Here is a 56817-nt window from a genome sequence, read left to right as displayed (position 1 = left end):
ATGTGCAACCGCGCCATGGCGGCCATCTACGAGATGCCCGCCGACGTCGACTTCGGCCAGCAGCCGGTGCGCCTGTACTGGCCGCGCAGCCCGGCCAACGAGGAGTTCGTGCGGCGGCTGATCGAGGCCGACTTCCACGTCGACGGCGCGCTCTCGGTGGACCGCCGCCACGACGGCTCGCCGGCCTACGTGGAGAACGACGTGCGCGCCAGCATCCACAACGGCCGCCTGCTGCGCATGTGGGGCAGCCTGCGCGACGTCAGCCAGGAGCTGCGCATGCAGCACGACGCCGAGCAGCGCATCGAGGCCCTGCGCCGGGTGTTCGACGCGGTGCCCGACGCGGTGCTGGTGATCGACGAGGCGGCCCAGCCGCAGTGGCGCAACGCCGCCTTCGAGCAGGTGTTCGGCATCACCCGCGCCGCCGGCGTGGCCGCCACCCTCGACCGCCTGCCGCTGCCCGAGCGCACCTGGCAACGCCTGGAGCTGCCCGACCAGTACGGCAGCTTCCGCGCCTTCGACAGCCACTGCTCGCGCATCCTGATCCGCGAGAACCAGGCCTGGCGCGTGGTCGTGCTGCGCCCGGACGGCATCGAGCGGCGCGCGGCGGAGCTGCACCCGTGAGCGGCGAGGGCTTCTTCGCGCCGATGCGCATGGGCATGCGCTCGGCGGTCAACGTCAGCGCCGAGATGCTCGCCGCGCTGCTGGAGACCCCGGCGCTGCACGCCCTGCTCGACGGCTTCGGCGAGGCGCTGATCGTCTGCGACGGCGACTCCCGGGTGCGCTTCCTCAACCTGGCCGCCGAGCGCATCAACCGCGTGGCGCGCCAGGACGTGCTGGGCCTGACCGACAGCGACTTCTACCAGCGCTCGGCGCTGCAGTTCGACGACTTCCTGCAGAGCGTGCGGCGCGGCGGCAAGAGCGCGCTGACGCGCTCGCGCGACGGCCGGCTGTTCCTCACCCGCCTGCAGAGCGTGCCCGCCGGCGCCTACGAGAAGCCCTACACGCTGCTGATCCAGCGCGAATACGAACCCCGCGAAAGCGCCGGCCGCAGCGCCCCGGCACCGTCGCTGGCGGACAGCCCGGCGAGCCTGGGCGACCCGCAGGACAACGCGCTGCACATGTCGCCGCTGCTCTCGGACATCGCCGACATGGGCGTGCGCGCCTTCCGCCGCCGCGCCCGCCTGCTGCTGCTCGGCGAGCCCGGCGTGGGCAAGACCGCCATCGCCCGGCACATCCACCGCGCCGCCGGCTGGGGCGACCGGCCCTTCGTCGACGTGAACTGCGCGAGCATCCCCGAGACGCTGTTCGAGTCGGAGATGTTCGGCTACGAGCGCGGCGCCTTCACCGGCGCGCTGCAGCAGGGCAAGCGCGGCTACATCGAGAGCGCCGCCGGCGGCACGCTGTTCCTCGACGAGATCGGCGAGATCCCCCTGCAGGTGCAGGCCAAGCTGCTCAAGTTCCTCGACGACGGCACCATCCAGCCGGTGGGCTCGCCGCTGTCGAAGAAGGTCCAGGTGCAGGTCATCGCCGCCACCAACAAGGACCTAAAGGCGCTGGTCGCGGCCGGGCTGTTCCGCGCCGACCTCTACTACCGCCTGGCCGTGCTGCCGGTGGACATCCCGCCGCTGCGCGCCCACCGCGACGACCTGCCGGTGCTGATGGACATCCTCCTGGCGCGCATCAACCGCGACCGCCAGCCGCCGCTGCGCCTGGCCACCGCCTGCCGCCAGCGCCTGCTGGGCTACGACTTCCCGGGTAACATCCGCGAGCTGGTGAACATCTTCGAGCGCCTGGCGGTGCTGGCCGACGACGTGGCCGAGGAACAGCACCTGCCGCCGGAACTGCTGGACACGGCCGCCCTCGCCGGGGAAGCCGAGCCGCTGCCCTTCGCCAGCGCCGACGAGCCGCTCAAGGCGCAGGTGCAGCGCTTCGAGCGCCAGGTGATCCTCCAGGCGGTGCGCCTGTGCGGCAGCAAGCGCAAGGCGGCGCAGCATCTGGGGATCGATGTGGGGACGCTGATCCGCAAGCAGCAGCGGGATTGAGCGCCAGGCTGTTCTTGTAGGAGCGGGCCCTGCCCGCGAATGGCGTTTCCCGGATGCATTGGCATTGCGCCGACCTTCGTCCCCTCTCCCCAGCCCTCGGCTGCGCGCCCCGCCCTGAAGGGAGAGGGGGCTTGTCCGTGCCGAGAGAAGGAATGGTTTCAGTCAGAAACCGCCGGAGCTGCCGGCTGACTCTGAAATATCCGAGCACGCCGAACGGTCCCCTCTCCCTTCAGGGAGAGGGTTAGGGAGAGGGGCGGCGCCAAACCACCACACCACCGCCACAGTCGCGGTGATGGGTATCACTTCGCTCCCCCCATCCTACGGGGGTTGTGTTTACCGGGTGCATTGGTTTCCGCCGGAAACCTCTGCGCTAGCCGGCTAACGCCATAACATCAAACCCTGCCCAACGGTCCCCTCTCCCTTCAGGGAGAGGGTTAGGGAGAGGGGCGGCGCCCAACCAACACACCGCTGCCCCAGGATAACCACCCCCACCAACGCTGCATTTCTGCCTATCCCCCCTTGTCATTTCTGCTTACATTCCCTCCCCCACAAAACAACAATCTCTTTATTTTCAACAACTTAATTTATTGGCACACCCTGTGCTCCACCTCCTGCGACCCGTGACCGTGCACGGGTCCTCGAATCGCGCCAGGCATCCCCGACCGAGGTTGCCGGCAGTTCTGGAGGCACAACAACAATGCTCATCACAGGTATCAAGAGCAGGCCGGTCTACGACGACCTGCGCCCGCTCGCCGGCAGCAACCACATCATCGCCGGCCAGGGCAGCGGCGGCAGCGCCATGCTCCGGCTGCTCGGCGAGATGCCCCGCACCGCGCCCATCCGCGTGCTCTATTCCACCGAATCCTTCTCCGGGCAGGACCACCTGGCCGCGCTGCGCGACATCGCAGGCGTCGAGCTGACCCTCTACCCGAGCAACCGCGCGCTGGTCGACGACCTGCACGCCCTGCTCGGCCAGTCGCGCATGGGCACCCGCCTGTACCTGGCCGGTTCGGAAAGCTTCATCGGCACCGCCATGCAGGCCGCCGATGCGATCAACCTGAACCGCGACGAGGTGCTGCGCGAGCACTGCGGCTCCTTCGTGCGCCGCGTCTGGTGCGTGCACTGCGACGGTTACACCGAGAACGTCACCCAGCGCGTGTTCGAGTGCCCGCACTGCGCCCGCACCCTGGTGGTCCGCGACCACTACTCCCGCCGCCTCGCCGCCTTCCAGGCGGTCAAGGCCGACGCCGAAGTCCCCGGCGAGCTGCCGGCAGCCGAGGAGCTCGACACATGAGCCAGTCCACCGGAACCCTCAACGTTCGCGTCGCCCGCATCGAGCAGGTCACCCCGGAAATCAAGCGCTTCACCCTGGTCCCGCGGGACGGCGGCCAACTGACACCGTTCTCCGGCGGCAGCAACGTGGTGGTGCTGATCCCCCACGAGGGCGGCACCTACCGCAACGCCTACTCGCTGATGAGCTCGCCCTACGACGCCAGCGCCTACCAGATCGCCGTGCGCCGCGTGGCAGACGGCCGCGGCGGCTCCAGGCGCATGCACGACGCGGTGAAGGAAGGCGACGAGCTGGAAATCCTCCGCCCGGTGAACCTGTTCCCGCTGAGCAAGCACGCGCGCCTGCACCTGTTCATCGCCGGCGGCGTGGGCATCACCCCGGTGTGCTCGCAACTGGCCGAACTGCGCCTGCGCGGCACGCCCTTCGAAGTGCACCTGGCGGTGCGCGGCGCGGAACACGCGCGCCTGGGCGAGGAACTGCTGCGCGAATACGGCGATGCCGTGCGCCTGTACCGCGACGACCGCGGCGAGCGCCTGGACATTTCCGCCGTGCTGGCCGACCGCCCGCTGGGCAGCGACGTCTACGTCTGCGGCCCCGAGGGCATGATCCAGGCCACCATAGACGCGGCCCGCGCCCACGGCTGGACCGACAGCCACATCCACTACGAGCGCTTCCTCGAACAGGGCAGCAGCGGCGAGCCGTTCAAGGTCACCCTGGCGCGCAGCGGCGCGACCATCGAGGTCTCGCCCGACCAGAGCCTGCTGGAAGCCGCCGAGGCCGCCGGCCACGAGATTCCCTACCTGTGCCGCGGCGGCGCCTGCGGCATGTGCGAGACCAACGTCCTGGAGCTGGACGGCGAGATCCTCCACACCGACGACTGGCTGTCCGACGAGGACAAGGCCGCCAACAAGAAAATCATGCCCTGCGTGTCGCGCGCCAAGTGCTCGCGGCTGGTCATCGACTGCTGAGCCGGAGAACGACCATGACCATCCAATTCCGCCCCGACGAAACCTACCGCGACGACTACACCTACGCCAACAGCCCCGAGTGCATCGCCCGCGCGCCCTTCCCCTTCCCGGACGACGAGTACATGTACTCGATGAACCTGGAGCCCCACGTCAGCGTGGGCGACGGCGCCTTGCGCGCGGTGTTCGACATCGACGAGCACTACATCAGCGAATGCCGCGACCGCGCCATCACCCTGGAGAAGGACCCGGGCATGCACTACGTCTCGGCGCCTCACATGATGGAGGCGCAGTGGGACCTGCTCGAACTCATCATGGAGTCCTACGCCAGGGACTACCCCGAGTACTTCGCCCTGGAGCGCGACGGCACCCGCTGGCACTGGACCAACAGGCTGCTGGGCATCGACGACACCTTCACCTTCGGCGACCCGGCCACCCTGCCCTACGAGCCGATGGAGTACATCACCCGCCAGGCCCAGGGCGACTGGGTGCTGCAGGAAGAGCGCGACGGCACCCTGTACTGGGGCGCCGGCATCGCCACCCAGCGCGCCGACTACTCGCTGCGCTTCAACCTGGGCATGGCCTGGCACGAGTACCACGGCCCGGTGCCGCTGGTGAAGGAAACCGGCATGCTCGACCGCGCGCTGAAGTTCCTCCTGCGCCTGCGCAACGGCCACCCGGTGCGCCGCCTGAACTGGTCGCTGACGGTCAACCCGCGCCTGGACGTGTCCGCCGAGAGCCTGCCGGACTGGGCCCCGGACCGCACCACGGTGACCGCCGAGAACGCCGGCGAGAAGGTCTACCTGCGCATCGAGCTGCAGCCGCTGCATCGCCTGCCGCGCAGCAACGCCATCGTTTTCCCGATCCGCACCTACCTGCTGAGCCTGCAGGACATCGCCAGCAACCCGGCCTGGGCCAGGCGCATGCACCGCGTGCTCAAGTCCCTCAACCAGGAACTGGTGGACTACAAGGGCTTCACCCGCTACCGCGACGCGGCGGTGGAGTGGCTCTCGAAGTACGACGACGGCAAATAAGCACCGCGCTTTCCATAACGACAATGAGCCCGTAGAGGGCGGCGGCGGACACCCGAGGTCCGCCGCAGACAATGTGCCACTGCCCATTACCCCCTGAGAGGAAACAACGATGAGTGGGTCCCCTGCCACGCGTGCCGCTGGCGTAACCGATCACGATGCCGAGCAGCTGCGCGCCCTCGGCTACAGCTCGAACTTCGAGCGCAGCATGAGCCTGTGGGAGAACTTCTCCCTGGGCTTCACCTACCTGTCGCCGGTCGTCGGCGTCTACACCCTGTTCGGCCTGTGCCTGGCCGCCGGCGGCCCGCCGATGTTCTGGTCGTACCTGCTGATCGGCCTCGGCCAGTTGCTGGTGTGCCTGGTGTTCGGCGAGGTGGTCTCGCAGTTCCCGATCTCCGGCGGCGTCTACCCCTGGGCGCGGCGCCTGGTCGGCAAGCGCTGGGCGTGGATGGTCGGCTGGGTCTACGCCTGGGCGCTGTGCGCCACCATCGCCGGCGTCTCCGTCGGCGCCGGCCCCTACCTGGCGGCGCTGCTGGGCTTCGCGCCGGACGCGAACGTCAGCATCTACATCGCCCTGGCGCTGATCCTGGTTTCCACCGGCCTCAACCTGGTGGGCACCAAGCTGCTGGCGCGGGTGGCCATGTTCGGCTTCCTCTGCGAGCTGATCGGCGCCATCCTGGTGGGCGGCTACCTGCTGGTCTTCGAGCGCCACCAGCCGTTCAGCGTGCTGTTCGACACCTTCGGCCTGGGCGCCGCGGACGGCTCCTACCTGCCGGCCTTCCTCGCCGCCTCCCTGGCCGGGCTGTTCCAGTACTACGGCTTCGAGGCCTGCGGCGACGTCGCCGAGGAAACCCCCAACCCCGGCAAGCGCATCCCCAAGGCCATGCGCATGACCATCTACATCGGCGGCGCCGCCGCGATGTTCGCCTGCCTGGCGCTGATCCTCTCGGTGCCGGACATGCACAAGGTGCTCGCCGGCGAAGACACCGACCCGGTCGCCACCATCCTCGCCAACGCCTTCGGCCCGGTGGGCTCGCGCCTGGTGATGGCGGTGGTGCTGGTGTCCTTCGTGTCCTGCGTGCTCAGCCTGCAGGCCGCCGCCAGCCGCCTGCTGTTCGCCTATGCCCGTGACGAGATGATCGTCGGCAGCCGCGTGCTGCAGCGCCTGTCGGCCAACCACGTGCCGTCCGCCGCGCTGGTCGTCAGCGGCGTGGTGCCGGCCGCCATCGTCTGCCTGGGCCTGTTCATGGCCGAAGCCACCGCCACCATCGTCGGCTTCGCCGCCATCGGCATCTACATCGCCTTCCAGCTGATCGTGGTCGCCGCGCTCACCGCCCGCACCAAGGGCTGGGTGCCCGGCGGCCAGTTCAGCCTGGGCCCCTGGGGCACCCTGGTGAACGTCGCCGCGCTGCTCTACGGCCTGGGCGCCATCGCCAACATGGTCTGGCCGCGCAGCCCCGACGCGCCCTGGTACATCAACTACTCGATGATCCTCACCACCGCCGTGGTGCTGGGCGTCGGCCTGCTCTACATGCTGCTGGCCAGGCCCTACGACAAGGGCACCGCGCCGGCCGGCGACGCCCACAGGATCTCCGGCCGCCAACGATCCGTGCGCGCGACTGGCGCGCTTACCGAACCGGCTTGATCGCAACCCTGACGCAATTCGGGCCATACGCCTGAGGGGCGCGTCCGGCGCCGCGCGGGGTCCCCTCCCCGCGCCGGCGCCAAGCGGTTTGCGACCGGGCCTGCCAGCCCCGCTTGGCAGGCCCGGTTTTTTTTCCCGCACTACGCCGGGCCTGACCACGACGTAGGGCGCATAACCGTTCGCGGTTATCCGCCGTTTCACCTTTCTCATCGCCAACGCCGTGGCTGAGCCTGGCGCGCCCTACAAGGATGCCCAGGCTCGACCCGAGCGGGGTTCGGCCAAGGCCAAACGGCGGATAACGCGGAACGTTATTCGCCCTACGCCAGACCTGACCACGACGTAGGGCGGATAACCGTTCGCGGTTATCCGCCGTTTCACCTTTTTCATCGCCAACGCCGTGGCTGAGCCTGGCGCGCCCTACAAGGATGCCCAGGCTCGCCCCCGAGCGGGGTTCGGCCAAGGCCAAACGGCGGATAACGCGGAGCGTTATTCGCCCTACGCCAGACCTGACCACGACGTAGGGCGCATAACCGTTCGCGGTTATCCGCCGTTTCACCTTTCTCATCGCCAACGCCGTGGCTGAGCCTAGCGCGCCCTACAAGGATGCCCAGGCTCGGCCCCGAGCGGGGTTCGGCCAAGGCCAAACGGCGGATAACGCGGAGCGTTATTCGCCCTACGCCAGACCTGACCACGACGTAGGGCGCATAACGCCTATGGCGTTATCCGCCGCAACCCTCGCTCAGCGGGCAATCCACAACAGGCACGCCGACAAGGTCACCAACGACCCCAGCGTCGACAGCAGAATGCTCCGCGACACCACCGGCGCCTCGCGCTTGTAGTACTCGGCGAGCATGTACGGCCCGGTGCCGGTGGGCAGCGCGCTGAGCAGCAGCGCCGAATCCGCCCACAACGGCGGCAGGGCGAACACCTTGTAGGCGAGGAAGCCGGTCAGCAGCGGCTGGCCCACCAGCTTCACCAGCACCAGCGGCCAGGCGCCCACCTGCGGGCCCTCCTGCTTCTGCGCCAGGAACAGGCCGAGGGAGATCAGCGCGCAGGGCGTGGTGGCCGCCGCCAGCAGGTCGAGGAAATGCACCACCGGCTCGGCCAGGCCCAGGCCGCCGGCGGCCCACAGGCCACCGACGATGGGCGAGACCACCAGCGGGTTCTTCAGCAGCGCGCGGCTCACCACCAGCACCGCGCGGCCGACGTGCTTCTCGCTCTGCAGGCCGACCTCGATGCACACCACCGCCACCGCGAAGAGCACGCAGACCACCAGCAGCGAGGCGATCAGCGCCGGCTCCAGGCCGTCCTGGCCGAACACCAGCAGGCACAGCGGGATGCCCATGTAGCCGGTGTTGGCGTAGGAGGCGCTGAGCCCGTCGATGCTCGCCGCCGGCAGTCCGCGGCCCTGCCACAGGCGCCAGGCCAGGGTGGCGCCGAACACCAGCAGGCAGCCGGCGGTGAAGGCGGCGAGGAAGCCCGGCTGCCAGATTTCCGCCCAGGTGGCCGTGGCGGTGACCTTGAACAGCAGCGCCGGCAGGCACAGCCAGACCACCAGCCGGTTGATCTCCGAGGCCGCGCCCTCGCCCAGGCGGTTGCTCCGGCGCGCCAGCCAGCCGGCCAGGATCAGCGCGAAGATGGGCAGGACGACGACGATCACGGTGTGCATGGGCGGCTCGGCAAGGCATTGTCATGGGCAGGCTGGCGAGCATAGGATCGCGCCATCGATACCGTCCAATGCTTGTTGAAGGCCAAATTGATACCGGAAATGCATCGATGATCGAACTGCGCCAGCTGCGCTATTTCCTCGCCCTCGCCGAGCACCTGCACTTCGGCCGCGCCGCCGAGGCCCTGCACCTGACCCAGCCGCCGCTGAGCCGGCAGATAGCCGCGCTGGAGGCCGAACTGGGCACCCCGCTGTTCGCCCGCCACTCGCGCGCGGTGGAGCTGACCGCCGCCGGCCGCGAGTTCCAGCAGCACTGCAAGAGCCTGCTGGCCGGCCTCGACCTGGCGGTGCGCTCGGCCCGGGCCAGCGCCCGCGGCGAACGCGGCGAGCTGCGCCTGAGCTTCACCATGGTCGCCGCCTGGACGCTGCTGCCGACCCTGCTCAAGCGCTACAGCGACGCTTATCCACAGGTGAAGGTGGTGCTCAACGAAGTGTTGCCGCGCGACCTCGGCCCGGCGCTGGAAGCCGGCGAGGCCGACGTCGCCCTGACCTTCCCGGCCCGCGAACCCGGCCAACTGCGCTACCGCACCCTGCTGCGCGAGCCGCTGTGCACGGTGCTGCCGGCAAGGCACCCCCTCGCGACGCGAGGGCGCCTGGCACCCGCCGAACTGGCGGCGGAAGCGTTCATCAGCTTCCCCCACAGCACCGCGCCGGCCCTGCACGAGGCGGTGATGCAGTGCTGCCGGGACAGCGGCTTCGAACCGCGCATCCAGCTGGAGCCGCACCTGCAGCAGACCATCGTCAACCTGGTGGCCGAGGGCCTGGGCGTGGCCCTGGTGCCGGACTCGATGCGCAAGATGCAGCTGCCCGGCGCGGCGTTCGTGGCGTTGGAGGCGTCGCCGTTGGTAGACTACGGCGTGGCCTGGAGCCCGCATAACGACAATCCTTGCCTGGGGGCTTTCCTGCGCTGCGCGGGGTTGGATACGGGCTCTTCGTAGGAGCGAGGGGGACGCCTAGTTCTTGCTCGCGAATGGTGCCCGCTCGGGACTGTGGGTGTTGGGGGGGTAGAGCGCCCTCTCCCTAACCCTCTCCCTGAAGGGAGAGGGGACCGTTGGGCAGGGTTTGATGTTATGGCGTTAGCCGGCTAGCACAGAGGTTTTCCGGCGGAAACCATCACCTTTCTCGGCACGGACTAGCCCCCTTTCCCTTCAGGGCGGGGCGCGCAGCCGAGGGCTGGGGAGAGGGGACGGAGGTGACCTCATGCACAGCGTGGCCGGGAGGCACCGTTCGCGAGCAAGAACTAGGCGCCCCCGCTCCTACACCAACCGTGCATCCAGACTATTCTGCGCCAACCGCTGCGCCTGCTCCTTCGTCATCCCCAGGTGCTCGTACAGCGCCTGGAAGTTCTCAGTCACATACCCCCCGAAGTACGCCGGATCATCCGAGTTCACCGTCACCTTCACCCCGCGTTCCAGCATCTGCAGGATGTTGTGCTCGCGCATGTGGTCGAACACGCACAGCTTGGTGTTGGACAGCGGGCAGACGGTCAGCGGGATCTGCTCGTCGATGATGCGCTGCATCAGCCGCTCGTCCTCGATGGCGCGCACGCCGTGGTCGATGCGCTCGACCTTGAGCAGGTCCAGGGCTTCCCAGATGTATTCCGGCGGGCCTTCCTCGCCGGCGTGGGCGACGGTCAGCAGGCCCTCGGCGCGGGCGCGGTCGAACACGCGCTGGAACTTGCTCGGTGGGTGGCCGACCTCGGAGCTGTCCAGGCCGACGGCGACGAAGGCGTCGCGGAACGGCATGGCCTGGTCCAGGGTCCTGAACGCCTCCTCCTCGGACAGGTGGCGGAGGAAGCTGAGGATCAGGCCGTGGCGGATGCCCAGCTGCTTCTCGCCGTCCTTCAGCGCGCCCTGGATGCCGCGCAGCACGACCTCGAAGGGAATGCCGCGGTCGGTGTGGGTCTGCGGGTCGAAGAAGGGTTCGACGTGGATGACGTTCTGCGCCTTGCATTTTTGCAGGTAGGCCCAGGTCAGGTCGTAGAAGTCCTGCTCGGTGCGCAGCACGTCGGCGCCGGCGTAGTAGAGGTCGAGGAATTCCTGCAGGTTGTTGAAGGCGTAGGCCTTGCGCAGGGTCTCGACGTCGGCCCAGGGCAGCTTCACCTGGTTGCGTTCGGCCAGGGCGAACAGCAGTTCGGGCTCCAGGGTCCCTTCCAGGTGCAGGTGCAGTTCGGCCTTGGGCAGGGCGTTGAGCCATTCGTACATGGGAGGTTTCTCGTCATCGGGCTGGATCGATGCAAGTTTAACCCGGCCCGGCGCAGGGGCCACCCCGGGCGAGCCGGGGCGGCCCCTTCGCATCAGAACGCGAAGTGCGCCTCGTCCAGCGCCATCAGGCAGCCGGCGCCGCCCAGCAGGGCCTCGCGGTGCATGCTGGCACGCGGCAGGATGCGCCGCAGGTAGAAGTCGGCGCTGGCCAGCTTGGCGCGGTAGAAGTCGCCCTCGCCAGTGCCGGCGTCCAGCGCCGCCTGGGCGGCCCCGGCGGCGCGCAGCCACAACCCGGCGAGCAGCGCATAGGCGCTGTATTGCAGGTAGTCCACCGACATGGCGCCGATTTCCTGCACGTCGCGGCGGGTGGCGGCCAGCACGTCGGCGGTCAGCCCGCGCCATTCCTGGATGCGCTCGCGCACCACGGCGGCCATGGGCGCCAGCTCGGGGTGGGCGGCCAGGGCGGCACAGGTTTCCGCCAGGTCCGCCTGCAGCGCGGCCATCTCGGCGCCGCCGTCGCCCAGCAGCTTGCGGCGGATCAGGTCGAGCGCCTGGATGCCGTTGGTACCCTCGTAGATCTGGGTGATGCGGCTGTCGCGCATCAACTGCTCCATGCCCCACTCGCGGATGTAGCCGTGGCCGCCGTAGACCTGCACACCGAGGCTGGCGACTTCCTGGCCCATGTCGGTGAGGAAGGATTTGACGATGGGGATCAGCAGCGCCGCGCGCTTGCCCGCCGCCTTGCGGCCATCGGCCTCGGGGTGGCCGTGCTCCAGGTCCAGCTCGCGGGCGCAGAGCGCGGCGAGCATGCGGCTGCCTTCGGTGAGGGTCTTCTGCGTCAGCAGCATGCGCCGCACGTCGGGGTGAACGATGATCGGGTCGGCGGCCTGCTGCGGCTGCGCGGGGCCGGTCAGGGCGCGCGACTGCAGACGCTCGCGGGCGTAGGCCAGGGCGCCCTGGAAGCTGCGCTCGGCGATGCCCAGGCCCTGCAGGCCGACCTGGAAGCGCGCGTCGTTCATCATGGTGAACATGCAGGCCAGGCCCTGGTTGGCCTCGCCGATCAGCCAGCCGGTGGCGCCGTCGAAGTTCATCACGCAGGTGGAAGCGCCCTTGATGCCCATCTTGTGCTCGATGGCGCCGCAGCCCAAGGCATTGCGCACACCCGGCGTACCGTCGGGGTTGGCGATGAACTTGGGCACCAGGAACAGGCTGATGCCCTTCACTCCGCCCGGGGCGTCCGGCAGGCGCGCCAGCACCAGGTGGACGATGTTCTCGGACAGGTCCTGCTCGCCGCCGCTGATGAAGATCTTGCTGCCGCTGACCCGGTAGCTGCCGTCGGCCCGGGGCTCGGCGCGGGTGCGCAGCAGCGCCAGGTCGGTGCCGGCCTGGGGCTCGGTGAGGCACATGGTGCCGGTCCACACGCCGCTGACCATCTTCGCCAGGTAGGCCTGCTGCAGCTCGGCACTGCCATGCTTGTACAGCGCCAGCACGGCGCCCTCGGTGAGCCCGGAATAGACGCGGAAGGACAGCGAGGCAGCCATCAGCATCTCGTGGAAGTTCGCCGCCACCAGCTGCGGGAAGCCCTGGCCGCCGAACCCGACCGGGCCGGTCATGCTCGCCCAGCCGTTGTCGCAGTACTGCCGGTAGGCCTCGCGGAAGCCGTCCGGGGTGGTCACCGCGCCGTCATGGAGGGTTGCGCCCTGCTCGTCGCTGTTGCGGTTCAGCGGAGCGACCACTTCGCCGGTGTAGCGCGCGCCCTCTTCCAGCACGCCATCGATCAGCTCGCGGTCCAGGCCGTTGACCAGCAGCGCGCAGTGGCCGGCGGCGTCGAAGAGTTCGTGGAGGACGAAGCGCATGTCGCGCAGGGGGGCCTGGTAGCTCATGCGCCCTGCTCCCCGTGGACGTCGGCGAAGCGACCACCACTGGCGGCCAGGCGCTCGATCAGCGCGGCCGGCTGCCAGTGCGCGCCGTGCTGCCCGGCGAGGTCGCGCAGGCGCGCGAGGATGCCGGCCAGGCCCTGGGCGTCGGCCCAGGCCATGGGCCCGCCCTGGGCCGCGGGGAAGCCGTAGCCGTTGAGGTAGACGGTGTCGATGTCGGCGCTGCGGCTGGCGATGCCCTCGTCGAGGATCTTCGCGCCTTCGTTGACCAGCGCCAGCAGGCAGCGCTCGAGGATTTCCTCCGGGCCGACGTCGCGGCGCACGTAGCCCAGGCGCTCGGACTCGCGCAGCACCAGGGCGTCGACCTCGGGGTCGTGCTCGGCCTGGCGGCTGCCCGGCGCGTAGTGGTAGAAGCCGTTGCCGCTCTTCTGGCCGAAGCGGCCCATCTCGCACAGGCGGTTGTCCACCTGCACGGTGGGCGCGTCCTGGCCCTTGCCGGCCAGCTCGCGGGCGCGCCATTCGAGGTCGATGCCGACCACGTCGAACATGCGGAACGGGCCCATGGCGAAGCCGAAGCCCTGCAGCGCGGCGTCCACCTGGAACGGCAGCGAGCCTTCGAGGATCAGCCGCCGCGACTCCTGCACGTACTTCTCCAGCATGCGGTTGCCGATGAAACCGTGGCAGTTGCCGGCCACCACGCTGACCTTGCCCATGCGCTGGCCCAGCTCCAGGGCGGCGTCGAGCACGGCGGGTGCGGTCCTGGCGCCACGCACGACCTCCAGCAGCTTCATGATGTGCGCCGGGCTGAAGAAGTGCAGGCCCAGCACCTGGGACGGCCGGCCAGTCACCGCGGCGATGGCGTCGACGTCCAGGTAGGAGGTGTTGCTGGCGAGGATGGCCGAGGGCTTCAGCGCCGCGTCCAGCTCGCGGAAGATCGACTGCTTGAGTTCCAGGTTCTCGTACACCGCCTCGATCACCAGGTCCGCCTCGCGGATCGCCGCGTAGTTGTCCGCCGGGGAAATCCGCGCGCGGCGGGCCGCCGCCTCCACCTCGTCGATCCGCCCCTGGCGCACGTTGTGGGCATAGGTGTCGGCCACCGCGCCCTGGGCCTGCAGCAGCATCTGCGGGTTGTTGTCCAGCCACTGCACCTGCACGCCGGCATTGGCCAGGCACATGACGATGCCGCGGCCCATGGTGCCGGCGCCTATCACCGCGGCGCTGCGAATCGGGGGAATCGGGCTCATGGTCTTCCTCTTGTTATCGAAACGGGCGTTCGAGCAAAAAAGCGACAGTCACCATAGGCAAGTTCGGATTATTTTTGAAATTTAGTCTTGTGATGCGCAGTATTTATCCGATGAATATAAATACCTTCGACCTCAACCTGCTGCGTGTCTTCGACGCCCTCCTGCGCGAGCGCAGCGTTTCCCGCGCCGCCGAGCGCCTGGCCCTGAGCCAGCCGGCGGTGAGCAACGCCCTGGGCCGCCTGCGCGAGCTGCTCGACGACCCGCTGCTGGTGCGTATCGGCCGCAGCATGCAGCCCACGCCACGGGCGCTGGAGCTGGAGGCGCCGATCCGCGAATCGCTGCAGCGCATCCTGCAGAGCCTAAGCGGCGCCGAGCGCTTCGAGCCGGGGCGCAGCCGCCAGCGCTTCATCCTGGCGCTGACCGACTACGCCGAGCTGCTGTGCATGCCGGCGCTGCTGCGGCAACTGGGCACGGAAGCGCCGGGCGTGGCCCTGGACGTGCGCCACCTGGCCCCGAGCCTACCGGTGGAGGCGCTGGACAAGGGCAACCTGGACCTGGTGCTGGGCCGCTTCGAGGAAGTCCCGGCGCGCTTCGAGCGCCGCCCCTGGGCCAGCGAGACCCTGCGCCTGCTGGCCCGCCGCGGCCACCCGCGGGTGGACGGCCCGCTGGACCTCGGCGGCTTCCTGCGCGAACGCCACCTGTGGGTATCCGGCGGGCAGACCCGCGGCATGGTCGACCAGTGGCTGGCCAGCCAGGGCCTGAAGCGGCAGGTTGCCTACGTCACGCCCAACTACCTGCAGGCCGCGCAGCTGGTGGCCGAGACCGAGCTGCTGACGGTGCTGCCGACGCGCCTGGCCGAACACTTCGCCAAGCGGCTGCCGTTGCAGGTGTTGGAGTTGCCCTTCGACGTCGGCCAGTTCCACCTGGAGCTGGTGTACCTGGCCCAGCGCGAGCGCGACGTGGCGTTGCAGTGGCTGGTGCAGCGCATGCTGGAGGCCGCGCCGCGACCGTAGGGTGGAACGCCGACGGCGAATGACCGTTCGCGGTTACCCGCCGCCGGGGCGTCCGGCGTGGCCGGTGAATCCGATCGCGGACGGAGTCCGCTCCTACGCAGCCCCCACCGCGCCATCACCCTGTAGGAGCGCCCTGCGCGCGAATCGCGGGCAGGGCCCGCTCCTACATGGGGCGCCTAGTGGCGCGAGATCCTACGTTACAGGCGAGCACGGCTTTTGTAGGAGCGAGCTTGCTCGCGAACAGGCTCCGCTGCGGGGCTTATTCGCGAGCAAGCTCGCTCCTACGAAGAGCACATCGGCGCAGTCGGCAAGACAGTTGCTCCTACATCACCGGCTGGCAACGCTTTTCGTAGGACGCGATCATCCGCGTCAACGCGGCTCAGAACCGATCGCGGATCACCACCTCGTCCAGCGCCAGCTTGCCCACCCGCGGCTTGGGCGCCAGGGTCTGCTTGCCGACGGCGACCATCAGGCCGATCACGTGGTTCTCCGGCAGGTTGATCAGCTTGCCCACGGCGTCGAAGTCGAAGCCGTCCATGGGGCAGGAATCCAGGCCCTTGCCGCGGGCGGCGAGCATCAGCGTCTGGGCCATCAGGCCGCAGCTGCGCATGGTCTCGTCGCGCTGCACCTGGGGCTTGCCGCGGTAGTAGGCGTCGATGGCGCCGGCCATGTAGTCCTGCACTTCCTGGGGCGCGCCCTCCCACACGCGGCGGGCGTTCTGCTCCCAGCTGTCGAGCTGGGCGCAGACCACCACCAGCAGGGACGCGTCGGTCACCTGCGCCTGGCCCCAGGCCACTTCGCGGATGTGCGCGCGCAGCTGCGGGTCGCTGACCTCGACCAGGCGCACGTGCTGCAGGTTGAAGGCCGAGGGGGCGAGCATGGCCAGCTGCAGCAGCTCGTCCTTCTCCTCGCGGCTCAGGCTGAAGGCCGGGTCGTAGCCCTTGACCGCGCGGCGGCTGCGGATGGCTTCGTCGATATGCATGGGGGGACTCCTTTCGTTGACGGCGAAAAATGCCCGCCATGGTAAACCGCCCGGGCGTGCGCTTCAGGCGGTTTTCCCGATAGGAATCATCGAATCGCTACACCGCCTGCAACGACGCCTCGTCGTCCTGCTGGGCGCGCGGCGAGGTGAAGGTCAGGTAGCCGTCCTCCACCTTGCCGTGGCGCAGCAGCGCCAGGTCCAGGGCGTAGTTCTGGTAGAGCTTCCAGGGCGTGCGGTCGCCCTGCTTGGGCATCTTGTCGGCGGCGCGCTGGATGTAGCCGGAGTTGAGGTTGAGGAAGGGCTCCTCCTTCACCTGGCCGGCCCCGGCGCGCGGGGTGCACTGGCGCATGCCGATGGCGTCCATGTGGTTGATCAGGCGGCAGAAGTACTCGCTGGAGAGGTCCGCCTTGAGCGTCCAGCTGGCGTTGGTGTAGCCGACCACCGCGGCCAGGTTGGGCAGATCGCGCAGCATGATGCCGCGGTAGCCCATGCTCTGGTTGACCTGGAACGGCTTGCCGTCCACCGCCAGCTCGGCGCCGCCGAACATCACCAGGTCCAGCCCGGTGGCGGTGACGATGACGTCGGCCTCCAGCACCTGCCCGGATTTCAGGCGGATGCCCTTCTCGCAGAAGCTGTCGATGTGCTCGGTGACCACCGAGGCCTTGCCCTTGCGCAGCGCCTTGAACAGGTCGCCGTCCGGCACGCAGCACACGCGCTCGTCCCAGGGCTTGTAGCGCGGGCTGAAGTGGCGCATGTCGAAGTCCTTGCCCAGCTGGTGCCTGGCCAGCCCCAGCAGGGCCTTGCGCACCACGCCGGGGAAGGCCTTGGAGAGCATGAAGAAGATCATCTGCATGGTCACGTTGCGCGCCCGCGCCTGGCGGTACACCCAGGTCTCGGGGAGGAAGCGGCGCAGGAAGTTCGAGATGGGGTCCTTCTGCGGCAGGCTGATCACATAGGACGGCGAGCGCTGCAGCATGGTGACGTGGCGCGCCTTGTCGGTCAGCGAGGGCACCAGGGTCACCGCGGTGGCGCCGCTGCCGATGACCACGATGCGCTTGTCGGCGTAGTCGAAGCCTTCCGGCCACAGCTGCGGGTGGATGACCTGCCCGCCGAACTGCTCGCGGCCCTTGAATTCCGGGGTGTAGCCGGCCTCGTAGCGGTAGTAGCCGGTGCACATCAGCAGGAACTGCGCGCTCATGCGCACAGGTTCCGGCTCGTCGCCGCGCTGCACGGTCAGCAGCCAGCGCGCGCTATCGCTGTTCCAGTCGGCCTTGAGCACGCGGTGGCGGTAGCGGATCTTGCCGTCGATGCCATTCTCGTGCGCGGTCTCCTCGATGTAGTGGCGGATCGAGGGGCCGTCGGCGATGGCCTTGGGGTCGGTCCAGGGCTTGAAGTTGTAGCCCAGGGTGTACATGTCCGAGTCGGAACGGATGCCCGGGTAGCGGAACAGGTCCCAGGTGCCGCCCATGGCCTCGCGGCCCTCCAGCAGGGCGAAGGTCTTGCCCGGGCAGTGCTTCATCAGGTGGTAGGCGGCGCCGATACCGGACAGGCCGGCGCCGACGATCAGGACATCCAGGTGCTCGACAGACATGGTGGCTCCTCGGCCGGTGGCGGACAACGCCTTGCTGAGTCTAGGAGGGAATTCCTCCCCGTACCCTACAAGGGGCGCCGCCGGCCGGCGCCCCACCCTAGGATGGGTGGAGCCACCGCGGCGTTACCCCTGGGCGAGCTGCGCCGCCACCCAGGCGCGCACCTGGGCGTAGGGGTAGTCCTCCAGCGCCGCGTAGCCGGGCAGCGTGCGAGCCCGCAGGCGGGTGAAGGCCGGCACGCCGATGCCACAGAGGAAGCGCGTCACGCAGTCGGCGCTGGGCGGCAGGCCGCGGGCGCCGCGGTATTTCTCCAGGAAGGCGGCGCAGCGGCTCTGCAGCGTCTGCCCGTCCAGCGGCGCCAGGGCCGGCGGCTCCGGCAGACGCGCGACGCGGCCGGCGCAGACCGAGCAGTGCCCGCAATGCTCCGGCGCCCGCTGGTCGCCGAAGTAGCGCGCCAGGCGCCGGCTCAGGCACTGGTCGCTGGCGAAGAGTTCGAGCATGGCGCCGATGCGCGCGATCTCGCTGGCCTCGTGGCGCTTGAAGTAGGCGTACAGCTCGTCGCTGAGCGCCTCGGGGTCGAACCCCACCTCGCGCACCGCATAGACCTCGGTCATCTGCTTGCTTTCCAGCTCGATCCAGCCGCGTTCCTGGAAGTAGTCCAGGGCCTTCACCACCCGCGCGCGCTCGGCGCCGTGGCGCTGGTAGAGGGTGTCGAAGTCGAGGGTCGACCAGGTGCGCGCCCGCGCCGAGGTGCTGAGGATGGCCTCGACGAACTGCCGCCGCTCGCCTTCGAAGTGGCCCAGCAGGGCCGCGGGCTCGATGAGGTTCTTGAAGCGGTATTCGGCGAAATAGGCGAAACGCGGGGCAATGATGCCGCGTAGCTCCAGCTGCACCAGCAGCGTCTTGAGCGGCAACTGGCGGATGTTCGACTGGTCCGACAGCGCGGTCAGCATCAGCTCCCACTGGCCGTTGGGCGCGGCGGCGATTTCCTCCAGCACGCTGCGGATGCCCTCGCGCTCGGGCGTGTCGCCGTAGACGAAGTTCTCCAGCACGCTGAGGCTGTCGCGGTTGGCCAGCACCAGACAGTCCGAGTTCTGGCCGTCGCGGCCGGCGCGGCCGATCTCCTGGCTGTAGTTCTCCACCGACTTGGGCAGGTCGAAGTGCACCACGTTGCGGATGTCGCTCTTGTCGATGCCCATGCCGAAGGCGATGGTCGCGACTATGCAGTTCAGCCCGCCGGCCATGAAGCGCTGCTGGATGACCTCGCGCTCGGCGTGGTCCATGCCGGCGTGGTAGGCGCGGGCCGGGATGCCGCGCTCGCACAGGTGCGCGGCGATGTCCTCGGCGGTCTTCTGCTGGGTCACGTAGACGATGCCCGGCTGGCCTTCGCGCGCGCCCAGCCATTCCACCAGGCGGGCGCGCTTGGCGGCGCTGGCCACCGGCTCCACCTGCAGGTGGAGGTTGGCGCGGTAGAAGCCGGTGGTGACCACGTCCGCCTCGGCGATGGCGAACTTGGCGCGCATGTCGTCGATCACCGCCGGCGTCGCGGTGGCGGTCAGCAGCAGCACCTGGGGGATGCGGAACTGCTTCTGGTAGGCCGGCAGCTTCAGGTAGTCGGGGCGGAAGTTGTGGCCCCATTCGGAGATGCAGTGCGCCTCGTCGACCACCAGCAGCGAGATCGGCACCTCGCCGATGAAGTTGCGGAAACGCTCGTTCTTCAGGCGCTCCACGGAAATCATCAGCACCTTCAGCTCGCCGCTGCGGGCGCGGGCCATGGTCTGCGCTACCTGCTCGCGGCTCTGCGCCGAGTCGATGCTGGCGGCGGCGATGCCATGGCGGGCGAGGAAGGCCAGTTGGTCCTGCATCAGCGCCAGCAGCGGCGACACCACCAGGGTCAGGTGCGGCAGCATGATGGCCGGCAACTGGTAGCACAGCGACTTGCCCGAGCCGGTGGGGAAGATCGCCGCCGCCGAGCGCCCGCCCAGCACGGCGCTGACCGCCGCCTCCTGGCCGGGGCGGAACTGGCGGAAGCCGAAGACGCGTTCGAGGGTGTCGTGCATGCGGGTCTCTCCATTACCTGTCATGGGCGGAAGCTCCATGCTAGGGACCGCCGTTGTAGGAGCGAGCCTGCTCGCGAACGGCCCGATTCCGGTTCATCGGAAAGCGCGCTCCTAGGGTAGCCCCGTAGGAGCGGACCTTGTCCGCGATCGCGGATGAAATCCGCTCCTACGCCGGGCCCACCTCCGCTTTCCACCTGTAGGAGCGCGCCCTGCGCGCGATTCGCGGGCAGGACCCGCTACAGGGAACGGCCAATGAAAAAGCCGCCCGGAGGCGGCTCTTTCGGCGAACGGGCGCGCTTACAGCTGCGGGCCGGCGTTCTTGATGGCTTCGCTCACGTCGAACTTCTTGAAGTTCTCGATGAACTTGCCGGCCAGGCCCTTGGCGGCTTCGTCGTAGGCGGCCTTGTCAGCCCAGGTGTTGCGCGGGTTGAGCAGGTTGGTCTCGACGCCCGGAACGGCCTTGGGCACGTCCAGGTTGATGATGTCCAGGTGCTCGGTCTCGGCGCCGACCAGGGCACCGCTCTGGATGGCGGCGATCACGCCACGGGTGGTCGGGATGTTGAAGCGCTTGCCGACGCCGTAGCCACCGCCGGTCCAGCCGGTGTTGACCAGGTACACCTTGGAGCCGAAGGCCTTGATGCGCTTGATCAGCAGCTCGGCGTAGACGCCGGCCGGGCGCGGGAAGAAGGGCGCGCCGAAGCAGGTGGAGAAGGTCGACTTGATGCCGCCGCCCGAACCCATCTCGGTGGAGCCAACCAGCGCGGTGTAGCCGGACAGGAAGTGGTAGGCGGCCTGCTCGTTGTTCAGGATCGACACCGGCGGCAGTACGCCGGTCAGGTCGCAGGTCAGGAAGATGACCGCGTTGGGCTCGCCGCCCAGGTTGGCTTCCGAACGCTTCTCGACGTGCTCCAGCGGGTAGGCCGCGCGGGAGTTCTGGGTCAGGCGGTCGTCGGCGTAGTCCGGGGTGCGCTCGGCGTCGAGGACCACGTTCTCCAGCACGGCGCCGAACTTGATGGCCTTCCAGATGACCGGCTCGTTCTTCTCGGACAGGTCGATGCACTTGGCGTAGCAGCCGCCTTCGATGTTGAAGACCACGCCTTCGCCCCAGCCGTGCTCGTCGTCACCGATCAGGTAACGGCTCTCGTCGGCCGACAGGGTGGTCTTGCCGGTGCCGGACAGGCCGAAGAACAGGGTCACGTCGCCCGCTTCGCCGATGTTGGCGGCGCAGTGCATCGGCAGCACGTCCTTCTCCGGCAGCAGGTAGTTCTGCACCGAGAACATGGCCTTCTTCATTTCACCGGCGTAGCGCATGCCGGCGATCAGCACTTTCTTCTGGGCGAAGTTGAGGATGACGCAGCCGTCGGAGTTGGTGCCGTCACGCTCGGGCACGCACTCGAAGTTGGCGACGTTCAGCACCTGCCACTCGTCGCGGCCGGCCGGGTTGTAGGTTTCCGGGTTGATGAACAGCTGGCGGCCGAACAGGTTCTGCCAGGCGGTGGCGGTGGTCATCCTGACCGGCAGGTAGTGATCGGCGGCCGAACCTACATGCACGTGGGAAACGAAGTGGTCCTGGGCGTCGTTGAAGGCCTGGACGCGTTCCCAGAGGGCGTCGAACTTGTCGGCCGGGAACGGGCGGTTGATCGCGCCCCAGGCGATGGAGTCCTTGCTGCCGGGCTCTTCGACGATGAAGCGGTCGGCAGGCGAGCGGCCGGTGCGGTGGCCGGTTTCCACCACCAGCGAGCCGTTGTCGGCCAGGCGACCTTCGCCGCGGCGAATGGCTTCCTCGACCAGTTGGGCAACGCTGATATCGGTGTACACGGCTTTGTTGGCTTGCGTCATGTGGGTCCCCATCGGCCGGAGCCGAGTCCTCCAAACATTGCGTAGTGACTTCTAATTTCCACTACAGCGGAAAAAAGTCGCGGGATTATGCCAGAAAAGAACGGTTCTCGTGCAGCCTCTGATCCGGCGAGGGCGTCAATGGTTCGGCTATCGCCCCGATAGCGCCGATCAATGGCGGGTCTGTGACGGCGCCGCGCTGCCGCCGCCGGCGAACAGCTGGGCGATGTCGCTGCCGTCGAAGGCGTAGCGCTGGTTGCAGAACTGGCAGTCGACGGTGATCTCGCCGCCCAGCTCGCCCAGCAGGCGCTCGGCGTCTTCCTTGCCGAGGCTGACCAGGGCGTTGGCCGAGCGCTCCCGCGAGCAGCTGCAGCGGAACACCAGCGGCTGCGGCTCGAACAGGCGCACCGCTTCCTCGTGGTACAGGCGGTGCAGCAGCGTCTCGTTGTCCAGGCCCAGCAGCTCCTCGGCGTTGAGGGTGTCGGCCAGGGTGGTCAGGTGCTGCCAACTGGCCTCGCGATCCTCGGCGTCCTTCAGGCGGTCGGCGGGCAGCTGCTGCAGCAGCAGGCCGCGGGCGTGGCGGCCGTCGGCGCCCAGCCAGAAGCGCGTGGGCAGTTGCTCGGAGGTGGCGAAGTAGGACGACAGGCAGTCCGCCAGGCAGGCGCCCTCCAGCGGCACTATGCCCTGGTAGCGCTGGCCGTTCTTCGGGTCCACGGTCATGGTCAGCACGCCATCGGGCATCAGGTCGAGCAGGCCGGCGCTGTCGCGGATGGCCTCGGCGTCGTAGCGGGCCAGGCCACGCACCTCGCGCTCGCTGGAGCACTCCACCATGAGCAGCGGCACGGCGCCGCTGGAGCGCGCCTGCAGCACCAGCAGGCCGTCGAACTTCAGGGTGCCGCACAGCAGCGCCGCGGCGGCGAGCATCTCGCCCAGCAGCTGGGCCACCGGCTGCGGGTAGGGGTGCTTGGCCAGCACTTCGGCGAAACTGCGTTCGAGCGCCACCATTTCACCGCGAACGTCGGTGTTGTCGAAGAGGAAACGCTGACTTTGGTCGATCTGGGACATGCTGGGCACAACGCTGGCTGAGGCACAAATACATGACAAGCTGATGGCAAAGGCCTATAAAGCGCGCTTCGCGACAGCCGCCCGGTTCAGTAAGGGGGAATCGATTCTATGGAGAAAGCTTCGCCGTTCCAAGCCACCTGGTCGTGGCGCCCGTTCATCGCCTGCCACCTGCTGGCCCTGGCCCTGCTGCTGCTCTGGCTATGGACGCCGACCCGCGCCGCCATCGACTTCTTCGACTTCAGCCTGTTCCACGCCCTCAACGCGCCCCTGGCGACCAACGAGACCTGGCGCAATACCTGGGCGGTGGCCAGCACGCGACCGTTCGACGCACTGGTGGCGCTCATCCTGCTCCTGCTGCTGATCCGCGGCGACTGGATCTTCAAGGCCACCCAGGTGCGCGCCGCGACCTTCGGCCTGGTGGTGACCCTGGTGGTGCTGATGATCGTCCGCACCCTCTATGCCAAGATCGCCCACCACCTGGGCTGGCAGCACGCCAGCATTTCCGCCATCGCCCCCGACGCCGTGCGCCTGGAAGACTTCTTCCGCAGCTGGCAGGACACCCTCTTCGAGGTGAAGGACGAGTCGGCGCGCAGCTTCCCCGGCGACCACGCCTCGGTGCTGCTGGTGTGGGCGCTGTTCCTCAGCCTGTTCGCCCGCAACGCCGTGCAGTGGCTGGTGGTCTGGGCCCTGGCCCTGCTGTTCATGCTGCCGCGCCTGGTGGCCGGCGCCCACTGGGGCCAGGACGACTATATAGGCGGCGTGCAGATGGCCCTGCTGGCCCTGGCCTGGAGCTGCTTCACCCCCTTCGCCGCCTGGGCCAGCGCCGCCCTGGTGCGCCTGACCGAGCCGCTGTTCGCGCAACTGGCGAAGGTGCCGCTGCTCAACCGCCTGAGCGTGATCGCCGCCTGAGGCGCCCCTGCCCCCCGCACCGCGGGGGATGCGGCTATTCCTGGTCGTCGAGGAAGTGCAGCAACTGGCGGCGCTGCTTCTTGCTCGGCCGGCCGTCGGTCTGCACGCCCAGAGCGCCGGCCTTGCGCAGGGCCGCGGCGTCCTCGCGGCGCTTCAGGCTCTCGGCGGTTTCCTCGTAGAGCAGCTGGGCGTCCGGCGCGCCACGGCGCACGCCCGACAGCGCCTTGACCACCACCGTGCGCTCGTCGAACCCCGTGCGCAGCACGTACTCCTCGCCGACCTTCGGCTCCTTGCTCGGCTTGCAGCGCTCGCCCCGGCAATGCACCTTGCCGCCCTCGATGGCCGCCTTGGCCAGGCCGCGGGTCTTGTAGAAGCGCGCCGCCCACAGCCACTTGTCCAGTCGTACCCTGTCGTCGTCTTTCTCGCTCACGGCCTCATCCACACGTCTGCAACCTGGCCAGTCTACCCTCGGCCCGGCGTTCCCGGCAGGCCCCTGGCGGGCGCCGATGGCCCTGCTAGAATGCCGCAAAACCCTGGGACGGCTCCTTTTGAAGACCTTCGACCACCTGTCAGTGATCGGCCTGCGCGAATGGATCGGCCTTCCCGACCTGGGCATCGTCGGCCTGCGCGCGAAGATCGACACCGGCGCCAGCACCTCCAGCCTGCACGCCAGCGACATCGTCACCTTCCACCGTGACGGCCGCGACTGGGTGCGCTTCACCGCCCACCTGGGCACCCAGGTGCAGCGCCGCCACCGTTGCGAAGCGCCGCTGGTGACGATGAAGACCATCCGCAGCTCCAACGGCCAGGCCCAGACCCGCTACGTGATCCGCACCACCCTGGCCCTGGGCGACCGCGCCTGGCCGGTGGAATTCACCCTGGCCTGCCGCAAGACCATGCGCTACCGCGTGCTGCTGGGCTCCAAGGCGCTGGTCCAGGGCCAGCTGGTGGTCAACCCGGCGCTGACCTACGTCCAGGACAAACCCCTCATCATGGTTACCCCCGCCCTTTCAGGTGCCCAATGAAAATCGCCGTGCTGTCGCGCAATCCGCGCCTGTATTCCACCCGTCGGCTGGTGGAGGCCGGGCAACAACGCGGGCATGAGATGGTGGTGATAGACACCCTGCGTGCCTACATGAACATCGCCAGCCACAAGCCGCAGATCCACTACCGCGGCCAGCCGCTGGAAGGCTTCGACGCGGTGATCCCGCGCATCGGCGCCTCGGTCACCTTCTACGGCTGCGCGGTGCTGCGCCAGTTCGAGATGATGGGCGTGTTCCCGCTCAACGAGTCGGTGGCCATCGCCCGCTCCCGCGACAAGCTGCGCTCGCTGCAGCTGCTCTCGCGCAAGGGCATCGGCCTGCCGATAACCGGCTTCGCCCACTCCCCGGACGACGTGCCGGACCTGATCCAGATGGTCGGCGGCGCGCCCCTGGTGATCAAGCTGCTGGAGGGCACTCAGGGCGTCGGCGTGGTGCTGGCCGAGACGCAGAAGGCGGCCGAATCGGTGCTGGAAGCCTTCATGGGGCTCAAGCACAACATCATGGTGCAGGAATACATAAAGGAAGCCGGCGGCGCCGACATCCGCTGCTTCGTGGTGGGCGACAAGGTGATCGCCTCGATGAAGCGCCAGGCCGCCCCCGGCGAGTTCCGCTCCAACCTGCACCGCGGCGGCAGCGCCAGCCTGATCAAGATCACCCCCGAGGAACGCATGACGGCGATCCGCGCGGCGCGGATCATGGGCCTGAAGGTGGCCGGCGTCGACATCCTGCGCTCGCACCACGGCGCGCTGGTGATGGAGGTGAACTCCTCGCCGGGCCTGGAAGGCATCGAGACCACCACCGGCAAGGACATCGCCGGGGTGATCATCGAGTACCTGGAGAAGAATGCCGGGCCGCATATGGTGCGGACCAAGGGCAAGGGGTGAGCCGGGCGGCCACCTCACCACCTACGCCGTTTTCTGGGTTATTCCCCTTCGGGCCAGCACAAGCGTTGTTCGCGATGGAGCCGCGTCCCGCGTTCGCGTGAATGACGGGGTTTGAGGATGGTGCCAGCCTTCCAGGCCACTCCGAACGGCCCCCTCTCCCTTCAGGGAGAGGGCTGGGGAGAGGGTACGGAGGTGACCTCATTCACCGCTGTGACCGGGAAACTCCATTCGCGAGCAAGCTCGCTCCTACAATGTCGTTCGTCACGCCGTCCCGGATTTCGTTTATGCCCAGATCCCCCCGCCCCTCCGACCTGACCTGGTCCCCCTTCGAAGGCCGCGTCGCCCTGGTCGCCCCGGCATCCTCCATCGCCGAGGAGGTCTTCGAGGCCACCCTGCGCCAGCTGGAGGTGCTGGGCATCGACTACCACCTGGGCGAGCACGCCGAAGCCCGCTACCGCTACCTGGCCGGCACCCTTGAGCAGCGCCTGGAGGACTTCCACCGCGCCTTCGAGCTGCCAGACGTCAGCGCCGTCTGGTGCCTGCGCGGCGGCTACGGCTGCGCGCAGCTGGTGCCCGGGCTGGACTGGGCGCGGCTGAGGGCGGCCTCGCCGCGGCCGCTGATCGGCTTCTCCGACATCTCCATCCTGCTCAGCGCCTTCCACCGCCACGGCCTGCCGGCGATCCACGGCCCGGTGGCCAGCGCCCTCGGCCTGCAGCCGCTGAGCGCCCCCAGCGAACAGCGCGAGCGCCTGGCCTCGCTGGCCTCGGTCAGCCGCCTGCTGGCCGGCGAGGACGACCACCTGCCCTGCGCCCACCTGGGCGGCCCGAAGAAAACCGTCGAAGGCGAGCTGATCGGCGGCAACCTCACCGCCCTGGCCAGCACCGCCGGCACCGTCGCCGCGCTGCACGCCCCGGCCGGCGCCATCCTGGTGCTGGAGGACGTGGGCGAGCCCTACTACCGCCTGGAGCGCAGCCTCTGGCAACTGCTCAACAGCATCGACGCGGCAAGCCTGGGCGCGGTGGTGCTGGGCACCTTCACCGACTGCCCGCGCAAGAACGTGGCGCACAGCCTGGAAGAGATTTTCGTGGAGTACCTGAAGCCGCTGGGGGTGCCGCTGTACCACGGGCTGCCGAGCGGGCATGGGGCGCAGAATAGGGCCTGGCCTTATGGGAAGGTGGGGCGGTTGGGGGTGAAGGGGTTGGAGTGGTAGAGCCTGCGTCAGGCTCAACAGATCGCGGACGGTGCTTGCTCGAGACTCTGGTGCTGAATTCTAGAGCGCCCTCTCCCTAACCCTCTCCCTGAAGGGAGAGGGGACCGTTCGGAGCGCTCTGATATTTCGGCGTTAGCCGGCCAGCACAGAGATTACCGACTAAAACCACCCCCTCTCTCGGCACGGACTAGCCCCAACGGCGGATAACGCTGGCGCGTTATCCGCCCTACGTAGCGCCCCCTGTAGGAGCGCGCCCTGCGCGCGAATCGCGGGCAGGGCCCGCTCCTACACCCGCCGGGGATACCGCGGCTCAGGAGGCCCCGCGCGGCAGCATCAGCCCCAGAGGCAGGCACACCCGTGCCTCCACCCCGCCACCCTCGCGGTTGCGCAGTTCCACGCTGCCGCCGTGCTGCGCGGCGATGCGCTTGACGATGGCCAGGCCCAGGCCGGTGCCCTTGCCGCCGCGCGCCTTGTCGCCGCGGATGAAGGGGTTGAAGATGCTGTCCAGTTCCTGCGGGTCGATACCGGCGCCGCGGTCCAGCACGCTCAGCACCACGTAGGGCGCGCCGTCGCCGCCGGCCAGGTGGCTGGCCACCTCGACGTTGCCGCCGCCGTGGTTGAGGGCGTTGCCGATCAGGTTGCCCAGCAGGCGCTTCATCGACACCCGCCGCAGCGGGAACGGCGGCAGCGGCTGCAGGCTCAGGCGCACGTGCTCCTCGCCCTGGTTGTAGGGCGCCACCACTTCGCGGGTCAGCTCGTTGAGGTCGCCCGCCTCCACCGGCTCGTCGCGGCCGTCGCGGATGAAGGCGAGGAACTGGTCGAGGATCTGGTCCATGTCCTCGATGTCGCGCACCATGTCCTCGACCATCTCGCGCTCGGTCTCGGGCATCAGCTCCAGCGACAGGCGCAGGCGCGTCAGCGGCGTGCGCAGGTCGTGGGACACCCCGGCCAGCATCAGCTCGCGCTCGCGCGCGGCCTGCTCGACGTCGTCGGCCATCTGGTTGAAGGCGCGATACACCTCGGCCATCTCGCTGGGGGTGTCCTGCCCCAGCGGCAGGCGCACGCTGCGACCCTTGCCGAACTCCCGCGAGGCCACCACCAGGCGCTTGAGCGGCTGGCCGAGCAGGCGCACGAAAATCCAGGCCGCCGCCGTGGACAGCAGGCCGATGCCGAGGAACCAGCCCAGCACGCTCCAGATCTGCTGGCCGCGCAGCGGGTGCGGGTACAGCGGCACACCCAGCCAGCCGTCGCCCAGGTTGGGCGCGTGCACCCAGAGCATCGACGGGTGGTGGATGCGCAGGCGGGTCTCGGTGTCCGGGCCCAGCTCGGTGCGCATCTGCCGCTGGAAGATGCCGCTGTAGGGCCAGTGCTGCTCTTCCGGCTGGCCGTTCTCGTGGGGCACCCAGGCCAGCCCGGCGGACCTGGCGATGGCCTCGCGCGAGCGCTCGTCGGCGGCCCAGTAGGCGCGCACGGTCAGCGCCGCGCCGTGGCTGTACTGGCGGTCGACCAGCATGTCCTCGTTCATCAGCAGGTACACCAGCGTCAGCGCCTTGGAGAAGAGCACGACGATGAGCACCAGCCAGAGGGTGCGGGCGAAGAAGCTTTGCGGGAACCAGGGCGGGGTTTTCATGCTTTATGCAGCAGCAAGCTTCAAGCCACAAGCTTCAAGCGAGAAGCGCTGCCCAACCTGGGCGGCACCTGCAGCTTGAGGCTTATCGCTTGCAGCTTAACGCTTGGCTCCATCTGGCACGAACACGTAGCCCACGCCCCACACCGTCTGGATGTAGCGCGGCTTGGACGGGTCGGGCTCGATCAGCCGGCGCAGGCGCGAGATCTGCACGTCGATGGAGCGCTCCAGGGCGTCCCACTCGCGACCGCGGGCCAGGTTCATCAGCTTGTCGCGGGTCAGCGGCTCGCGGGCGTGCTGCACCAGCGCCTTGAGCACGGCGAACTCGCCGGTGGTGAGCATGTGCACCTCGCCGCCGTTCTTCTTCAGCTCGCGGGTGGCCAGGTACAGCTCGTAGTCGCCGAAGGTGACCACCTCGTCCTCGCCGGCCGGGGCACCCGGCACCAGCGGCGCCTGGCGGCGCAGCACGGCCTTGATCCGCGCCAGCAGCTCGCGCGGGTTGAACGGCTTGGCCAGGTAGTCGTCGGCGCCCAGTTCCAGACCCTGGATGCGGCTGGACTCGTCACCCTTGGCGGTGAGCATGATGATCGGGATCTGGTTGTTCGCCTCGCGCAGGCGCTTGCACGCCGACAGGCCATCCTCGCCGGGCATCATCAGGTCCAGCACCACCAGCTGGAACAGCTCGCGGGCCAGCAGGCGGTCCATCTGCTCGGTGTTCTCCACGGCGCGCACGCGGTAGCCCTGTTCGTCGAGGAAGCGCTCCAGCAGGCGGCGCAGGCGGGCGTCGTCGTCGACGATGAGGATCTTTTCACCTTCGGGCAGGGTGGACGGGTTCGACATAGAAACTCCAGGTTCGGGTCAGGCCGGCAATTATCGCCCAGCCTCGGTTGGCCACGGATTGTCCATTGTTAGCAGATTTTTCCCCGACCGACCGCCCTCCCGCTCAATTTAGCCTGGGTATAATGCGGCGCTTTTGCGGCGGGGCGTTGTCATAGACGCCTGCCGGACGCCCGAGCGAGCCGGCCGGCGCTAGCGCCACACCCCGTATTCTCGTTGGTTTCACCAGGTGGATTCATGGACAGCATCAACACCCGTATCGCCGAAGAGCTCTCCGCACTGCCCTCCGGCCGTGTTCAACCGCAGCAGGTGGCCGCCGCCGTGGCCCTGCTGGACGAAGGCAGCACTGTCCCCTTCATCGCCCGTTACCGCAAAGAAGTGACCGGCAGCCTCGACGACACCCAGTTGCGCCTGCTGGAAGAGCGCCTGCGCTACCTGCGCGAGCTGGACGAGCGCCGCGCCAGCATCCTCGCCAGCATCGAGGAGCAGGGCAAGCTGACCCCCGAGCTGGCCCGCGAGATCAAGCTGGCCGACACCAAGACGCGCCTGGAAGACCTCTACCTGCCGTACAAGCAGAAGCGCCGCACCAAGGGCCAGATCGCCCTGGAAGCCGGCCTGGGCGAGCTGGCCGACGCGCTGTTCGCCGACCCGGGCCTGGCCCCGGAAACCGAAGCCGCGCGCTTCGTCGACGCCGAGAAGGGCTTCGCCGACACCAAGGCCGTGCTCGAAGGCGCCAAGTACATCCTCATGGAGCGCTTCGCCGAGGACGCCACCCTGCTCGACCGCCTGCGCGTGTTCCTCAAGGACAACGCCACCCTCACCGCCCGCCTGGTGCCGGGCAAGGAGACCGAGGGCGCCAAGTTCAGCGACTACTTCGAGCACGACGAGCCCTTCAAGGGCGCGCCCTCGCACCGCGCCCTGGCGATCTTCCGCGGGCGCAACGAAGGCGTGCTGAGCGTGGCGCTGAAGGTCGGCGAGGAGCTGCCGGGCACCAGCCACCCGTGCGAGGTGATGATCGCCGAGCGCTTCGGCATCTCCAACCAGGGCCGCGCCGCCGACAAGTGGCTGGCCGAGGTGGTGCGCTGGACCTGGAAGGTCAAGCTCTACACCCACCTGGAGACCGACCTGCTGGGCGAGCTGCGCGAAGGCGCCGACCTTGAAGCCATCAATGTCTTCGCCCGCAACCTGCACGACCTGCTGCTGGCCGCCCCGGCCGGCCCGCGCGCCACCCTGGGCCTGGACCCGGGCCTGCGCACCGGCGTCAAGGTGGCCGTGGTCGACGCCACCGGCAAGCTGCTGGACACCGCCACCGTCTACCCCCACGCGCCGAAGAACCAGTGGGACCAGACCATCGCCGTGCTCGCCGCGCTCTGCGCCAAGCACCAGGTGGAGCTGATCGCCATCGGCAACGGCACCGCCAGCCGCGAGACCGACAAGCTGGCCGCCGAGCTGATCAGGAAATACCCGGCGCTCAAGTGCACCAAGATCATGGTCAGCGAGGCCGGCGCCTCGGTGTACTCGGCCTCCGAGCTGGCCGCCCGGGAATTCCCCGACCTCGACGTGTCGCTGCGCGGCGCCGTCTCCATCGCCCGCCGCCTGCAGGACCCGCTGGCCGAGCTGGTGAAGATCGAGCCCAAGTCCATCGGCGTCGGCCAGTACCAGCACGACGTGTCCCAGCTGCAACTGGCGCGCAGCCTGGACGCGGTGGTGGAAGACTGCGTGAACGCCGTGGGCGTGGACGTCAACACCGCCTCCGCCGCCCTGCTGGCGCGCATCTCCGGCCTGAACGGCACCCTGGCGCAGAACATCGTGGCGCACCGCGACGCCAACGGCGCCTTCAAGTCCCGCGAGGAACTGAAGAAGGTCAGCCGCCTGGGCGAGAAGACCTTCGAGCAGGCCGCCGGCTTCCTCCGCGTGATGAACGGCGACAACCCGCTGGACGCCTCGGCGGTGCACCCGGAGACCTACCCGCTGGTGCAGCGCATCGCCGCCGACACCGGCCGCGACATCCGCTCGCTGATCGGCGACTCGGCCTTCCTCAAGCGCCTGGACCCGAAGAAGTTCACCGACGAGCAGTTCGGCCTGCCCACCGTCACCGACATCCTCAAGGAACTCGACAAGCCCGGCCGCGACCCGCGCCCGGAGTTCAAGACCGCCGAGTTCCAGGACGGCGTCGAGAGCCTCAAGGACCTCAAGCCGGGCATGGTGCTCGAAGGCGTGGTGACCAACGTCACCAACTTCGGCGCCTTCGTCGACATCGGCGTGCACCAGGACGGCCTGGTGCACATCTCGGCGCTGTCGGAGAAGTTCGTCAAGGACCCGTACGAAGTGGTCAAGGCCGGTGACATCGTCAAGGTCAAGGTCATGGAAGTGGACATCCCGCGCAACCGCGTCGGCCTGTCCATGCGCATGGGCGACACCCCCGGCGAGAAGGTCGAGGGCCCGCGCGGCGGCAACCGCGGCAACGGCGGCCAGCGTGGCGAGCGCAGCGCCCCGCGGCAGCAGGAGAAGGCCCCGGCGAACAACGCCATGGCCGCCCTGTTCGCCAACGCCAAGCAACTGAAGAAGAAGTAAGGAAAGCCCATGAGCGAGATGCCCGGCCGCGACCGGATGATCAGCGCCTTCAGCGAGAACATCGGCCTGGAGCCGGTGCGCCTGGGCGACGGCGAGGCCGAAGTGAGCCTGAAGATGGCCGAGCACCTGCGCAACCGCGGCAACGTGATGCACGGCGGGGCGATCTTCTCGCTGATGGACGTGACCATGGGCCTGGCCTGCTCCAGCGCCCATGGCTTCGACCGCCAGAGCGTCACCCTGGAATGCAAGATCAACTACATACGCGCCGTCGCCGAAGGCGAGGTGCGCTGCGTGGCCAGGGTCCTGCACGCCGGGCGCCGCTCGCTGGTGGTGGAGGCCGACGTGCTCCAGGGCGACAAGCTGGTCGCCAAGGGACAAGGCACCTTCGCCCAGCTGTAAGCCCGGGCCCCCTTTCCTGCACTATCCTGACCACCGGAACCCGCGCCGCGCGCGGGCTCCGGCCGGTCGCAGCCCGCCAGGCGACAACGCCGGCCGCCCTCCCCCTTGTAGACCGCCCGGTCCACCCCCATAGTGGGGCGACTGCCGCGTGAAGGACATCAAATTGAGCGACCTACTCTCCCGCCGCCTGGCGCTGCTCGGCGACGCTGCCAACCTGCCCCTGCTCAGCCAGTGTCTGCACGGCATCGAGCGCGAGTGCCTGCGGGTCGACGCCGACGGCCGGCTGGCCCTGACCCCGCACCCGCGCGCCCTGGGCTCGGCCCTGACCAACCCGCAGATCACCACCGACTATTCCGAGGCGCTGCTGGAGTTCATCACCCCCACCAGCACCGGCGTCGAGCAGACCCTGGCGTCCCTGGAGAGCATCCACCGCTTCGCCAGCCAGCGCCTTGGCGGCGAGCTGCTGTGGAGCCCGTCGATGCCCTGCGAGCTGCCCGACGAGGAGAGCATCCCGATCGCGCGCTACGGCAGCTCCAACATCGGCCGCCTCAAGTACGTCTACCGCAAGGGCCTGGCGCTGCGCTACGGCAAGACCATGCAGTGCATCGCCGGCATCCACTACAACTTCTCCCTGCCCGAGGGCCTCTGGCAGCTGCTGCAGCGCCACGAGGACGGCGGCATGGCGCTGCGCGACTTCCAGTCGGCGCACTACATCGCCCTGATCCGCAACTTCCGCCGCTACAGCTGGCTGCTGATGTACCTGTTCGGCGCCTCGCCGGCGCTGGACGCCGGCTTCCTGCGCGGCCGCCCGCACCAGTTGCAGCCGTTCGACGAGCACACCCTGTACCTGCCCTGGGCCACCAGCCTGCGGATGAGCGACCTGGGCTACCAGAACAACGCCCAGGCCGGCCTGACGCCCTGCTACAACGACCTCGACAGCTACGTCGAGAGCCTGCGCAGCGCGGTGGGCACGCCCTACGCGCCCTACCAGAAGATCGGCACCAAGCAGGACGGCGAGTGGGTGCAGCTGAACACCAACATCCTGCAGATCGAGAACGAGTACTACTCCAGCATCCGCCCGAAACGCGTGACCTACAGCGGCGAACGGCCGATCCAGGCCCTGGAGTCCCGCGGCGTGCAGTACGTCGAGGCGCGCTGCCTGGACATCAACCCCTTCCTGCCGCTGGGCATCGACGCCGCCGAGGGCCGCTTCCTCGACGCCTTCCTGCTCTACTGCGCGCTGCAGGACAGCCCGCTGCTGGCCGACGGCGAGTGCGGCGCTGCCACCAGCAACTTCCTCAAGGTGGTCAAGGAAGGCCGCCGCCCGGGCCTGCACCTGCAGCGCGGCGGGCAGGCCGTGCCGCTGCAGGCCTGGGCCAGCGAGCTGCTGGAGCGCATCGCGCCCATCGCCGAGCTGCTCGACCGCGCCGGCGGCGGCGACGCCCATGCCCGGAGCCTGATGCAGCAGCGCGAGAAGGTCGCCGATCCGGAGCGCACGCCATCCGCCCAGGTCCTGGCGGAAATGCGCGAGCGCGGCGAGAGCTTCACCGCCTTCGCCCTGCGCAAGAGCCGCGAACACGCCGAAACCCTCGCCCGGCCGCTGCCGGCGGCGGAGCAGGAAGCCTTCGAGGCCATGGCCAGGACCTCGCTGGCCGAACAGGAAGAACTGGAACGCCAGCCGGAAGGGGATTTCGACACCTTCGTGGCGGCCTACCAGGCGAGCATCCTCGGGGTGATCGGCGTTTAAGCCCCGTAGGGCGCATAACGCCTAAGGCGTTATGCGCCGTTTGGCCTTGACCCCCGACGGCTCCAGGGTTGACCTGGTCGCTGGCTGTGGCCTCGGCGCATCGGCGGATAACCGCGAACGGTTATTCGCCCTACGGAATTGCGCCGAATCAAAGGCTCTTCTCGAACACCTGCGAATTGCGCTGGTAGTTGTACAGCGAGGCCCGCGCCGCCGGCAGGCGGTCGACGCTGCTGGGCTGGAAGCCGCGCTCGCGGAACCAGTGGGCGGTGCGGGTGGTGAGCACGTAGAGGGTCTTCACGCCCAGGGCCCGGGCGCGCTTCTCGATGCGCTCCAGCAACTGGTCGCCGCGCCCGCCGTGGCGGTATTCCGGGTTGACCGCCAGGCACGCCAGCTCGGCCGCGTCGGAATCGGCGATGGGGTACAGCGCCGCGCAGGCGATGATCAGGCCCTCGCGCTCGACGATGCTGAACTGCTCGATCTCGCGCTCCAGCACCTCGCGCGAACGGCGCACCAGGATGCCCTGCTCTTCCAGCGGGCGGATCAGCTCCAGCAGGCCGCCGACGTCCTCGATGCCCGCCTCGCGCAGCTGCTCGAACTGCTCCTGGGCCACCAGGGTGCCGTTGCCGGCGCGGGTGAACAGCTCGCTGAGCAGCGCGCCGTCCTCGGTGAAACTGACGATGTGGCTGCGCCGCACCCCGGCGCGGCAGGCCTGGGCGGCGGCGTCGAGCAGTTCCGCCTGGTAGCTGTTGCCCAGGCGCTGCAGGTGCGCCGGCACCTGTTGCGGGCGCAGCTCACGGACCAGCTTGCCGTCCTCGTCGAGCAGGCCGCGCTCGCCGCCGAACAGGATCAGCTTGTCGGCGTCCAGCTCGATGGCCGCGCGCATGGCCACGTCCTCGCAGGCGAGGTTGAAGATTTCCCCGGTGGGCGAATAGCCCAGGGGCGAGAGCAGCACGATGGAGCGCTCGTCGAGCAGGCGGCCGATGCCCTTGCGGTCGATGCGCCGCACCTCGCCGGTGTGGTGGTAGTCGATGCCCTCGACCACGCCGATCGGCCGCGCCGTGACCAGGTTGCCCGCGGCCACGCGCAGGCGCGCGCCCTGCATGGGCGAGGCGGCCATGTCCATGGACAGCCGCGCCTCGATGGCGATGCGCAGGCTGCCCACGGCGTCGATCACGCATTCCAGGGTGGGCGCGTCGGTCACCCGCAGGTCGCGGTGGAAACGCGGCGCCAGCCCGCGCGCGGCCAGGCGCGCCTCGATCTGCGGGCGCGAGCCGTGCACCAGCACCAGGCGCACGCCCAGGCTGTGCAGCAGCACCAGGTCGTGGACGATGTTGCCGAAGTTCGGGTCTTCCACGCCCTCGCCGGGCAGCATGACCACGAAGGTGCAGTCCCGGTGGGCGTTGATGTAGGGAGAAGCGTGACGTAACCAGGTGACGTAGTCTTGCATTGTCCAGGTGGCCTGTGAGCGGGCGATGAAGGGTTGTCGAGTGCGGTTGGCCGGCAAGCGGCGGGAGCGGCGGTTATCGTCGTCGCATGCACATCGACGGGGTTCTCCTCTTCAGGGCGGTTACAGGCAGTAATGCTGGATCAAGCCGCGCAGCAGTTCCACGGTCGGCGGGATGCGAGCGAGTTCCAGGTGTTCGTCCGGCTGGTGGGCGCAGGCGATGTCGCCGGGGCCCAGGACCAGGGTCTCGCAACCGAGCTGCTGAAGATACGGTGCTTCGGTGCCAAAGGCTACCGCTTCCGCCGAATGCCCGCTCAGGCGCTCGGCCAGGCGCACCAGCTCGCTGTCCGCGGCCTGCTCGAAGGGCGGCACGGCGGGGAACAGCGGCTGGTAGTCCAGGCGCACCGCAAAGCGCTCGGCCACCGGCTGCAGGCGCTCGCCGATGGCCCGGCGCAGGGCCTGCGGGTCCATGCCCGGCAGCGGTCGCAGGTCGAACTCCAGGGCGCACTGGCCGCAGATGCGGTTGGGGTTGTCGCCGCCGTGGATGCAGCCCAGGTTCAGCGTCGGCTGGGGTACGCCGAACTGCGGGTTGTTGAACTCCTTCTGCCACTGCGCGCGCAGCGCCAGCAGCTCGCCGATGGCCGCGTGCATGGCCTCCAGGGCGCTATGGCCGAGGCTGGGGTCGGAGGAATGGCCGCTCTGCCCGAGGATGTCGATGCGCTCCATCATCACCCCCTTGTGCAGGCGGATCGGCCGCAGCCCGGTGGGCTCGCCGATCACCGCGGCGCGCCCCAGCGGCCGGCCGGCCTCGGCCAGGGCGCGGGCGCCGGCCATGGAGCTTTCCTCGTCGCAGGTGGCGAGGATCAGCAACGGCTGGCGCAGGGGCTTCTCCAGCAGCGGCAGCAGCGCCTCGATGGCGATGGCGAAGAAGCCCTTCATGTCGCAGCTGCCCAGGCCGTACCAGCGGCCGTCGCGCTCGTCCAGGCGCAGCGGGTCGCTTTTCCACAGCGACGCGTCGTAGGGCACGGTGTCGGTGTGCCCGGCCAGCACCAGGCCGCCGGGGCCGCTGCCCAGGCTCGCCAGCAGGTTGAACTTGCCCGGGGCGATCTCCTGCAGTTCGCAGGCGAAGCCGAGGTCGCCCAGCCAGGTGGCCAGCAGCTCCACCACCGGGCGGTTGGACTGGTCCAGGGCGGCCTGGGTACAGCTCACCGACGGCAGGGCGAGCAACTGGGCGAAACGGTCTTTCAGGCTCGGCAAGGGCATGGGCGTCTCCGGAAGCATTGTGCCCATCATGGCCCAGGATGGCCGCCAGTTGAACCGCCAACCTTCGCCGGAACAGCGCCGACGCGGTGCTGTCCTGTACACTAACGGGCTTCGACGAACGCTCCGGCGCCCGCTCCGGCGCGCCCGTCCACCCTTTTCCTCCCGGAGCGCAGCGCGCTCCCGACCCGGACTCCGCCATGCAGAAAGAAACCGAAATCAAGCTGCGCGCCAGCCGCGAGACCCTCGAGGCGCTGCGCGACCACCCGCTGCTGAAGAAGCGCAACAAGTCCGGCTGGCAGCAGAGCGAGCTGTACAACCAGTACTACGATACCCCCGGCCGCGACCTGGCCCGGGCCAAGGTCGCGCTGCGCCTGCGCCGCGACGGCGAGCAGTTCATCCAGACGCTGAAGAGCCGCGGCCACAGCGTCGCCGGGCTGTCCGAGCGCAACGAATGGGACTGGTACCTGGACAAGCCCGAGCTGGACCTGGGCAAGCTCGACGACAGCTGCTGGCCGGCGGCCCTGGCCGACCTAGACAAGGCGCAGCTGGCGCCGATCTTCAGCACCGACTTCACCCGCCAGCGCGCCGAGATCGCCTGGGGCCGCGGCAAGACCCGGGTGGTGATCGAGGCCGCCCTGGACCTGGGCAAGGTGGTGGCCGGGGAGCAGGAAGAGGAAATCTGCGAGCTGGAGCTGGAACTGCGCCAGGGCGAGCCCGCGGCATTGCTGGAACTGGCCGCGGAGCTTGCCGCCGACCTGCCGCTGATGCCCTGCGACATCAGCAAGGCCGAGCGCGGCTACCGGCTGTTCGACCCGGCCAGCTACACGGTGCACCCGGACACCCAGAAACTGCTGGCGGAAACCCCGCTGGACGGCGCCTTCGCCGCCATCGCCTGGGGGCTGCTGGGCAGCAGCCAGCGCCTGGCCGAGCAATACCGCTTCAACGGCCACTGGCGCCTGCTGCAGGAATGGCTGCAGCAACTGGTGGACCTGCGCGCCCTGCTCGGCAGCCTCGGCCAGACCGCGCCGCGCGCCAGCAGCCGCGAACTGCGCGCCGCGCTGGACGCGCTGATCGGCGACTGGCGCCCGCGCCTGGAACAGGGCGAGGCCGACGAAGCGGTGCGCCAGCAGGCGCCGGAAGCCTTCCGCGCCGAACTCGGCCAGGTCCGCTGGGGCCTGTTCTCGCTGCAGGCCTCGCGCTGGCTGCTGGCCCGCGCCTGGCAGGAAGGCCGCAACGAGCGCGGCAACCGCCAGGGCGCCGCTGCCCTGGGCAAGTGGCTGCCGCGCCTGCTCGCCGAGGAAGCCGAGGGCCTGCCCCTGGCCCGCGCCCAGCAGCAGCCGGAATTGCTGGTCGAGCAGCTGCCGCGCCTGCAGCGCCTGCTGGTCTGGCTGCGCCTGGCCCGCGGCGTGCTCGACCTGCCCGAGGCCGACCGCCTGTACGGTGAACTGGCCAAGCTGGAACTGGTCCTACACCAGCGCGACAGCGCGGGCCTGGATGCCCTGGCGGCCCAGGCCCATACTGTGCTGACCCTCAAGCCCTGGAAGGCGATTTTGAAATAAGCTGCAGGCGGCAGGCGAGAGTTCGCGCCTATGCGCTTGCAGCTTGCAGCTTGCAGCTACGACCAACGGGAGTCCGAATGTCCGTCTTCGCTTCGCCCGCCCAGGATCGCTGGCTCGACCTGGCCGATGTCCTCCACGAGCTGGTCGCCCAGGGCCGCGTCGCGCAGAGCGACGCCGAGCAGTGCCTGGCGATCCGCCGCAGCGCGGTGAAGAACCAGCAGCACCCCCTGGAATTCCTCGCCGCCCAGCAGGTGCCGGACCTGCGCCACCCCGGCCGCCACCTGGACCTCGACACCCTGGTGCACTGGCTGGCCGAGTATTCCGGCCAGCCCTACCTGCGCATCGACCCGCTAAAGATCGACGTCGCCGCGGTCACCCCGCTGATGTCCTACGCCTTCGCCCAGCGCCACAAGATCCTCGCCGTGGCGGTGGCTCCGGACAGCGTCACCATCGCCAGCGCCCAGCCCTTCGTGCACAGCTGGGAAAGCAACCTGACCCACGTGCTCAAGCGCCCGATCAAGCGCGTGGTGTGCAACCCGCTGGACATCCAGCGCTTCACCACCGAGTTCTACCGCCTGGCCAAGTCGGTCAGCGGCGCCTCCGCCCAGGACATGAAGATCAGCGGCGTGGGCAACTTCGAGCAGTTGCTCAACCTGGGCGCCAGCGACCAGGAGCCGGACGCCAACGACGCGCACATCGTCACCATCGTCGACTGGCTGTTCCAGTACGCCTTCCAGCAGCGCGCCAGCGACATCCACATCGAGCCGCGGCGCGAGCAGGGCACGGTGCGCTTCCGCATCGACGGCGTGCTGCACAACGTCTACCAGTTCCCGCCGCAGGTCACCATGGCGGTGGTCAGCCGCCTGAAGTCGCTGGGGCGGATGAACGTCGCCGAGAAGCGCAAGCCCCAGGACGGCCGGGTGAAGACCAAGACCCCGGACGGCGCCGAGGTGGAGCTGCGCCTGTCGACCCTGCCCACCGCCTTCGGCGAGAAGATGGTGATGCGGATCTTCGACCCCGAGGTGCTGCTCAAGAGCTTCGACCAGCTGGGCTTCTCCCCCGAGGACCTGCGCCGCTGGCAGAGCATGACCAACCAGCCCAACGGCATCATCCTGGTCACCGGCCCCACCGGCTCGGGCAAGACCACCACCCTCTACACCACGCTCAAGCAGCTGGCCACGGACGAGGTGAACGTCTGCACCATCGAGGACCCGATCGAGATGATCGAGCCCTCGTTCAACCAGATGCAGGTGCAGCACAACATCGAGCTGACCTTCGCCAGCGGCGTGCGCGCCCTGCTGCGGCAGGACCCGGACATCATCATGGTCGGCGAGATCCGCGACCTGGAGACCGCCGAGATGGCCATCCAGGCGGCGCTGACCGGGCACCTGGTGCTCTCCACCCTGCACACCAACGACGCCCCCACGGCCATCACCCGCCTGCTGGAACTGGGCGTGCCCTACTACCTGATCCGCGCCACCGTGCTCGGCGTCATGGCCCAGCGCCTGGTGCGCACCCTGTGCCCGCACTGCAAGGCGCCGCTGGAGCTGGAGGAAAACGACTGGCAGGAGCTGACGCGGCCCTGGAACGCCCCGCTGCCCACCGGCGCGCAGCAGGCGGTGGGCTGCCTGGAGTGCCGCGACACCGGCTACCGCGGCCGCGCCGGCGTCTACGAGATCATGCTGCTGACCGACAGCCTGAAGGAACAGATCACCCCCGACACCGACCTCATCCCGCTGCGCCGCCACGCCTTCAAGGAAGGCATGCGCAGCCTGCGCCTGTCCGGCGCGCAGAAGGTCGCCGCGGGCCTGACCACCATCGAGGAAGTGCTGCGGGTGACGCCGCAGAGCGAACAGAAATAGGAAATCTCCGAGCCCGATGGGGCTCGCGGGATGACACGGGAAAGCGTTAGGTTTTCCCGCTGCCCCACCCCCTCGCGGGCCGGGGCGCCATGCAGGAAGTCCCAACCGACCAAGGAGTGCACCAGATGGAAACCGGCAGTGTCCTGATTCTCTTCGTCATCCTCGCGCTGGCGATCGTCTTCATGGGCTTCAAGGTGGTCCCCCAAGGCAACGAGTGGACGGTGGAGCGCTTCGGCCGCTACACCGGCACCCTCAAGCCGGGGCTGAACATCATCGTCCCGGTGATGGACCGCGTCGGACAGAAGATCAACATGATGGAGCGGGTGCTGGACATCCCCCCGCAGGAAGCCATCAGCGCCGACAACGCCATCGTGCAGATCGACGCGGTGTGCTTCTACCAGGTGGTCGACGCGGCCCGCGCGGCCTACGAGGTCAGCGGCCTGGAGAACGCCATCCGCAACCTGGTGATGACCAACATCCGCACCGTGCTCGGCTCCATGGAGCTGGACCACATGCTCAGCCAGCGCGACGCCATCAACGAGCGCCTGCTGCGCACCGTCGACGAGGCCACCGCGCCCTGGGGCCTGAAGGTCACCCGCATCGAGATCAAGGACATCAGCCCGCCGGCCGACCTGGTGGAGGCGATGGCCAGCCAGATGAAGGCCGAGCGCCTGAAGCGCGCGCAGATCCTCGACGCCGAGGGCAAGCGCGCCGCGGAAATCCTCACCGCCGAGGGCGAGAAGCAGGCGCAGATCCTCAAGGCCGAGGGCCAGCGCCAGGCCGCCTTCCTCGAGGCCGAGGCCCGCGAGCGCCAGGCCGAGGCCGAGGCGCGGGCGACCCAGGTGGTCTCCGAGGCCATCGCCAGCGGCAACGTGCAGGCGGTGAACTACTTCGTCGCGCAGAAATACGTCGACGCCCTCGGCCAGCTGGCCGCCTCGAACAACAGCAAGATCGTGCTGATGCCCCTGGAGGCCAGCCAGGTGATAGGCGCGGTGGGCGGCATCGGCGAGATCGTCAGGGCCACCTTCGGCGACGGCGCCCCGGGCGCCAAGGGCCGGGGCTGAGGCCATGTGGGACTACCTGCAACACCTGAGCTTCTGGGACTGGCTGGCCTTCGGCACCCTGCTGCTGATCCTCGAGGTGTTCGGCGCCGGCGGCTACCTGCTGTGGGTCGGCATCGCCGCGGCGGCCACCGGCGTGCTGGCCTTCTTCGCCCCGGCCCTGGCCTGGACCTGGCAGTTCCTCGCCTTCGGCATCCTGGCGCTGCTCACCGCGGCGTTCTGGTGGCGCTACCAGCACCGCCCGGGCGCCGGCGAAGCCGCCAGCGGCCTGAACCGCCGCGGCAGCGAGCTGGTCGGCCGGCAGTTCGCCCTGCACGACGCCATCATCGGCGGCCGCGGCAAGATCCGCGTCGGCGACAGCCTGTGGCTGGTCAGCGGCCCGGACCTGCCGGCCGGCGCCCAGGTGAAGGTCACCGGGCAGGACGGCGCCGTGCTGCTGGTGGAGCCGGCCTGAGCTGACGCCTCACGCCCCTGTAGGAGCAACTGTCTTGCAGGCTGCGCCGCCTCTTTCCAACCCGTAGGGCGCATAACGCCTACGGCGTTATCCGCCGCGGCCGTCAGGCACCGGCGTTCCGGCCAACGGCGGATAACCGCGAACGGTTATTCGCCCTACGGTCGAGCACGGACGCGGACCTTGTCCGCGATAGCCGGCGCGAATCGCGGATGAAATCCGCGCCTACGCCATGCCCACCTCCGGCTCCACCTGTAGGAGCGCGCCCTGCGCGCGAATCGCGGGCAGGGCCCGCTCCTACGTTCCCGCCGACGGTGGGCAAGGCCCCGGGCAGGGCCTAAGATGGGCGCCTCGACCCCACGGAACGGACATCCCCCTCGAATGCTGCGCCTGCTCAAAGACGAGAAATTCCTCCTCCTCGCCCTGCTCCTGGCCGTGCTGGCCTACGCCCTGGAGCACAGCCTGCTGGCTGGCGGCAAGGCCGTGGCCGGGGTGGCCGCCAGCGTGCTGCTGGCCTCGATCATCAGCGTCTCGCTGCGCGTGGCGCACCATGCCGAGGTACTCGCGGAGAAGGTCGGCGAGCCCTACGGCACCATGATCCTGACCCTCGCCGCGGTGCTGGTGGAGGTGGTCATCCTGGCCATCATGATGGGCCACAACCATTCGCCCACCCTGGCCCGCGACACCATCTACGCCGCGGTGATGCTGGACATGAACGGCATCCTCGGCCTGGCCGCACTGCTCGGCGGCCTGAAGCACGGCGAGCAGTCGTACAACGACGACTCGGGCAAGACCTACGTGACCATGATCCTCACCGCGGTGGGCATCTCCATGGTCATCCCCGAGCTGATCCCGGCCGCGCAGTGGAAGCTCTACTCGCTGTTCACCATCGGCTGCATGCTGATGCTCTACGCCCTGTTCCTGCGCATGCAGACCGGCCAGCACAGCTACTTCTTCAGCTACAACTACGCGGTGCGCAAGCAGCAGCCCCACGAGGCCGACGAGGAACACGGCGGCACCCGCGGCTCCATCGCCCTGCTGGTGGCCGGCGTGGTGCTGATCGGCGCCCTGGCCGAGGTGATGTCCAAGGCCCTGGACGTCAGCCTGGAAGGCAGCGGCGTACCGGCGATCGTGCCGGCGCTGCTGGTGGCGGCCATCTCCGCCAGCCCCGAGATCCTCACCGCGCTGCGCGCCGCCCTGGCCAACCGCATGCAGCCGGTGGTCAACATCGCCCTCGGCGCCTCGCTGTCCACGGTGATCCTCACCGTGCCGGTGATCGAGGCCCTGGCGCTGTTCAAGGGCCAGCCGTTCCAGATGGCCATGACCCCGCTGCAGACCGGGATGATGTTCATCACCCTGGTGGTGGCCGGGTTCAACCTGCACGATGGCAAGACCAACGCCATCGAGGGCATGACCCACTTCGTGCTCTTCGCCACCTTCCTGATGCTGTCGCTCATGGGTTTGTAAGCATGCTGAAGATCTACCTCGCCGGCCCCGACGTGTTCCGCCCCGACGCCGCCGCGTACGGCGAACGGCTCAAGGCGCTGTGCGCGGAATACGGCTTCGAAGGGCTGTTTCCGCTGGACAACCGGCTGCCGGAGGCGATCGCGGAGCCGCACCAGCAGGCGATCTGGCTGTACCGCGCCAACCTGCGGATGCTCGCCGAGGCCGACGTGGTGCTGGCCAACCTGGCGTCCTTCCGCGGCAGCGAACCGGACAGCGGCACCTGCTTCGAGGTCGGCTACGCCGCGGCCCTGGGCAAGCCGCTGTACGGCTACCTGCCGGACGCCGGCAGCTACGTCGAGCGCATGCGCCGCAAGTACCCGGAATGGCTGGGCGAGCAACCCGGCCGCGACCGCGACGGCAACGTCCTGGAAGCCTTCGGCCTGCCGCTGAACCTGATGCTGGCGGTGCCCACCCAGATCGTCTCCGGCGGCCCGCGCGAAGCCTTGGAGCTGCTACGCCAGGACCTGCAGCCGGCGGAATGACCGTAGCCGCGCCCCTGTAGGAGCGGGCCCTGCCCGCGAATCGCGCGCAGGGCGCGCTCCTACAGGTGGGACAGCGGTGGCGGGGTTGGAGCGGACTCCGTCCGCGATGGGCCGGGCCCAGGCACGGCGATCGCGGATGAATCCGCTCCTACAAAAGAAGAAGAGAAGCCCGAGCGGCTCAGACCTTCTTCACGAACTCCGACTTCAGCTTCATGGCGCCGATGCCGTCGATCTTGCAGTCGATGTCGTGGTCGCCCTCCACCAGGCGGATGTTCTTCACCTTGGTGCCGACCTTGACCACCAGGGACGAGCCCTTGACCTTGAGGTCCTTGATCACGCTGACGGTGTCGCCGTCCTGCAGCACGTTGCCGACGGCGTCCTTGATCACCTTGGCGTCGCCCTCGCCTTCGGCGGCGGCATCGGCCGACCATTCATGGGCGCATTCCGGGCAGACCAGCAGCGCGCCGTCCTCGTAGGTGTATTCGGAATTGCATTTCGGGCAGGGTGGCAGGCTCATGGTCGCTATCACTGGCAGGGAAAAGACCGTGCATTATATAAGGCTTTGCCCATTTCAGGGGTGCAATTGCTGCACGTAGGCCGCCAGCGCCTCGATATCCCCGGCCTGCAGCTGCGTCGCCACCGCCAGCATGGTCGAGCCGGCGCGGCGCGGGTCCTTGTCGCGGTAGGCCTCCAGCGTGCGCTGCAGGTAGGCCGCCGGCTGCCCGGCGATGCGCGGGACACCCGGCTGCCCCAGCCCCTGCGGGCCATGGCAGGCCACGCAGACCCGCCCGAACAGGGCCTCGCCCCTGGCGCGCAGCGCCTCGTCCACCGCGCCCTCGCGCGGCAGCACCGGCTGCTGGCTGTAGTACACGGCGATGTTCACCCGCTCGTCGAGGCTCAGCATCTTCGCGGCCTGGTTCATCACGAAGTCGGTGCGCTGCCCGCTGGCGTAGCGCTCGAAGGCGGTGAACAGGTAGCCCGGCGCCTGCGCGGCCAGGTTCGGGATGTAGTCGCGCCGGCTGTTGCCGTCGTCGCCGTGGCAGTTGCGGCACAGCACGATGCGCTCGTGGCCGGCGGCGTAGGCCTGCTCGCGCAGGGCGGGGTCGGCCATGATGGCGTCGAAGCGCGCCTGGGCGGCCTCGTCGCCCAGGGCGGTACAGCTGACGGTCAACAACAGAGCAATCGCGAAACGCATCGCCTCCTCCCCCGAACTCGGCCTGCGGCTTGCCGTTTATAGGCGTGCGCGCGGCGCGGGGCCTGGATGCAGGTCAATGAAGCGGCGCCCCGGCCGCGCCGGAAGGTGACGGTTTTCGCAAAGGCATAAAAAAGGGGGAGCATCGTGCTCCCCCGGGGACTGAACCTTGAGACCCGTCTGTCCGTCGGTCAGCCTTCAATCTCGATCAGCACCTCGCCCGGGTTGACGCGGTCACCCTTGGCTACGTGGATCGCCTTGACGGTGCCGGCGATGGGCGCCTGCACCTCGGTTTCCATCTTCATGGCCTCGGTGATCAGCACGGCCTGGCCGGCCTTCACGCTGTCGCCTTCCTTCACCAGCACGTCGACGATGTTGCCCGGCATGGTGGTGCTGACGTCGCCCGGCGCGCTGGCGTGCTTGCGCTTGTTGCCGCCGCCGCCGATGAACTCGTTGAGCGGCTCGAACACCACTTCTTCCGGCATGCCGTCGATGGACAGGTAGAAGTGGCGCTTGCCGTCGGTCTTCACGCCGACGCCGGTGATGTCCACGCGGTAGCTCTCGCCGTGCACGTCGACCACGAACTCGGTCGGCACGCCTTCGCCGCCGGCCGCGGCCACGCCGTTGCCGGTGGGGATCGGCAGCAGTTCCTCGGGCTTCAGGGTGCCGGCCTCGCGCTCCTCGAGGAACTTGCGGCCGATGTCCGGGAACATGGCGAAGGTCAGCACGTCCTCCTCGGAGCGGGCCAGGGCGCCGATCTCGCCGCGCAGCTTGTCCAGCTCGGGCTTGATCAGGTCGGCCGGGCGCACGTCGATGACTTCCTCGTTGCCGATGGCCTGGCGCCGCAGCTGCTCGTTGATCTGGCCCGGCGCCTTGCCGTAGCGGCCCTGCAGGTACAGCTTCACCTCGTTGGTGATGGTCTTGTAGCGCTCGCCGGCCAGCACGTTGAAGAACGCCTGGGTGCCGACGATCTGCGAGGTGGGGGTGACCAGGGGCGGGAAGCCCAGGTCCTCGCGCACCCGCGGGATTTCCTCGAGCACCTCGGCCATGCGGTTGAGGGCGCCCTGCTCCTTCAGTTGGTTGGCCAGGTTGGAGATCATGCCGCCGGGCACCTGGTTGACCTGCACGCGGGTGTCCACGCCGGTGAATTCGCTCTCGAACTGGTGGTACTTCTTGCGCACGGCGTGGAAGTACATGCCGACCTCCTGGATCAGCTCCAGGTCCAGGCCGGTGTCGTAGGGGGTGTTGCGCAGCGCCGCGACCATCGACTCGGTGCCCGGGTGGCTGGTGCCCCAGGCCATGCTGGAGATGGCGGTGTCGATGCGGTCGGCGCCATTCTCCACGGCCTTGAGCTGGCACATGCTGGCCACGCCGGCGGTGTCGTGGGAGTGCACCACCACTTCCAGCGGCAGGGCGTCCTTCAGGGCCTTGACCAGGTCGCCGGTGGCGTAGGGGGTCAGCAGGCCGGCCATGTCCTTGATGGCGATGGAGTCCACGCCCATGGCCGCCATGGCCTTGGCCTGGGCGACGAAGGCGTCGATGGTGTGCACCGGGCTGGTGGTGTAGCAGATGGTGCCCTGGGCGTGCTTGCCGGCGGCCTTCACCGCCTCGATGGAGACGCGCAGGTTACGCACGTCGTTCATCGCGTCGAAGATGCGGAACACGTCGATGCCGTTGACCGCGGCCTTGGCGACGAAGGCGCGCACCACGTCGTCGCTGTAGTGGCGGTAGCCCAGCAGGTTCTGCCCGCGCAGGAGCATCTGCAGGCGGGTGTTGGGCAGCGCGGCCTTGAGCTTGCGCAGGCGCTCCCACGGGTCTTCCTTGAGGAAGCGCACACAGGCGTCGAAGGTGGCGCCGCCCCAGACTTCCAGCGACCAGTAGCCGACCTTGTCGAGCTTGTCGCAGATCGGGAGCATGTCCTCGGTGCGCATGCGGGTGGCCAGCAGGGACTGGTGCGCATCGCGCAGGATGGTATCGGTGACGCTGATTTTCTTGCTCATCTCGTAATTCTCCTCTCCGCTGCAGCCTGCCGCTTGTAGCTTGTAGCCTGCAGCCTGAAGCCTCAAAGGCCCGCGTGGGCGGCGATGGCGGTGGCGATGGCGATGGCCAGGTGCGACGGGTTGCGCTTGATCGAGTACTGGGTCAGCTCCGGGTGGCTTTCCACGAAGCTGGTGTTGAACTCGGCGCTGCGGAATTCCGGATCCTTGAGGATTTCCTGGTAGTAGGGCGCAGTGGTCTTCACGCCTTGCACGCGCATGTCGTCCAGGGCTCGCAGGCCGCGGTCCAGGGCCTCTTCCCAGGTCAGTGCCCAGACGATCAGCTTCAGGCACATGGAGTCGTAGTACGGCGGGATGGTGTAGCCGGTGTAGATCGCCGTGTCGGTGCGCACGCCGGGGCCGCCGGGGGCGTAGTAGCGGGTGATCTTGCCGAAGGAGGGCAGGAAGTTGTTCTTCGGGTCCTCGGCGTTGATGCGGAACTGCAGGGCATAGCCGCGGTGCTGGATGTCTTCCTGCTTGACCGAGAGCGGCAGGCCGGAGGCGATGCGGATCTGCTCGCGGACGATGTCGATGCCGGTGATTTCCTCGGTGATGGTGTGCTCCACCTGCACCCGGGTGTTCATCTCCATGAAGTACACCTCGCCATCGGCGAGCAGGAACTCCACGGTGCCGGCGTTCTCGTAGCCCACGGCCCTGGCCGCGCGCACGGCGAGGTCGCCGATGTAGGCGCGCTGCTCGGGGGTCAGCTGCGGGCTGGGGGCGATCTCGATGAGCTTCTGGTTGCGGCGCTGGATCGAGCAGTCGCGCTCGAACAGGTGCACGGTGTTGCCGAAGGCGTCGGCCAGCACCTGGGCCTCGATGTGCTTCGGGTTGACGATGCACTTCTCGAGGAACACCTCGGCGCTGCCGAAGGCCTTGGTGGCCTCGGAGATGACGCGGGGGAAATTCTGCTCCAGTTCCTCGCGGCTGTTGCAGCGGCGGATGCCGCGGCCGCCGCCGCCGGAGGTGGCCTTGAGCATCACCGGGTAGCCGATGCGCTCGCCTTCGCGCAGCGCTTCGGCGAGGTCGGCGACGTTGCCTTCGGTGCCCGGGGTGCAGGGTACGCCGGCCGCCATCATGCTGCGCCGCGCCTCAGTCTTGTCGCCCATGCGGCGGATCACTTCCGCCGACGGGCCGATGAACTTGATCCCGCGCTCGGCGCAGATGTCCGCAAGCTCCGCGTTCTCGGAGAGGAAGCCGTAGCCCGGGTGCAGGGCGTCGCAGCCGGTCTCCACCGCCAGGTTCACCAGGGCGCGCGGGTTGAGGTAGCCGGCCAGCGGGTCGGCGCCGATGCTGTGCGCCTCGTCGGCGCGCTTCACGTGCAGGGCGTGACGGTCGGCATCGGAGTAGACGGCCACCGAACGGATGCCCATCTCGGCGCAGGCACGCACGATGCGGACAGCGATCTCCCCACGGTTGGCGATCAGGATTTTCTTGATCACTTGCGGTTTCCCTCGACCGGGGCTGATGGACCCGGCACTTGAACCAATCGGCAATCCGCCGCGGTGTTCGGTCCGCGTCGGCTCGGCACGTGCCGGAGCAGGGTTCCGGCGTTTTTTTACCCTACGCGGGATCGAGGATTACCCAAAATCAATATTTATTGGGATAGCCATAATTTTTATCTTATAGTCGAACGCAATCACCCCGTTCGGGAGCCGTCCGAATGCGTAAGTCCTTGATGCGAATGACACTTCGCCAGCTGCAGGTATTCCGCGCGGTGTGCGAGAGCCGTTCCTACAGCCGCGCCGCGGAGGAAATGGCGCTGACCCAGCCGGCGGTCAGCCTGCAGATCCGCCAGCTGGAGGAACTGGTCGGCCAGCCGTTGTTCGAGTACATCGGCAAGAAGCTCTACCAGACCGACGCCGCCGACGCCCTGCTGCGCGCCAGCACGGACATCTTCCAGCGCCTGGAGGTGCTGGACATGCAGCTGTCCGACCTCAAGGGCTCGCTGCAGGGCCAGCTGCGCCTGGCGGTGGAGTCCAGCGCCAAGTACATCACCCCGCACCTGTTCGCCGCCTTCCAGGCCCAGCACCCGGACGTCAGCCTGCACCTCACGGTGGTCAACCGCGCCCAGGTGATCAAGCGCCTGTCGGACAACCGCGACGACCTGGTGATCATGTCCCTGGTGCCCCAGGACATGGCCCTGGAGTTCCTGCCCTTCCTGAACAACCCGATAGTCGCGGTGGCGCCGCCCGAGCACCCGCTGTGCAGCGCCGCCAAACTGTCGCTGAAGGACCTGGAATCCTGGCCGCTACTGATCCGCGAGCCTGGCTCGGGCACCCGCAAGGCCTGCGAGGAACACTTCCAGCAGAAGCGCGCGCACTTCCCGCAGACGCTGGAATTCGCCTCGCTGGAGGGCTCGCGGGAAGGGGTGCTGGCCGGCCTCGGCCTGGCCCTGCTGCCGCGCCACGCGGTGAGCCGCGAACTGCGCGCCGGGCTGCTGCGCGAACTGCCGGTGGAGGAACTGCCGCTCTACCGCAGCTGGTGCCTGGTGCACGCCCGCGGCAAGCGCCTGAGCCCGGTGGCCCAGGCGTTCGTCGCGTTCATCCGCGAGGAGCGCGCGCTGATCAGCCAGCTGGCCGAGCGCTTTTCGCCGACGCCCGCGCAGAACTGAGGTAGTTGGCGGCGATCAGGTCGGGATAATCGGACATCTCGCGGTCCAGGCGTTGCGCTTCGAGGCGCTCCTCGATGGCCCGGCGGAACTGCATGCGGCGCTGGTCCTCGAGCTTGCGGCGGGTCCTGCTGTCCAGGTGCTGGGTGTCGTCGATATGGCGTGGCATCTCGCATCTCCCAAGGCCGAAGGGCTGGAGACGCCAGCATGCTGACGACGGATGACAGTTTGAGGGCGCGGCAGTGAAGCCGCGGTGACGCCGACGGGCGGTCGGCGCCCTCCGGGCATCCCTCAGAACAACGCATCCAGGCAGCGGTACCAGGTGATGGCCGCCCCCAGGTAGAGCCGCTGCAGGCCATGCAGCGGGATCGGTTTCAGCGGTGCCGGCGGCAGCGGGAAGCGCTCGCCGCGCCCGGCCAGGCGCAGCGCCATATGCCGGCCCAGCGTGGTGGCCATGGCCACGCCGCGGCCGTTGTAGCCCAGCAGCGTCGACAACCCCGGCGCCGGTTCGTGCAGGTGCGGCAGGAAATCCTGGGTCAGCGCCACCCGGCCACTCCAGCGGTACTCGATGGGCACCCCGGCCAGCTGTGGATAAAGCTGCGCCAGGGATCGCTGCAGATGGTTCCAGTCGCCGTCGCCGGAGGGTTCGCCGAACGGTCCTCGCCCGCCCAGCAACAGGCGGCCCTGGGCATCACGCTTGAAGTAGAGCAGCAGGCGCCGGGCATCCGAGCAGACTTCGCCGCCAGGCAGCACGCTCGCCGCCAGTTGCGGCGACAGCGGCCGGGTAGCGATGATGAAGCTGTTCGCCGCGATCAAGGTGCGGCGCAGGCCCGGCCACAGGCCATCGGTGTAGCCGTTGGTCGCCAGCAGCACCTTTTCCGCCCGAACCCGCGCACCGCCGGCCAACGCCAGCTGCCAGCGCCCGGCCTGGCGCCGCAGGCTCAGCACCGGGCTGTGGCCGTGCACCCGCGCCCCGGCGGCCAGCGCGGCGCGCACCAGGCCGCGCACGTAGCTCAGCGGCTGCACGCTGCCGGCGCGCGGATCGACCCAGGCGCCGAGATAATGGTCGTTGCCGATGCGCCGGGCCACCGCCTCGCGGTCCAGCAGCTCCACGGGCACGCCTCGCCGGCGCCATTGTTCGGCGCGCTGCTCGATGCCACGCAATGCCGCCGGGGATGCCGCCGGCTGGATCCAGCCCTTGCGAGTGGCATCGCAGTCGATACCGTGGCGCTGGATCAGGCTGAACACCTCGTCGGCGGCGTTTCCCGCCACTTCGCACAGGTATTCCCCCTGCTCACCGAATTTCGCCAGCAATTGCTCCGGGTCGAACTTCAGCCCCGGGATGACCTGGCCGCCGTTGCGCCCCGAGGCGCCCCAGCCCGGCTCGCCGGCATCCAGCACGCAGGCGCGGATGCCCAGCTCCGCCAGGTGCAGGGCGGTGGAAAGGCCGGTGAAGCCGGCCCCAACGATGGCGACATCCGTCTCCAGCTCGCCCTGCAGGGGCGGCGTCGCTTGCGCCGGCGTGGCGCTGGCTGCCCACAGGGACTGCGGCAGGTGGCGTGGCACGACGCTCATGCCTGTACCCCCGACGGTTCCAGCAAGCGCCTGAGGAAGTCCCGGGTGCGCTGATGCTGCGGCGCCCCCAATACCTGTTGCGGCGGCCCTTCCTCGACGATACGGCCGCTGTGCAGGAAGCACACCTTGTCCGCCACTTCGCGGGCGAAGCCCATCTCGTGGGTGACCACGATCATGGTCATGCCCTCGTCGGCCAGGCGGCGCATCACGCCCAGTACCTCGCCAACCAGTTCGGGGTCGAGCGCCGAGGTCGGCTCGTCGAAGAGAATCGCCTTGGGCTGCATCGCCAGCGCGCGGGCGATGGCCACGCGTTGCTGCTGGCCGCCGGAGAGTTCGTCGGGGTAGGCCTCGACGCGGTGCGCCAGGCCGACCTTGTCGAGCAGCGCCAGGGCCCGCTCGCGCACCTCGCGAACCGGCTCTTTCTTCACGTAGACCGGGCCTTCCATCACGTTCTCCAGCACGTTGCGGTGGGGGAACAGGTTGAAGCGCTGGAACACCATGGCCACCTGGGTACGGATGGCATGGATGCTGCCGGCATGCCGGTCGACCTTGGCGCCGGACACCAGCACCTCGCCGCCCTGGTAGTCCTCCAGGCCGTTGATGCAGCGCAGCAGCGTGGACTTGCCGGAACCGGACGGGCCGATCAGGCACACCACCTCGCCGCTGTCGACGCTCAGGTCGATGCCTTCGAGCACCGCCACGTCGCCGTAGCTCTTGTGCAGGTCACGGATGCGGATCATCGCTTGCTCCTCCGGCCGATACGCGCCTCGAGGCGGCGCAGGGCGAACGACAGCGGCAGGCTCATGGCCAGGTAGAGCAGCGCCACCAGGGTGTAGACGGTCATGTTCTCGAAGGTCGAGGAGGCGATCAGCTGGCCGGCGCGGGTCATCTCCGCGACCGTGATGGTGGAGACCAGCGAGGAGTCCTTGAGCATCATCACCAGGGTGTTGCCGTAGGGCGGCAGGGCGATGCGGAAGGCCTGCGGCAGCACCACCCGGCGCATCACCATGGCGCCGCGCATGCCGAGGGACTCGGCGGCCTCGATCTGGCCCTGGTGGATGGCCTGGATGCCGGCGCGGAAGTTCTCCGCCTGGTACGCCGAGTAGGCGATGCCCAGGCCGATAACCCCGGCCTGGAAGGCGCTGAGCTGGACGCCGAAATCCGGCAGGACGAAATAGATGTAGAACAGCTGGACGATGATCGGCAGGCCGCGGATGACGTTGACGACGGTAGTGCCGGCCAGCGCCAGGGCGCGGTAGCGGGAGACCATCATCAGCGCCAGGGCCAGGCCGATCAGCGAACTGAGCAGGAAGGACGCCGCCGTGACCTGCAGGGTGATCACCGCCCCCTTGAGCAGAATGGGCAGGAAATCCATGGCGTTCTGAAGAAACATGGCGATTACCTGGTAGAGCGCGAAGGCGCCGCCCACGGGCGCGGGCGGCGACGGATCAGTCGAGGTTCCACTTGGCGCGGATGCGCTGCAGGGTGCCGTCGGCGCGGATGCTGGCGATGCCCTGGTTGACGCGCTGCAGCAGCGCCGGGTCGTCCTTGCGCAGCACCAGGCTGACGTCGCCGTGGATCACCGGCTGGTAGTCGCGGACCAGGCGCACCTTGGACTGGCCGCCCCTGGCCAGTTGGTAGGCCAGCACCGGCTGGTCGGCGAAGGCCGCCTTGATGCGGCCCAGGGCCAGGTCTCGGAGCAGGTCGTTGATGGAGTCGTAGCCGCGCACTTCCTTGAAGATGCCGCGTTTGTTCAGCTCGTCCAGGAACACGGTGCCGACCTGGGCACCAACCACCTCGCCCTTGAAGTCGTCCATGCGGGTATAGGCGCCGCTGTCGTCGGCGCGCACCACCAGGCCCTCGCCATAGGAGAACACCGGGTCGGAGAACTGCACGACCTTTTCCCGCGGCGGCGTCTTGAGCATGGCCGCGGAGATCAGGTCGATCTTCCCGGAGGTCAGCGAGGGGATCAGCGCGGCGAAGTTGGTCTGCTGGATCTGCGTGTCGAAGCCGGCAGCCTTGCCCACCGCTTCCACGGTGTCGACCATCATCCCCTGGATGCGCTGGCTCTGGATGTCGAGGAAGGTGAAGGGGACGCCGGTGGAGGTGGCGCCGACCTTGAGGGTCTCGGCCGCGGCTGGGCCGGCGAACAGCACCGAGGCGGCGCAGGCGAGGACGAAGGCACGGATGCTCTGATGCATGGTGGGTCTCCCAGTGGACGCTCATTGTTGTGGTTGTGCGTGTGGGTACCTCTGAATCGGCAGGAGGCGATTCGGACGATATATTCAATTTACAAAAATCGCAAAGAGATTTATAAGTATCGAATATCGATACGGAGAAGACAAAAATGTCTGAAGGGAGCCTGCTGTTCAATCAGTCGCTGGAGAAGGGCCTGGCGGTGCTACGCGCCTTCGATGCGCGCCGGCGCACCATGAGCCTGGCGGAAGTGGCCGAGGCAGCGGGGATCAACAAGAGTTCGGCGCAGCGCATGGTGCACACCCTCGAAGCGCTGGGCTACCTGCGCAAGCACGAGCAGACGCGGCGCTTCCAGCTGACGCCGAAGGTCATGGAGATCGGCTACAACTACCTGGCCGCGGACACCCTGGTGGACGTGGCCAACCCCTTCCTGGCCGAGCTATCGCAGATCACCGGGGAAACCACCAACCTCACCGAGCCCGACGGCCTGGACATGGTCTACGTGGCGCGCTTCGTCGCGCCCAAGTTCATTCCCATCCACATGCCCATCGGCAGCCGCATCCCGATGTACTGCACCGGTTGCGGTCGCGCCTACCTCAGCGGCCTGGACGACCGGGCAGTCGTGGAAATGCTGCAGCGCAGCGAGCCGCAGCGCCTGACGCAGAACACCCTGACCGACATCGAGGCGATCCTCGAGACCGTGCGCACGGCGCGCAGCAAGGGCTATGCGGTGAACGCGGAAGAGATGTTCCTGGGCGACATGAGCATCGCCGCGCCCATCCTCGACAGCCGCGGCCAACCGGTGGCCGCCGTCCACGTGGTGGCGCCGACCAGCCGCTGGAGCCGGGAAGATGCCGAGCGCAAGCTGGCACCGGCGGTGATCGAGTGCGCGCGGGCGATCCGCACCTCGATCCGGGCGCTCTGAGACAAGTGCCTCAGGAAGCCTCTTCCGGGCGCGGCTCCTCGTGGCTCTTCACCACCTTGGGCGATAGGCGCAGGCTGCGCAGGCTGCGCTTGACGCTCTTGAGGTGGTTGACCAGGTCCGGGCCGCGGGCCATGGCCACGCCCATGGCCAGCACGTCGATCACCACCAGGTGGGCGATGCGCGAGGTCAGCGGGGTGTAGATGTCGGTGTCCTCGTGCACGTCCACCGCCAGGTTCACCGTGGCCAGGTCGGCCAGGGGCGTCTGGCTGGGGCACAGGGTGATCAGGGTGGCGCCGGCCTCGCGGACCAGGTTGGCGGTCACCAGCAGGTCCTTGGAGCGGCCGGACTGCGAGATGCAGATGGCCACGTCGCTGGGCTTCAGGGTTACCGCCGACATCGCCTGCATGTGCGGGTCGGAATAGGCCGCCGCCGACAGCAGCAGGCGGAAGAACTTGTGCTGGGCGTCCGCGGCCACCGCGCCGGAGGCGCCGAAACCGTAGAACTCCACGCGCTGGGCGTGGGCGATGGCGGCGATGGCGCGTTCCAGGGCGTGGGTGTCGAGGTTCTCGCGCACCTCCATCAGCGAATGCAGGGTGGTGTCGAAGATCTTCAGGCTGAAGTCGGTGACCGAGTCGTTCTCGTTGATCGCGAACTGGCCGAAGCTGGCGCCGGCGGCCAGGCTCTGCGCCAGTTTCAGCTTCAGGTCCTGGAAGCCGCTGCAGCCGATGGCGCGGCAGAAGCGCACGATGGTCGGCTCGCTGACGCCCACCCCGTGGGCGAGGTCGGCCATGGAGCTGTGCATGACCGAGGCGGGGTCCTGCATCACGTGATCGGCGACCTTCAGTTCCGACTTGCGAAGCAGATGACGCGACTGGGCAATGTGCTGCAACAGGTTCACTGGGCTGGACTCGGCTATGATCGGCGGATGGGATGTAGTCTGCTTGTAGTTATACTACAAGTCAGGCGGTCACGCCCAGGCAATAAGTGGTGGAGCAGTACCCGATGATGTCCGAAACTTCCGCATTTCCCCTTTCCTGCGACATCCTGGTGTTCGGCGGCACCGGCGACCTGGCCCTGCACAAGCTGCTGCCGGCGCTCTACCACCTGCACCGCGAGGAGCGCCTGCCGGCCGACACCCGCATCCTCGCCCTGGCCCGCAGCCAGCGCTCGCAGGAGGCCTACCTGGCGCTGGCCGAACGGCATTGCCGGGCGCAGGTGGCGCGGGCCGACTTCAGCGTCGCCGACTGGCAGAGCTTCGCCACGCGCCTGGACTACCTGGCCATGGACGCCTCCCAGAGCGCCGATTTCAGCCGCCTGCGCCAGCGCCTGAAGTTCGGCCACGAGCGCGTGCTGGTGCACTACCTGGCCACCGCCCCGGACCTCTTCGCGCCCATCGCGCAGAACCTCAAGGTCGCAGGCCTGGCCGGGCCCAACACGCGCATCGTGCTGGAGAAGCCGCTGGGCCACTCCCTGGAGTCGGCGCGGGCGATCAACCAGGCCATCGGCCAGGTGTTCGACGAGTCGCGGGTGTTCCGCATCGACCACTACCTGGGCAAGGAGACGGTGCAGAACCTGCTGGCCCTGCGCTTCGCCAACACCCTGTTCGAGCCGCTGTGGCGCAGCGCCTACGTCGACCACGTGCAGATCAGCGTCAACGAGACCCTCGGCGTGGAGAACCGCGGCGCCTACTACGACCACGCCGGGGCCATGCGCGACATGGTGCAGAACCACCTGCTGCAGCTGCTGTGCCTGGTGGCCATGGAGGTGCCGGTGCACTTCGACGCCGAGTCGGTGCGCGACGAGAAGCTGAAGATCCTCCAGGCCCTGCGCCCGATCGGCGGCCTCGACGTGCAGGACCGCACCGTGCGCGGCCAGTACGGCGCCGGGCGGATCGGCGGCCAGGAGGTGCCGGCCTACTGGTTCGAGAAGAACGTGGACAACGACAGCGACACCGAGACCTTCGTCGCCCTGCGCGCCGAGATCGACAACTGGCGCTGGGCCGGCGTGCCCTTCTACCTGCGCACCGGCAAGCGCATGGCGAAGAAGTGCTCGGAGATCGTCATCCAGTTCAAGCCGGTGCCCCACGCCCTGATCGGCGACGGCAGCGGCCCGGCCAACCGCCTGTGGATAAGGTTGCAGCCGGAGGAACGCATCAGCCTGCAGCTGATGACCAAGACTCCCGGCAAGGGCATGCGCCTGGAACCGGCCGAGCTGGACCTCAACCTGGCCCAGGCGGCCAGCCCCGGCAAGCGCCGCTGGGACGCCTACGAGCGCCTGCTGCTGGACGTGATCCAGGGCGACTCGACGCTGTTCATGCGCCGCGACGAGGTGGAGGCGGCCTGGCGCTGGATCGACCCGATCATCGCCGGCTGGCAGGAGCACTACCAGCGCCCACGGCCCTACCCCGCCGGCAGCAACGGGCCGGAACAGGCGCAGATGCTGCTGGAGCTGCAGGGGCGGCGGTGGCTGGAGTGATGCCCGCGAATCGCCGATGAAGTCTCTCCTACGCCGTGCCCGACCGTAGGGCGAATAACCGTTCGCGGTTATCCGCCGCCGGCCGGAGCACCGGTGCCCGGGACCGTAGGCGTTATCCGTATATGGACTCCTCCCGTTTTGCCAGCGACCGACGTGCTTTTTCGAACTTGGGTACGACTGCTGCCGTATATCCGGCTTCATGGAGCGATACATCCGCTCCCGAGCCCTGATGAAAATCCGTATATGGACTCCTCCCGTTTTGCCAGCGACCGACGTGCTTTTTCGAACTTGGGTACGACTGCTGCCGTATATCCGGCTTCATGGAGCGATACATCCGCTCCCGAGCCCTGATGAAAATCCGCTCATGTGCGCCTGATC

48 protein-coding genes (1 of these 48 only partly in view) are annotated in these 56817 nt (G+C 68.6%); 24 read left to right on the top strand and 24 right to left on the bottom strand.

The features are described from left to right. From CHC02_RS23825 to CHC02_RS23800, 6 genes are all read left to right on the top strand, one after another. Window positions 1-621, top strand: the 3' portion of a protein-coding gene (locus tag CHC02_RS23825; RefSeq protein WP_089393882.1) for a PAS domain-containing protein. 510 nt of this gene lie to the left of the window's left edge; only the last 621 of its 1131 coding nucleotides appear in the window; the start codon falls outside the window, past its left edge; it ends in the stop codon at window positions 619-621. Continuing rightward, the gene (locus CHC02_RS23820; RefSeq protein WP_244161036.1) at window positions 618-2042 is read left to right on the top strand and encodes a sigma-54 interaction domain-containing protein; all 1425 of its coding nucleotides are present in this window, start codon (window positions 618-620) and stop codon (window positions 2040-2042) included. Before CHC02_RS23825 ends, CHC02_RS23820 begins: the two co-directional genes overlap by 4 nt. Window positions 2043-2739: 697 nt before the next feature. After that, a complete protein-coding gene (locus tag CHC02_RS23815; RefSeq protein WP_089393881.1) occupies window positions 2740-3336 on the top strand; it encodes a dimethylamine monooxygenase subunit DmmA family protein in 597 nt (198 codons plus the stop codon). Continuing rightward, window positions 3333-4301 (top strand): PDR/VanB family oxidoreductase, encoded by a 969-nt coding sequence (locus CHC02_RS23810; RefSeq protein ID WP_089393880.1) that lies wholly within the window; start codon window positions 3333-3335, stop codon window positions 4299-4301. The genes CHC02_RS23815 and CHC02_RS23810 overlap by 4 nt, the downstream gene beginning before the upstream one ends. A gap of 14 nt (window positions 4302-4315) precedes the next feature. Further along, window positions 4316-5332 carry a heme-dependent oxidative N-demethylase family protein gene (locus tag CHC02_RS23805; protein ID WP_089393879.1) on the top strand — a complete coding sequence of 339 codons (1017 nt, stop codon included), beginning with the start codon at window positions 4316-4318 and terminating at the stop codon, window positions 5330-5332. Window positions 5333-5441: 109 nt separating this feature from the next. Next, window positions 5442-6974 (top strand): APC family permease, encoded by a 1533-nt coding sequence (locus CHC02_RS23800; protein WP_089393878.1) that lies wholly within the window; start codon window positions 5442-5444, stop codon window positions 6972-6974. A gap of 739 nt (window positions 6975-7713) precedes the next feature. On the opposite strand, the gene CHC02_RS23795 is transcribed toward CHC02_RS23800, so the two are convergent. After that, entirely contained in the window at window positions 7714-8643 is a 930-nt protein-coding gene (locus tag CHC02_RS23795; RefSeq protein ID WP_089393877.1) for an AEC family transporter, read from the bottom strand. A 107-nt stretch (window positions 8644-8750) separates the two neighbouring features. On the opposite strand from CHC02_RS23795, the gene CHC02_RS23790 reads away from it, so the two are divergent. Then, on the top strand, window positions 8751-9638 hold the full coding sequence (locus CHC02_RS23790) for a LysR substrate-binding domain-containing protein (RefSeq protein ID WP_089393876.1): 888 nt from the start codon (window positions 8751-8753) through the stop codon (window positions 9636-9638). Between the two features lie 318 nt (window positions 9639-9956). Here the strand turns inward: CHC02_RS23790 and CHC02_RS23785 are convergent, their stop codons facing one another. From CHC02_RS23785 to CHC02_RS23775, 3 genes are all read right to left on the bottom strand, one after another. After that, complete coding sequence (locus CHC02_RS23785; protein WP_089393875.1) at window positions 9957-10904, bottom strand: adenosine deaminase; 948 nt, start codon at window positions 10902-10904, stop codon at window positions 9957-9959. Between the two features lie 92 nt (window positions 10905-10996). Continuing rightward, complete coding sequence (locus CHC02_RS23780; RefSeq protein ID WP_089393874.1) at window positions 10997-12787, bottom strand: acyl-CoA dehydrogenase C-terminal domain-containing protein; 1791 nt, start codon at window positions 12785-12787, stop codon at window positions 10997-10999. Then, complete coding sequence (locus CHC02_RS23775; RefSeq protein ID WP_089393873.1) at window positions 12784-14025, bottom strand: 3-hydroxyacyl-CoA dehydrogenase; 1242 nt, start codon at window positions 14023-14025, stop codon at window positions 12784-12786. The genes CHC02_RS23780 and CHC02_RS23775 overlap by 4 nt, the downstream gene beginning before the upstream one ends. A gap of 110 nt (window positions 14026-14135) precedes the next feature. On the opposite strand from CHC02_RS23775, the gene CHC02_RS23770 reads away from it, so the two are divergent. Next, on the top strand, window positions 14136-15038 hold the full coding sequence (locus tag CHC02_RS23770; protein ID WP_089393872.1) for a LysR family transcriptional regulator: 903 nt from the start codon (window positions 14136-14138) through the stop codon (window positions 15036-15038). A 379-nt stretch (window positions 15039-15417) separates the two neighbouring features. On the opposite strand, the gene CHC02_RS23765 is transcribed toward CHC02_RS23770, so the two are convergent. The 5 genes from CHC02_RS23765 to hslO all read right to left on the bottom strand — a co-directional run bounded on the left by CHC02_RS23765 (window position 15418) and on the right by hslO (window position 22570). Then, on the bottom strand, window positions 15418-16020 hold the full coding sequence (locus CHC02_RS23765; RefSeq protein WP_089393871.1) for a nitroreductase family protein: 603 nt from the start codon (window positions 16018-16020) through the stop codon (window positions 15418-15420). Between the two features lie 97 nt (window positions 16021-16117). Beyond that, on the bottom strand, window positions 16118-17611 hold the full coding sequence (locus tag CHC02_RS23760; protein WP_089393870.1) for a flavin-containing monooxygenase: 1494 nt from the start codon (window positions 17609-17611) through the stop codon (window positions 16118-16120). Window positions 17612-17734: 123 nt separating this feature from the next. Further along, complete coding sequence (locus CHC02_RS23755; protein ID WP_167364856.1) at window positions 17735-19669, bottom strand: RecQ family ATP-dependent DNA helicase; 1935 nt, start codon at window positions 19667-19669, stop codon at window positions 17735-17737. A gap of 297 nt (window positions 19670-19966) precedes the next feature. Further along, on the bottom strand, window positions 19967-21508 hold the full coding sequence (locus CHC02_RS23750; protein ID WP_089393868.1) for a phosphoenolpyruvate carboxykinase: 1542 nt from the start codon (window positions 21506-21508) through the stop codon (window positions 19967-19969). Window positions 21509-21676: 168 nt separating this feature from the next. Then, window positions 21677-22570, bottom strand: a complete 894-nt coding sequence (hslO, locus tag CHC02_RS23745; RefSeq protein ID WP_089393867.1) for an Hsp33 family molecular chaperone HslO — start codon at window positions 22568-22570, stop codon at window positions 21677-21679. A gap of 108 nt (window positions 22571-22678) precedes the next feature. On the opposite strand from hslO, the gene CHC02_RS23740 reads away from it, so the two are divergent. Then, window positions 22679-23479: a phosphatase PAP2 family protein gene (locus CHC02_RS23740; RefSeq protein WP_089393866.1), complete on the top strand. Its 801-nt coding sequence runs from the start codon at window positions 22679-22681 to the stop codon at window positions 23477-23479. A 34-nt stretch (window positions 23480-23513) separates the two neighbouring features. Here CHC02_RS23740 and CHC02_RS23735 read toward each other — a convergent pair whose 3' ends face one another. After that, window positions 23514-23909, bottom strand: coding sequence for an RNA-binding S4 domain-containing protein (locus CHC02_RS23735; RefSeq protein ID WP_089393865.1), 396 nt, complete (start codon window positions 23907-23909; stop codon window positions 23514-23516). Between the two features lie 118 nt (window positions 23910-24027). On the opposite strand from CHC02_RS23735, the gene rimB reads away from it, so the two are divergent. The 3 genes from rimB (at window position 24028) to CHC02_RS23720 (ending at window position 26617) form a co-directional block, all read left to right on the top strand. Continuing rightward, window positions 24028-24504, top strand: a complete 477-nt coding sequence (rimB, locus tag CHC02_RS23730) for a retropepsin-like aspartic endopeptidase RimB (RefSeq protein ID WP_089393864.1) — start codon at window positions 24028-24030, stop codon at window positions 24502-24504. Beyond that, a complete protein-coding gene (gene rimK, locus CHC02_RS23725) occupies window positions 24501-25406 on the top strand; it encodes a 30S ribosomal protein S6--L-glutamate ligase (RefSeq protein WP_089393863.1) in 906 nt (301 codons plus the stop codon). The genes rimB and rimK overlap by 4 nt, the downstream gene beginning before the upstream one ends. 284 nt (window positions 25407-25690) lie before the next feature. Next, window positions 25691-26617: a S66 peptidase family protein gene (locus CHC02_RS23720; protein ID WP_089393862.1), complete on the top strand. Its 927-nt coding sequence runs from the start codon at window positions 25691-25693 to the stop codon at window positions 26615-26617. Between the two features lie 310 nt (window positions 26618-26927). Here CHC02_RS23720 and CHC02_RS23715 read toward each other — a convergent pair whose 3' ends face one another. After that, a complete protein-coding gene (locus CHC02_RS23715; protein ID WP_074978160.1) occupies window positions 26928-28247 on the bottom strand; it encodes an ATP-binding protein in 1320 nt (439 codons plus the stop codon). A 96-nt stretch (window positions 28248-28343) separates the two neighbouring features. After that, a complete protein-coding gene (ompR, locus tag CHC02_RS23710; RefSeq protein ID WP_089393861.1) occupies window positions 28344-29084 on the bottom strand; it encodes an osmolarity response regulator transcription factor OmpR in 741 nt (246 codons plus the stop codon). Between the two features lie 234 nt (window positions 29085-29318). Here ompR and CHC02_RS23705 point away from each other — a divergent pair, with 234 nt between their 5' ends. The 3 genes from CHC02_RS23705 to gshA all read left to right on the top strand — a co-directional run bounded on the left by CHC02_RS23705 (window position 29319) and on the right by gshA (window position 33801). After that, window positions 29319-31655, top strand: a complete 2337-nt coding sequence (locus CHC02_RS23705; RefSeq protein WP_089393860.1) for a Tex family protein — start codon at window positions 29319-29321, stop codon at window positions 31653-31655. A gap of 9 nt (window positions 31656-31664) precedes the next feature. Beyond that, entirely contained in the window at window positions 31665-32054 is a 390-nt protein-coding gene (locus CHC02_RS23700) for a PaaI family thioesterase (RefSeq protein WP_089393859.1), read from the top strand. Window positions 32055-32217: 163 nt separating this feature from the next. Beyond that, on the top strand, window positions 32218-33801 hold the full coding sequence (gene gshA / locus CHC02_RS23695; protein ID WP_089393858.1) for a glutamate--cysteine ligase: 1584 nt from the start codon (window positions 32218-32220) through the stop codon (window positions 33799-33801). 148 nt (window positions 33802-33949) lie between these two features. On the opposite strand, the gene argA is transcribed toward gshA, so the two are convergent. Next, complete coding sequence (gene argA, locus CHC02_RS23690) at window positions 33950-35248, bottom strand: amino-acid N-acetyltransferase (RefSeq protein ID WP_089393857.1); 1299 nt, start codon at window positions 35246-35248, stop codon at window positions 33950-33952. Between the two features lie 120 nt (window positions 35249-35368). Next, window positions 35369-36508 carry an acetylornithine deacetylase gene (argE, locus tag CHC02_RS23685; RefSeq protein WP_089393856.1) on the bottom strand — a complete coding sequence of 380 codons (1140 nt, stop codon included), beginning with the start codon at window positions 36506-36508 and terminating at the stop codon, window positions 35369-35371. Window positions 36509-36705: 197 nt separating this feature from the next. On the opposite strand from argE, the gene CHC02_RS23680 reads away from it, so the two are divergent. The 6 genes from CHC02_RS23680 to CHC02_RS23655 all read left to right on the top strand — a co-directional run bounded on the left by CHC02_RS23680 (window position 36706) and on the right by CHC02_RS23655 (window position 43429). Then, window positions 36706-38067: a CYTH domain-containing protein gene (locus CHC02_RS23680; RefSeq protein WP_089393855.1), complete on the top strand. Its 1362-nt coding sequence runs from the start codon at window positions 36706-36708 to the stop codon at window positions 38065-38067. A gap of 77 nt (window positions 38068-38144) precedes the next feature. Continuing rightward, on the top strand, window positions 38145-39929 hold the full coding sequence (tfpB, locus tag CHC02_RS23675; RefSeq protein ID WP_089393854.1) for a type IV pilus assembly ATPase TfpB: 1785 nt from the start codon (window positions 38145-38147) through the stop codon (window positions 39927-39929). A gap of 125 nt (window positions 39930-40054) precedes the next feature. After that, window positions 40055-40993 (top strand): SPFH domain-containing protein, encoded by a 939-nt coding sequence (locus CHC02_RS23670; protein ID WP_089393853.1) that lies wholly within the window; start codon window positions 40055-40057, stop codon window positions 40991-40993. Window positions 40994-40997: 4 nt separating this feature from the next. Then, complete coding sequence (locus CHC02_RS23665; RefSeq protein ID WP_089393852.1) at window positions 40998-41444, top strand: NfeD family protein; 447 nt, start codon at window positions 40998-41000, stop codon at window positions 41442-41444. 378 nt (window positions 41445-41822) lie between these two features. Next, entirely contained in the window at window positions 41823-42908 is a 1086-nt protein-coding gene (locus tag CHC02_RS23660) for a calcium:cation antiporter (RefSeq protein WP_089393851.1), read from the top strand. A 2-nt stretch (window positions 42909-42910) separates the two neighbouring features. Then, a complete protein-coding gene (locus CHC02_RS23655) occupies window positions 42911-43429 on the top strand; it encodes a nucleoside 2-deoxyribosyltransferase (protein ID WP_089393850.1) in 519 nt (172 codons plus the stop codon). A 178-nt stretch (window positions 43430-43607) separates the two neighbouring features. Here CHC02_RS23655 and CHC02_RS23650 read toward each other — a convergent pair whose 3' ends face one another. From CHC02_RS23650 to CHC02_RS23635, 4 genes are all read right to left on the bottom strand, one after another. Then, window positions 43608-43946, bottom strand: a complete 339-nt coding sequence (locus CHC02_RS23650) for a zinc ribbon domain-containing protein YjdM (protein WP_089393849.1) — start codon at window positions 43944-43946, stop codon at window positions 43608-43610. Between the two features lie 54 nt (window positions 43947-44000). Then, the gene (locus CHC02_RS23645) at window positions 44001-44624 is read right to left on the bottom strand and encodes a c-type cytochrome (RefSeq protein ID WP_089393848.1); all 624 of its coding nucleotides are present in this window, start codon (window positions 44622-44624) and stop codon (window positions 44001-44003) included. A 188-nt stretch (window positions 44625-44812) separates the two neighbouring features. Continuing rightward, a complete protein-coding gene (gene oadA, locus CHC02_RS23640) occupies window positions 44813-46621 on the bottom strand; it encodes a sodium-extruding oxaloacetate decarboxylase subunit alpha (protein WP_089393847.1) in 1809 nt (602 codons plus the stop codon). A gap of 62 nt (window positions 46622-46683) precedes the next feature. After that, on the bottom strand, window positions 46684-48099 hold the full coding sequence (locus tag CHC02_RS23635) for an acetyl-CoA carboxylase biotin carboxylase subunit (RefSeq protein WP_089393846.1): 1416 nt from the start codon (window positions 48097-48099) through the stop codon (window positions 46684-46686). A gap of 236 nt (window positions 48100-48335) precedes the next feature. On the opposite strand from CHC02_RS23635, the gene CHC02_RS23630 reads away from it, so the two are divergent. Beyond that, complete coding sequence (locus CHC02_RS23630; RefSeq protein ID WP_089393845.1) at window positions 48336-49271, top strand: LysR family transcriptional regulator; 936 nt, start codon at window positions 48336-48338, stop codon at window positions 49269-49271. Here the strand turns inward: CHC02_RS23630 and CHC02_RS23625 are convergent. The 5 genes from CHC02_RS23625 to CHC02_RS23605 all read right to left on the bottom strand — a co-directional run bounded on the left by CHC02_RS23625 (window position 49225) and on the right by CHC02_RS23605 (window position 53044). Then, window positions 49225-49437: a PA3496 family putative envelope integrity protein gene (locus CHC02_RS23625; protein ID WP_089393844.1), complete on the bottom strand. Its 213-nt coding sequence runs from the start codon at window positions 49435-49437 to the stop codon at window positions 49225-49227. The two genes, CHC02_RS23630 and CHC02_RS23625, sit on opposite strands and share 47 nt — an antisense overlap. A 122-nt stretch (window positions 49438-49559) precedes the next feature. Continuing rightward, window positions 49560-50843 carry an NAD(P)/FAD-dependent oxidoreductase gene (locus tag CHC02_RS23620; RefSeq protein WP_089393843.1) on the bottom strand — a complete coding sequence of 428 codons (1284 nt, stop codon included), beginning with the start codon at window positions 50841-50843 and terminating at the stop codon, window positions 49560-49562. Then, window positions 50840-51583: an amino acid ABC transporter ATP-binding protein gene (locus tag CHC02_RS23615; RefSeq protein ID WP_089393842.1), complete on the bottom strand. Its 744-nt coding sequence runs from the start codon at window positions 51581-51583 to the stop codon at window positions 50840-50842. Before CHC02_RS23615 ends, CHC02_RS23620 begins: the two co-directional genes overlap by 4 nt. Further along, entirely contained in the window at window positions 51580-52236 is a 657-nt protein-coding gene (locus tag CHC02_RS23610) for an amino acid ABC transporter permease (protein ID WP_074978297.1), read from the bottom strand. Before CHC02_RS23610 ends, CHC02_RS23615 begins: the two co-directional genes overlap by 4 nt. A 55-nt stretch (window positions 52237-52291) precedes the next feature. Next, the gene (locus CHC02_RS23605; RefSeq protein ID WP_089393841.1) at window positions 52292-53044 is read right to left on the bottom strand and encodes an ABC transporter substrate-binding protein; all 753 of its coding nucleotides are present in this window, start codon (window positions 53042-53044) and stop codon (window positions 52292-52294) included. Window positions 53045-53190: 146 nt separating this feature from the next. On the opposite strand from CHC02_RS23605, the gene CHC02_RS23600 reads away from it, so the two are divergent. Then, window positions 53191-53964: an IclR family transcriptional regulator gene (locus tag CHC02_RS23600; RefSeq protein ID WP_089393840.1), complete on the top strand. Its 774-nt coding sequence runs from the start codon at window positions 53191-53193 to the stop codon at window positions 53962-53964. A gap of 10 nt (window positions 53965-53974) precedes the next feature. On the opposite strand, the gene hexR is transcribed toward CHC02_RS23600, so the two are convergent. Further along, window positions 53975-54862, bottom strand: coding sequence for a transcriptional regulator HexR (hexR, locus tag CHC02_RS23595; RefSeq protein WP_089393839.1), 888 nt, complete (start codon window positions 54860-54862; stop codon window positions 53975-53977). Window positions 54863-54969: 107 nt separating this feature from the next. Here hexR and zwf point away from each other — a divergent pair, with 107 nt between their 5' ends. Next, window positions 54970-56439, top strand: coding sequence for a glucose-6-phosphate dehydrogenase (gene zwf, locus CHC02_RS23590; RefSeq protein WP_167364857.1), 1470 nt, complete (start codon window positions 54970-54972; stop codon window positions 56437-56439). Window positions 56440-56817 lie beyond the last annotated feature (378 nt).

Origin of the sequence: Pseudomonas delhiensis (assembly GCF_900187975.1) — a bacterium.
GTDB lineage: Bacteria > Pseudomonadota > Gammaproteobacteria > Pseudomonadales > Pseudomonadaceae > Pseudomonas > Pseudomonas delhiensis.
The sequence above is the reverse complement of the archived record's forward strand: the minus strand, read 5'-3'. Positions and strand labels throughout refer to the sequence as shown.

Coding starts and splice junctions, on each gene's coding strand:
- CHC02_RS23815 (WP_089393881.1), top strand. CDS start 2,740: ATGCTCATCACAGGTATCAAGAGCAGGCCGGTCTACGACGACCTGCGC.
- CHC02_RS23810 (WP_089393880.1), top strand. CDS start 3,333: ATGAGCCAGTCCACCGGAACCCTCAACGTTCGCGTCGCCCGCATCGAG.
- CHC02_RS23805 (WP_089393879.1), top strand. CDS start 4,316: ATGACCATCCAATTCCGCCCCGACGAAACCTACCGCGACGACTACACC.
- CHC02_RS23800 (WP_089393878.1), top strand. CDS start 5,442: ATGAGTGGGTCCCCTGCCACGCGTGCCGCTGGCGTAACCGATCACGAT.
- CHC02_RS23795 (WP_089393877.1), bottom strand. CDS start 8,643: ATGCACACCGTGATCGTCGTCGTCCTGCCCATCTTCGCGCTGATCCTG.
- CHC02_RS23790 (WP_089393876.1), top strand. CDS start 8,751: ATGATCGAACTGCGCCAGCTGCGCTATTTCCTCGCCCTCGCCGAGCAC.
- CHC02_RS23785 (WP_089393875.1), bottom strand. CDS start 10,904: ATGTACGAATGGCTCAACGCCCTGCCCAAGGCCGAACTGCACCTGCAC.
- CHC02_RS23780 (WP_089393874.1), bottom strand. CDS start 12,787: ATGAGCTACCAGGCCCCCCTGCGCGACATGCGCTTCGTCCTCCACGAA.
- CHC02_RS23775 (WP_089393873.1), bottom strand. CDS start 14,025: ATGAGCCCGATTCCCCCGATTCGCAGCGCCGCGGTGATAGGCGCCGGC.
- CHC02_RS23770 (WP_089393872.1), top strand. CDS start 14,136: ATGAATATAAATACCTTCGACCTCAACCTGCTGCGTGTCTTCGACGCC.
- CHC02_RS23765 (WP_089393871.1), bottom strand. CDS start 16,020: ATGCATATCGACGAAGCCATCCGCAGCCGCCGCGCGGTCAAGGGCTAC.
- CHC02_RS23760 (WP_089393870.1), bottom strand. CDS start 17,611: ATGTCTGTCGAGCACCTGGATGTCCTGATCGTCGGCGCCGGCCTGTCC.
- CHC02_RS23755 (WP_167364856.1), bottom strand. CDS start 19,669: ATGCACGACACCCTCGAACGCGTCTTCGGCTTCCGCCAGTTCCGCCCC.
- CHC02_RS23750 (WP_089393868.1), bottom strand. CDS start 21,508: ATGACGCAAGCCAACAAAGCCGTGTACACCGATATCAGCGTTGCCCAA.
- hslO (WP_089393867.1), bottom strand. CDS start 22,570: ATGTCCCAGATCGACCAAAGTCAGCGTTTCCTCTTCGACAACACCGAC.
- CHC02_RS23740 (WP_089393866.1), top strand. CDS start 22,679: ATGGAGAAAGCTTCGCCGTTCCAAGCCACCTGGTCGTGGCGCCCGTTC.
- rimK (WP_089393863.1), top strand. CDS start 24,501: ATGAAAATCGCCGTGCTGTCGCGCAATCCGCGCCTGTATTCCACCCGT.
- CHC02_RS23720 (WP_089393862.1), top strand. CDS start 25,691: ATGCCCAGATCCCCCCGCCCCTCCGACCTGACCTGGTCCCCCTTCGAA.
- CHC02_RS23715 (WP_074978160.1), bottom strand. CDS start 28,247: ATGAAAACCCCGCCCTGGTTCCCGCAAAGCTTCTTCGCCCGCACCCTC.
- ompR (WP_089393861.1), bottom strand. CDS start 29,084: ATGTCGAACCCGTCCACCCTGCCCGAAGGTGAAAAGATCCTCATCGTC.
- CHC02_RS23705 (WP_089393860.1), top strand. CDS start 29,319: ATGGACAGCATCAACACCCGTATCGCCGAAGAGCTCTCCGCACTGCCC.
- CHC02_RS23700 (WP_089393859.1), top strand. CDS start 31,665: ATGAGCGAGATGCCCGGCCGCGACCGGATGATCAGCGCCTTCAGCGAG.
- argA (WP_089393857.1), bottom strand. CDS start 35,248: ATGCAAGACTACGTCACCTGGTTACGTCACGCTTCTCCCTACATCAAC.
- argE (WP_089393856.1), bottom strand. CDS start 36,508: ATGCCCTTGCCGAGCCTGAAAGACCGTTTCGCCCAGTTGCTCGCCCTG.
- CHC02_RS23680 (WP_089393855.1), top strand. CDS start 36,706: ATGCAGAAAGAAACCGAAATCAAGCTGCGCGCCAGCCGCGAGACCCTC.
- tfpB (WP_089393854.1), top strand. CDS start 38,145: ATGTCCGTCTTCGCTTCGCCCGCCCAGGATCGCTGGCTCGACCTGGCC.
- CHC02_RS23670 (WP_089393853.1), top strand. CDS start 40,055: ATGGAAACCGGCAGTGTCCTGATTCTCTTCGTCATCCTCGCGCTGGCG.
- CHC02_RS23665 (WP_089393852.1), top strand. CDS start 40,998: ATGTGGGACTACCTGCAACACCTGAGCTTCTGGGACTGGCTGGCCTTC.
- CHC02_RS23660 (WP_089393851.1), top strand. CDS start 41,823: ATGCTGCGCCTGCTCAAAGACGAGAAATTCCTCCTCCTCGCCCTGCTC.
- CHC02_RS23655 (WP_089393850.1), top strand. CDS start 42,911: ATGCTGAAGATCTACCTCGCCGGCCCCGACGTGTTCCGCCCCGACGCC.
- CHC02_RS23650 (WP_089393849.1), bottom strand. CDS start 43,946: ATGAGCCTGCCACCCTGCCCGAAATGCAATTCCGAATACACCTACGAG.
- CHC02_RS23645 (WP_089393848.1), bottom strand. CDS start 44,624: ATGCGTTTCGCGATTGCTCTGTTGTTGACCGTCAGCTGTACCGCCCTG.
- oadA (WP_089393847.1), bottom strand. CDS start 46,621: ATGAGCAAGAAAATCAGCGTCACCGATACCATCCTGCGCGATGCGCAC.
- CHC02_RS23630 (WP_089393845.1), top strand. CDS start 48,336: ATGCGAATGACACTTCGCCAGCTGCAGGTATTCCGCGCGGTGTGCGAG.
- CHC02_RS23625 (WP_089393844.1), bottom strand. CDS start 49,437: ATGCCACGCCATATCGACGACACCCAGCACCTGGACAGCAGGACCCGC.
- CHC02_RS23620 (WP_089393843.1), bottom strand. CDS start 50,843: ATGAGCGTCGTGCCACGCCACCTGCCGCAGTCCCTGTGGGCAGCCAGC.
- CHC02_RS23615 (WP_089393842.1), bottom strand. CDS start 51,583: ATGATCCGCATCCGTGACCTGCACAAGAGCTACGGCGACGTGGCGGTG.
- CHC02_RS23610 (WP_074978297.1), bottom strand. CDS start 52,236: ATGTTTCTTCAGAACGCCATGGATTTCCTGCCCATTCTGCTCAAGGGG.
- CHC02_RS23605 (WP_089393841.1), bottom strand. CDS start 53,044: ATGCATCAGAGCATCCGTGCCTTCGTCCTCGCCTGCGCCGCCTCGGTG.
- CHC02_RS23600 (WP_089393840.1), top strand. CDS start 53,191: ATGTCTGAAGGGAGCCTGCTGTTCAATCAGTCGCTGGAGAAGGGCCTG.
- zwf (WP_167364857.1), top strand. CDS start 54,970: ATGTCCGAAACTTCCGCATTTCCCCTTTCCTGCGACATCCTGGTGTTC.